Origin of the sequence: Terasakiispira papahanaumokuakeensis (assembly GCF_001709345.1) — a bacterium.
Classification (GTDB): Bacteria; Pseudomonadota; Gammaproteobacteria; order Pseudomonadales; family Halomonadaceae; genus Terasakiispira; species Terasakiispira papahanaumokuakeensis.
In genome coordinates, this window is record NZ_MDTQ01000001.1 from 1,339,108 (window position 1) to 1,396,778 (window position 57,671).

The following is a 57,671-nucleotide window of genomic DNA, read 5'->3' on the forward strand; positions in this document are numbered from 1 at the left end:
CCCGGCCAGTATGGAAAAACCACTGCCCGACCTGCCTGAAGGGGAGACGGCTTGCGCGCGGCAAGACCAGGCTGCCACTCAAGGTGGCGCAGGTAGCGTTGGAGGGTAGACCGCCATGTCGATTTGCACTTTGCTCAATAGCGCGGATGAACTTTTATCACTCTGTGATGAAGCGGAGCGTCAACAGGTTTACGCCTTGATTGATCCCCTTGCGGGCGAAGTGCCAGGTCAAGTGCCTGATAGAGGCTGTGGGTGGCTGAAGAATCCTTTTTTCTCACGCCCTCAGCAAGAACAGCTGCGTCTTCAGTCTTTGCCTGAAGGTCGTGATGAGGCGCGCCATGGACTCAATGCTCAAATGTCGCTGAGGGCGAAAAGCCTGCAAGTAGGCCATCCGCTTTGTGGCTGGATTGTGAGTCAACGAAACCCACAAGCGGTGGCTTATTACTTCTCTCGGCAATTGAAGCAAATCAATGAAGTCGGCGACTCTGTATTGCTCCGTTTTTATGATCCTCGCGTCATGATCCGGCTGCTCGACATATTGGATCATCGCCAACTCTCGTATTTGCTGGGCCCGATTGAGTATTGGTGCTTTCAGGATTATTCAGGAGTACTGCACCTGATCAATCCTCATCAGGAGCAGCGTGCTCCCGGGCCTATTAGATTAACCACTGAGCAGTGGAAGGCAATTCGTCGTATTGAGCTGGTTAATCATTGTCTACAAGGCTGGTGTGAGGCCGGACAGCCTTATGATCTTCGCTTACATACAAAAGTGGACCATTTGATCACAGCAGCTCAAGAGTTTGAAATTACTGACAGTAGCCAAGTGAGTGCTTTTGTGATGGACGGCCTATTGGTGGGTTCACAGTTTTATCGCCATCCCATCATGCACGCTTTATTGAAGCAAATCAGTAAATCTCAATCCTACATCCAACTCACCCGTCAACTCGATGAAAGCGCTTGGCAACTGATTGCTAAGGGACAGGAATAACCTATGGGCATTGTAGAGAATAGACAGCAGCTACAAAGTTATCGCGAAGAAACGACATGTGCGGGCCTTGAAGCTGGAGAATGCAAGTTTTGCCAACGGATGGGCTTACCTATTCTGCCTGTTCGTTATGCGGTGTGTGAACGTACAAGTGATAATCAAGCGCTGCCAGAGTTGTCTGATGGTGAGATAGAGGCATTCACCTCCTTAAAATTGGACCAGTCCATGCAGAATGGGCAAATTCAGAGTAAAGAGATTCCTGAAAGTGCACGAGAATACTTCTCTGATATCAAAGGCAACCAAACGACCAAGTACATTCTGCGCCAAGTGCGGCAAGGTTACTTTTACGTATTCGATCAGGATAACCCTGATGGGATGCGATGGTATGGTTATGCAATTACCTCGGATGGCAAGTTTTATCAATTCCCTGTGTTATACCCGCCAGCGCCTGGCGAAAAAGAATTCTCTTGTAATGACAAATCAACCGATGCTCTAAACGCGGCTTATATTACGATTCCGACGGCTGAAAAATCGGGCAAAGTTTATTTCGCCTATACAGAACATCCCTGGCCTATTGAGCATATCAGGCGTATTGGCGGTGATCAGGCTTGGCGTGATCAGAATATGCAATCTATTGATATTCCAAGCTGGGTCAGTGGTGATCCATGTGACCATGCTTTCCCTATTAACGAACTGCCTGACCGTGTTGGAGAATATAGTGATGGGCGTCTGGGGATTCGTAAACATTTTTGGTCATGCGGGAGCCAGCTCGAAGATTATGAGGGGCGTGCTGAAGACTTAATTCATAACATGAACCAAAAGTTGGTGATGGCACCCGAGCGATTTAAAGATAAAGCATTAATTTTAGCGGTGAAAGATGAAGCCGGTATCATCAATGAGTTGAATGCCTACCGACAGCAGCCGATGCAACGGCTTGAAGACTATCTCTCTCGGGGTGACAACCGCCGGAAAATGTTCTGTTTGAATGCGATTAATGCGCTTTCAGATAACTTTAAACATGCGACTTATGAGACTCAACAACAAGTCCTTTCGCCAGAGGTTAGCCGAAGAGAAGAGCAGATCGAAAGGCTTGAAGACGCGAAAATTCAAGCTGCTGAAAGTTTTGACCAGGACATTGCCAGGGCTCGAGCTGAAAACGATGATGATCAAGTTCAGTGGATTCTTGAACGCAAAAGAAAGCACTTGGCTTGGCTTGATCAACAAATAGACAACTTAAAAATAGGTGTCACCAATGTTAATCGTGAAATCCAGCGGTCGGCTGAAGTCAAGGCTCAAGACATTATCGAAGAGCTGAATGAGGATCATTATAACAAGGCGGCTTTGGAAGCTTTTAAAGCAGAATATGAAGCGGTGCTTGACCGTTCCCAAGCGGTACTGCAATGCCTAGATGATGACTATGCGCTGTGGGTACAAACCCATTTAAGTGATTTGATCTCACGCTATAGTACTGAAGATTATATGACTGGCCTTGGATTAAGTGGCCTGATCACAGCTTGTTTAAAAGGTGGTGGGCTTGACCAATCCAGCGTTTCTCTATGGTTGAATTATGCAAAGGATATTAAAAACCCAGACTCACCACTCACTCGGGCCTTATTTCTAAATCAGGAAGCACTCTACTCTGCAGCTGTTTCGGCTGTAAGTGCTTTGGATGGCCATTTTTTCAATGCTGCAGATGTCCAGCCCTGGGCCAATCAATATATTTCATGTCAGTCTCAGCTCGACCATGTTGAACTCGAAAAAGCCATTAATCGTTATCAGGGGATCTTTTCTGAATTACTGTTAATTGCTAAATCATCGATTGCGGGTTTAGCGATTCAAGAAATTAAAAACAGTCAAGTGGCTGGTACTCAAGAAGCTCTTTATACACTTTTTGCTTATTATCAAATCATTGAGATGGGGGATCCAAGTACTAATCAAGATCATCCCTCGCCTGCCCTTGTGCCGATTCGAGTCACCTTGCGGGTAGATGAATTGCAGCAATGGTTGAAATATATATCGGTGATGACAGAGGCAAGAGCCTCTTATCGTAAGACTCATGATGGAGAAGCATTAAAATTCCCCGATGGGCAAGGGGGTAACTTTGCGCCTCCTATTGCTGAGAATAGTGAGCTGATTGAAGTTGTAATTCCTGTAGATCCTGATGACGTCTCTAATGTTTCGAGTGCCCTACAACAAGCCACGCAATCCGAAGTGAAAAATCGAAATGAAGCGCTGGCTAAGAACCGTCAAGATGTTGTGCTGAAGTTGATGGATGGCGCCACCACCACTAAAGCGATTGCTCATGGCTTTGTGCTAGTGAGTACGTTGAAAGCGCTCATCAGCAATAAAGATAAGCTGGGTGAGAGCGATATTTGGTGGAAGATTACCGGGGATTCGATCAACTTAGTCAAAGCGATTGTCGATGCCCGAGAAAGCCTCACCACCGTTTATGCCCACTATACGGGGAACAACTCAGTACTCAATAGCATCGCACCTAATACGAAATGGGGCATGTTCTCTAGAGTTGTAGGACGTGTCGCCAACATCTTTGCTTTGCTGGATGGCTTCCAAAAACTCTCGCAAGTTGTCCGTAATGCCCGCCTTGGGTTGCCCTACACCGCCCAGTTGGTATCCGGGAGCTTAATGATTATTGGCCCTATCGTCGCGATATTAGTTGGGTCATTTGTGGGCGCTGTTGTGGGGGTACTGATTGCCTTAGTCGGTCTAATTCTCGGCGCAATATTTACGTCCCTTGTGCCGCCCGCCGTTATTATGTGGCTGAACCGTTCTTACTTCCGCAATGAAGGCGTGGGAGACCTACTGCCTTTTGATAATCTGGAAGAAGAAAAAAACTCACTTGAAATGGTATTTAAAGGCATCACCGTCGAGTTTGTGGTTGGATACACAACTGTTAATAGTGCTGGTTATAATGACACCGCTATACAGTATTATGCGGAGAGTCGCGCTGGTATAGGTGCTATGCCACTCCAAGAAGCAGCATGGGATATTGATATTAAAATTAAGTTTCCAGATTTTGAAAATGGTCATTTTTTTGTTGGTCTTAGAGCATCAGATAGAGATGATATTTTTAATATATTTATTAAGAAGGGTGAAGGTGAAGATAAGTATTCTATAGTTGATGATATTTCTAGGGGTGAGTTTAATGAAAATGGTGTTGTCTCGAACTTGAATGGTGATTATGAGATTGTAGATGAAAGCTCTGGACGTGCTCTAAAAGTTAATGTGTGTCCAAGCATGTATGAATTTTCAAAGCCATTCAGGCTTGATGTGAAGTTTATTTCTAATAGTCTTGGCGTGGGGGAGAATAATGTTGAAGACTTTTTTGAAGTTTGAGTTGTTGTGTGTGTTTTGGCTTTCGGCTAACACTGTTTTTGCTGGTATGGAGTTCTATGGAGATGATGATGGTGTTATTAGATTTAGTGACTACCTAACCTCAGATTCGTTTTATTTGAGTGATGTAACTCTGGAAAGTTCCAATAAGCAGCTTTATGCTGCTGGGTTTTGTTATCTTCATGGCTGCTCAGAAATAGGCAACGATGTTGATGTAAGTAAAGCGGTTGACTATATAGGTTATGCCAAAGAAAGGGGTGTAGATGATGTCTATTTTGATTATGCGTATATGTATTTGAAAGGTATTCATTATTCTAAAAATATTTCCGAAGGAATGCGTTTTCTTAAAAAAAGCGCAGAGAAAGGTGATGTTAGGTCTCTGGTTACATTAGGTAATTTTTATAGTGATGGGTTCAGAACAATAACTGTTGATCGTGAGGAAGGGTTTAAATGGTACTATATTGCTGCTGAAAAAGGCGTTAAAAAAGCAATGAGTAAGGTTTATTATTATTATTCAGATGAATCTCATCCTGAGACATTTGACCTGAGTAAGGCTTTTTATTGGGCCAAAAAGATTGAAGAAGTTCATCCTGATGATATTGGTCGATATACTTTCAAGTTAGGTGAAATATATGAAAAAGGTCTGGGCACCCAGAAAAACCTGATACTCGCAACTCGATACTATATTTTAGGTGGTTCAGCGGGTAGTGACGATGTCGCTCGGTTACGCGAAAAGATGACTGAAGAAGAGTTTCAAGAAGCCGTTCGCCTTGCGAATGAGTGGCAAGCGGAACACCGCATTCGAGTGCCTCGTTATTATCAATGATTACACCAAAAATATTGATTTGAACCTGGTCCGGCGGTTTAACATTTTCTATCACGGTCGATGTTAAAACCGGCCGGGTTGATGATCATGCCGGTACACTATGCGGCCACTGAGCCGAGCGATGCGCATGATGTGGCTGACCCGTTAAAGCAAGATGCTGATGCGCGCCATGGGCCACAACCAGACCTCACACTTAGCGGCTTTGAAGCAAGCAATGCCCGGCACGCTTGAAGGGATTGTGAGGGTCATGGATTCCCTCAAGAAAATATGGGATCAAAGCGTGAAAGCGATGGCCGTAGTGGAGAGCGAAGGGCGCGCTACCGCCAGTGCCGCCTTTACCCGGTTGGTTTATTATTCCGGGGCGCCAGTTATCGAGCTGCTGACGGCTTCAACTCAGAAGGCGATCAAACCCATTTATATGTTAGCGACAATGCTTTCCACTGATTATGTCGTGATTCCCAAAATCACATCTGGTACGGCCGCTCAGTATTTAGATGTGCTGGGCGAGCAAATCAGAGCCATGGCCCCCGCGCATCAAAAACCCTCTAAAACGCAAGTGCGTCGCTTTTTACGCAGGACATTAAAACAGCATGGCTATGGCACACAACGGTTTAGCATGCCTAATTTATTGCCCTACATAAATCACAAATTCGAGCAGCCGCTGAAGCCTCATCAGGCGGGTATGATGTGATCCGTAAAATGTTGGAGAGCGGTGATGATCTCGTATTAGATGCTCGAAAAATCGACGAAATCTGGAGCAGGAAATTTACTTAGATTGCCAACTCAGGGGTTATAGGGAGTGCCATCGGCGCGCTTTTCGGTGGTGCTTCAGCATTAATTGCCAACAAAGCACTAGAAAAAGCCGATGTCTTCGATCATGACGAAATGCAAAGCCGTTTTCGTGGCGCCGTGATCGCCTTTATTGGCGGCATGCTTGAAGCAACTGAAGCAGGGATTAAGTTACTGACTAATATGGGGCGACTTAGAATCTCTGGACGAGGACTTCGCCTTGTTGGTTTGATAGGAGGGTTGGGACGGCTTTTTGGCGGTATAGGAGCATTTATCTTTGCTGCATGGGATGCCGTGAATGCGGTGAACGCACTTGTGGCTGGAAATATAGGCATGTTTTTATTGTACAGTGTGTCATCCTTTGTTGGCGGTCTATTGATTTTTCTTGCATTTTTTAATCCTTTGCTTGGTCTTGCGCTTGTTGTTGTTAGTGTGATCTTGGGTCTCATTATTTATTTAGTCGCTGATACTGAAATGCAAAAATGGTTATCTCACTGTTTTTATGGAGCTTCAGAACGCTATCCGAATATTGAAACCTCGCAAGAACGACTTAAAGAGGTATTGGCATGAGAGGTTTGATTGATAGGTACTGGAAGAAGCTGATTATATTTATGAGGTGTATATCTTTATCTACATTTGATCGAGGGAGCGTAGATAGCCGTCTTGATCTTTCAACGCGTCAAAAAAATTATGGTCAAGCTTATCCAAGCAGTTTTACTTTAGTGCAAAATGAGAACATATTGTCACTATCAGACTCTTATTTGTTCCGGCGCGGCATGCACCTCGGGCTGGGTGGTTTCGTTGCTTTTTTCATTTTTTTTATACCCTTTTTTACCTGTATTGGTGCCCTATTATTGGGCGCCAAGGTTTCAGATGTTATTTTAGGTTTTCTGGGAGTTATGCCAATGGCTGTATTGGCAGCTTCTTTTACTTATGTTCCAATCAAATATGAGCTTGATTGTATGCCTGTTTCTCCTGTGGTTTTTAATCGAAAGACGGGGAGGGTTTATTTTTTTGGTGAAATATCAGGTGAGGCTCAATCATATCCTTGGCATCAGTGTCATTTTAGTGTTGTTCATATGGCGACTTTTATTGGATATCATGGGCGTCATTATGAGCTCAGGGGTTATATCTTGGATGAACAAGAAAATGTGATCGATAGTTTCTCATTCGGTGCTGAATATGTTATTTGGAGCATTAAAAGTGAGCCCTTAAAAGATTTTATGGTCGGTACTTTTGAGTATATTCGACGTTTTATGGATGGTGAAAATCTACCTAGACCTGATTTCTATTTGGCTATCAGGCCTGACTGGAAAAGCTTTGTATCAAGAGTAGTTGCTAATAATTACGATGGTAGCTGGTTAACTAGAAAAATGATGAAGTTCAGTATTGTGTTTGCTATCTGCTCTTTTCCTCAATATTTTGGCTATAAGCTATGTTGGAAGAATGGCCGATTCCCCGTATGGCCTAAACAGTTTATTGATGAATGTGGTCCTGAGATCGTGATCGAACGTTAAAGCTAGATATTATTGTGATCCTGGGAGTCAGTGTTGGTTCCTGGGGAGGGGGTATGTACTTTTGATCTAGTGCCAACTTTGGTACCGATGCGAGTGGCTGTACGTGTCGATGCCCGAGAAAGCCTCACCACCATTTATGCCCACTATACGGGGAACAACTCAGTACTCAATAGTATCGCACCTAATACGAAATGGGGGCATGTTCTCTAGAGTTGTAGGACGCGTCGCCAACATCTTTGCTTTGCTGGATGGCTTCCAAAAACTCTCGCAAGTTGTCCGTAATGCCCGCCTTGGGTTGCCCTACACCGCCCAGTTGGTACCCGGGAGCTTAATGATTATTGGCCCTATCGTCGCGATATTTGTGGGCGCTGTTGTGGGGGTACTGATTGCCTTAGTCGGTCTAATTCTCGGCGCCATATTTGTGACCCTTGTTCCGCCAGCGGTTACCATGTGGCTGAACCGTTCCTACTTCTGTAATGAAGGCGATGCTTTAAGTAATGGTGATAAATTTGATGTAAGAAACTCTAGTGATGGAAGGAATCAAGTTTTAATATTGATGAGTTTATTCTCTTTTCTTGGAGTGACTTTTCAAAACGTGATGCCTGAGGGGGTAGATAATGTTTAAGATGTTTTTAAAATTTAGTGTTTTGTTTTTTTGCTCTGCTTTTAGCGGTTATTCGTTCTCTGAGGTTTTATTTCATTCTGATTCAGAGGAGAAAGCAAAGCTAGATTTGATGGAATATGTTAAATCTGAGGCTTTTTCTATTGGCCTTGTTTCTGAACAAAGTTCAAATAAGGATATTTATGCTGCGGGGTTTTGCTATCTTTATAAGTGCCCTTGGATAGATGTGCATGAAAAGAATATAGATAAAGCATTTCGTTATATTATGACTTCGATTAATAATGGGGTTTATGATGGTTATTATGATTTAGGATTTATGTATATGAAAGGTATTTATTTCGAAAAAGACTTTAAGTCTGCTATTGATGAAATGGTCAAAGGAGGCAATTATGGTGATGTCCGAGCGCAAAATTTCCTTGGTAGAGTCTATGCGGGCGAAGGCCATTTTGTGACAGAAGATGATGAGGCGTCATTTAGCTGGTTTATGAAGGCTGCAGAAAAAGGTGACGAATATGCAATGAGTAAAATTTCTTATTATTACTATTCGGGTTTTGGTGTTTCTAAAGATGAGAATATGGCGTTTTTATGGGCTAAAAAAATAGAAGGTCTTGAAGAGCCAAATATAATATTGTTTGCACCAAAGCTTTCGCTGTTCTATGAAAAGGGAATTAGGAACACCTAAAGATAATATTAAAGCTGTTAAATATCAAATTCTTATGGGATCCGCTGGTCGTGATGATGTTGAGCGATTGCGTCAAAATATGACTGAAGAAGAGTTCCAAGAGGCCGTTCGCCTCGCGAATGAGTGGCAAGCGGAACACCGTATTCAAGTGCCTCGCCATTATCAGTGATTACCACCAAAATATTGATTTGAAGCTGATCCGGCGGTTTAACATTTTCTATCATTGTCGATGTTAAAACTGGTCAGGCTGGTGATCGTGCCGGTACGCTATGCTATTCCAGTTCATTGAACATCGACCTGGATACATGGATGGTCGATTCAACCCCCATCAGAGCAACTTGGTCGGCCAGCGGTACCGGATAAGGGGATCTTTATATCATGCGCTTGGCCGTAGCAGAGGGGGCCTGACCACGATGATACATATGGTGTGTGATCGCCACGGTTTTCCCCTTGCCTTTTCCTTGTTTGCAGGCCAGTGCGCTGACTCAATTTATCTGATGACACCGCTAGAAAAAGTTCGTTTACTGGGGCGTCTAGGTCAACCTCGCAAACACAGTCGTTACATAGTGGCAGACAAGGGGTAGGACAGTGATGCTTTAGCGCCCAATCATTCTGTGGCGTCGCATGCATCGATGACCAAAACCGGGGGCTTCTTCATCAGTTTGACCGGCCAAAATATCGCCAGCGTAATGTGATGAAATGTCTGTTTGGCAGGCTAAAGGAAAAGCGTCGCTTCAATTCCCGTTACAATAAGCTGACCACAAGCTTTAAAGCCATGGTGACACTGGTTTGTATCAAGCAATTTATGAGAGCCGATAAGACAAAATCGGCGAAGAAATACAGTTGATGTCTTGTCAATAAGTATTTAGAACCGATTTAATACTGGATTATTGAGCATAGTCCCTTTTAGGCAGTGCTTGGTGAAATTTATGAAGAGAGGTGCAAATGTTCAAGGCTATCCTTAGATTTAATGTTCTTTTTTTTCTGTCATTTTATTATAGTTCAGTCTTGGCGGATATGGTTTTCTATGGAGACAAGAATGGTGTTGTTGAATTTCATGAGTTCCTGATTTCAGATTCTTTTTCATTGTCTAGTGTTAATAAAGAAAGTTCTGATGAGGCGCTTTATGCCGCAGGGTTTTGCTATTTGCGCGGGTGTTCAGAAATAGGTAATGACGTTGATGTTGATCTGGCCGCTAAGTATTTAAAATATGCTGAGGTTAGAGGTGTTGATGATGTCTATTCTGATTATGCTTTTATGTATGTAAAAGGTGTTTTTTATCCTGAGGACTTTAATAAAGGTGTTGCGTATTTAAAGAAAGGTGCCGAGAAAGGTGATATTAGAACGATGAATACCCTTGGTAATATTTATACTCATGGGTTCAGGTCTATAAGTGCAGATAGACAGGAAGGAATTGAATGGTATCGTCTTGCAGCAGAAAAAGGTGCTAGCCGTTCAATGAGCAAAGTTTACTATTATTATGCTGATGAAAAACACCCTGAAACATTTGATCTGAGCAAGGCTTTTTATTGGGCCAAAAAGATTGAAGAAGTTCATCCTGATGATATTGGTCGATATACTTTCAAGTTAGGTGAAATATATGAAAAAGGTCTGGGCACCCAGAAAAACCTGATACTCGCAACTCGATACTATATTTTAGGTGGTTCAGCGGGTAGTGACGATGTCGCACGGTTACGCGAAAAGATGACTGAAGAAGCGTTCCAAGAAGCCGTTCGCCTTGCGAATGAATGGCAAGCGGAACACCGCATTCGAGTGCCTCGTTATTATCAGTAGTGGCTCATGATGCTGATTCACTGAGCGGCTATCGAGCGTTGGTGATTGCACGTCTTATCGAAAGCCCCGGAACGCAGCGGTCGCGTTCTGGGGCTTTTGTGTTTTTATTAACACAAACTAACGATTATTGAGGATTTAATGGCGCATCCCAGGCGTTGAGTTTGGCCTCGCTCCAGTCGCCATAGGTGCTGTTGGGGAAGACGATCCAGTCTTGGCCAAAGTGGTCTGCATTGGCTTTGACAGCTTCTTGTTGTTCGGCGAGGTTGGCTTCGGCAAATACTTTGGAGAAGTCATGCAGTGAGTCGCCCAGTTGCATGATGAGGGTGTGATGCTGGGTGACACTGTTGCGACGTTCGGCTTTAGGTGTGCCGTATAGTAAGACGTGATCCTCACTGACCTGGGGGAGTTCTAGTGCTTTGAGTGTAGCGATTGTGCTGGCTTTGTTTTCGCCAAAGCGGTCTGAGATGTAATAGATACTGACGCCTGCCTGATTCGCGTAATCAAAGAAGGCTTTGGCGCCTGGGATCAGTCGAGGATGCCCGTTTTTTTCCCAATGACTCCAGGTATCCCAGGTGGTGTAGTCATGGCACGCTTGCATATCGCGTACGAGCAAAGCGCTGTTGTCGATGACGGTTTCATCAAGGTCGGTGATGATGGCCAATGATGCTGGATCGCCATTAAATTGATCGAGCTGGTCTTTCAAACGGTAATGCGCCAGTGTGAAGCCTTGACGTTGTAAGGCGGCGACTTCAGCGGATTGTTGTTGGTAGCGCAGCCCCATCTCATAAGCTTTTTGCTCACATATTTGAGTAGGGGACTCTGCAAAGGCAGTGGGAGCCAATAGGAGGGTGGCTAGAGCGAGTCGACGGATAGTCGTCTGACAAGCGGAGGGCATGTCGTTCTCCTTTTAATAATTTTTCATTATTGTTTAGAAAGAAAATTATCATATTTTATTTTGATTGAATGTTCAAACTTGTACTTGAGTCTGATGTTTGAGGTAGTGGGTGGTGGCGGGGTATAGGTTTGGCCTTGAGTCAGGCTTGGTTCTCTTTGTTGCGAGGGATGTTTTTGGTGAGGCGCAAAGAAAAAGCCACCTCAGAGGAGGTGGCTTTACGAGCGATTGATGGGTCTCAGGTTAGAATTGATCTTCTTCCGTTGAGCCTTTCAATGCGGTGACGGATGAGGTGCCGCCCTGGATAACCGTGGTGACATCATCAAAGTAACCGGCTCCGACTTCTTGCTGGTGGGCAACGAAGGTGTAGCCTCGTTCAGCAGCTTCAAATTCTGGCTGCTGGACTTTCTCAACATAGTGTTTCATCCCTTCGCCACGAGCGTAGTGGTAGGCCAGATCGAACATGTTGTACCACATGTTATGGATACCCGCGAGGGTGATGAACTGATAGCGATAGCCCATGTTGGCCAGCTCATCCTGGAATTTAGCGATGGTGGCATCGTCCAGGTTTTTCTTCCAGTTGAAAGAAGGTGAGCAGTTGTAGGCCAGTAGTTTGTCTGGGTACTGGGCGTGAATCGCATCAGCAAAACGTTTGGCTTCTTCTAAATCGGGCGTTGCAGTTTCACACCACAGCAGATCGGCATAGGGGGCGTAAGCCAATCCGCGTGCAATGGCTTGCTCAATCCCAGGCTTGGTCCGATAGAACCCTTCTGAAGTACGCTCTCCAGCTTTGATGAAGGGGGCATCGTATTCATCGGCATCGGATGTGATCAAGTCTGCGGCATTGGCGTCAGTACGTGCGAGCACGATGGTGGGTACGCCCATCACATCGGCAGCCAGTCGTGCGGCGACTAATTTTTGTACGGCCTCTTGGGTCGGGACTAACACTTTGCCCCCCATATGACCGCATTTTTTGACTGCCGCTAATTGGTCTTCAAAGTGTACGCCGGAAGCGCCGTTTTGAATCATGTTTTTCATGAGTTCGTAGGCGTTGAGTACACCACCAAAGCCAGCTTCAGCGTCAGCGACAATGGGTAAGAAGTAGTCTTGAGCATCTGATTCGGGCAGTTTGCCGTCACAGATGTTTTTCCATTGGATCTCATCTGCACGCTTAAAGGTGTTGTTGATACGACGTACGACAGTGGGGACTGAGTCGTAAGCGTACAGTGATTGGTCCGGGTACATGGTTTCTGAGCTGTTATTATCTGCCGCGACTTGCCAGCCGGATAAGTAAATGGCTTCGATACCCGCTTTGGCTTGCTGCAGTGCTTGGCCACCTGTTAGAGCGCCCATGCAATTCACATAACCTTTTTTGGATTGGTTTTGGGCGACAAGATTCCAGAGTTTTTCCGCACCGCGTTGGGCGTAGGTGTATTCAGGCTGTACGGTGCCTCGCAGGCGGACGACATCTTCGGCTGAATAGGGACGTTTGACACCTTTCCAGCGTGGATTTTCTTTCCAGTCTTTTTCCAGGGCTGCGATTTGCTCAGCGCGACTCAGTGCCATGTCGATTACCTCAAGAGTTTGAATGTCACTAGGGGTCTATCGTTTCAAAGAATCAGTCGTTCTAAAGAATCAATCGTTCTAATGAATCAATAGTCTCAAAGTGACCTTTAATCCAGTCAGAAATTCTTATCAAAAGCACGAGGCTTATTAATTGAGTTTCTGTCGTTAAGATTGGCCAAAGGGTGCCGCCTTTGGGTCAATCTTTTTTCGCGGCATGGGTTATGCTGCGTTGCGTTATTGATACTGAGACCCCTTGGCCGCCCTGTCAAATCAGCATTTCGTCGTATTGTTGTGATGGCTTTATGAATTTAATGGGACGCGCGTTTGAATTTTTATTGCGTATGCGAAATAAAAATTTATAGCGTATTTTAGGTGGGTAAATTTACAACAAGTGGCGTTGTAAATTGACTACATTGTTGGCGCTATCGATAAGAAGATGTCGTGTAGAAGAGTATAGTGCGTGTAATTGATTAATCGAGTGCTTGTGTTCTTTGGCCGCTCAGTGACGGCTGCGAGTGGCAGTAGGCGCGTTTGGTGTGGAGATGGGTCAACGTGAGTGATCAAGCGATAACATCATGCTTCGATGCTGAATACCGGCTTCTTCAAACTCATCGCCAAAGGCTTTAAACCCTAATTGTGCGTAGAAGCCCAACGCATGAGTTTGTGCATTCAGCTGGAGGTGAGGGTAGTGCTTAGTTCGGGCATAGTTGATGATCGCATCCATCACTTGTGCGCCATAGCCGCATCCTCTGGCGGGTTTCAGTACGGCCATTCGTCCAACTTTGCCTGTTGGGGTGAGTCGTGCTGTCGCGATGGCATGGCCATTCTTTTGTAATAGAAAGTGGTGGCATTCGTGGTCATGGCCATCCCATTCTTCTTCAATGGGCACTTGTTGCTCGATGACGAAAACGTGATGGCGAATTCGTTGGCAATCGATTTGGAGTTCAGACCAGGGGCCGTTTTTGATGATGATTGCCATAGTCGTCGCTAGAGTCCAAAGCGGGGGATAGGGAGTGGCGTGGGGATATCACCTATATAATGCGGAAAAGAGCGCCTATCTTTTATTGAACAAAATAGCGATTGAACAAGATAGGCGCTCTTTCTTCGGATCAATCCTGATCGTTTGGATCGATGAGACTGAGGCTGCCTTGATTCAGTAGCGTTGTGATCAAGGTTTGGGCTTCTGGCGCCGCCAACAGCGAGGTCAGGGTGTCTGTCTCAAAGATAAATTGTGCGCAGAGTTGTTCGATTAAGGGCAAAAGGTCGGCAGTGAAAGGGTAGGCATTCCCGTCGACGAATAAGTTGCCGCTGCTTTCAGCGCATCGCTCAAACGCAAAGCGACTGCCCTCGGTGACGATCAATTGTTCACCCGATGCGAGGGCTTCTTGCCAATCAGTGACTTGCCATGGCGTTTCCGGTTCGATCAATTGATCAGGGTATTTGGTTTGTGTCATGGCACGGCCAAACCATTCCGATAGTGCTTGATCGTCGTCTAGCGCGGCCAGTACCAGTGATTTCAGGCGTGCTTTGGCTTCAGTGGTGATTTCCCCAGGATTGGCCTGGAGTTTGAGGTCCGGATCGGCATAGCGTTGATCTTCTGTGAGCTTTTCGGCAATGAAGTCTGAGGCGCCACATAGAATTTCTTCTGCGGATAGGGCACGAAAACCGACTGACCAAGTGGTGCAATCTTCAGAAGTCGAGCGGCCATAATGGGCGAGCTGGGGAGGCAGATAGAGGAGGTCTCCTGGTGCTAGCTCCCAGTCCATGAGTTGGCCATTTTCGCCTTCTTGAGGTTCGAAGGATTCTAGAATTCTGAGCCGTGTATCTTGCCGAATCGGGGTCGTCTGATCACAGAGTTCTCCGAGTTGCCAGCGGCGTGTACCGCTGGCTTGTAGTAAAAAGACATCGTAATAGTCGATGTGAGGCCCAACGCTACCGCCTTCGGGTGCGTAGCTGATCATGACATCATCGAGACGCCAGCTGGGCACGAAGCGAAAAGCATTTAAAATATCCCGTACCTCAGGGACATAGTGATCAACGGCTTGAACCAATAAGGTCCAGTTTTTCTCAGGTAACTGACCGAATGTCGCTTCGGTAAATGGCCCTTCGCGCAATGCCCAAGGTTTGCCCTGGTCTGTTTCTATATCACCTTGCTCCAACACTAGACGGGATTCGACTTGTGTTTCACAAGCCAGGCCCGCCAAGGTATCGGGGTCGATGGGTGTGCTGAAGTCAGGAAAAGCTTGTCGAATCAGCAGTGGCTTCTTCTGCCAGTATTCTGCCAAAAAGCGTTCTGGCGTGATGTCACCCAATGCATGCGCTAAAGGACCAAAGGTCACGTTAAATCTCCCGAGCCTGTTCGATGGCATTACCGATATAAGTCGCTGGTGTCAGGGCCAATAGTTCATCTTTGGCCGCCTGAGGCATATCCAAACCGTTGACAAAAGTTTGCAACGCTTCGTGCGTGATGCCTTTGCCTCGGGTCAATTCCTTGAGCTTTTCGTAAGGTTTTTCAATCCCATAACGGCGCATGACGGTTTGAATGGGTTCCGCCAGGACTTCCCAGCTATGGTCCAGATCCTCAGCGATGATGTGGGGGTTGGTTTCGAGCTTGCTCACCCCTTTTAATGTGGCCTGGTAAGCAATCACGCTTTGCCCAAAACCGATACCTAAGTTACGCAGTACGGTGGAGTCAGTAAGATCTCGTTGCCAGCGTGAAATGGGTAATTTGCTCGCCAGGTGGCCCAGGATGGCATTGGCAATACCGAGGTTGCCTTCTGAGTTTTCAAAATCGATGGGGTTCACTTTATGCGGCATGGTGGACGAGCCCACTTCGCCGGCCACTGTTCTTTGCTTAAAGTAGCCCAGCGAAATATAACCCCAAATATCGCGGTCAAAGTCGATCAAAATCGTATTGAAACGGCTGACGGCATCAAACAGCTCAGCAATATAGTCGTGAGGTTCGATTTGGGTGGTGTAGGGGTTCCAAGCGAGGCCGAGGCTCTGTACAAATTCAGCGGCATTGGCTTGCCAATCGATTTCAGGGTAGGCCGATAGGTGTGCATTGTAGTTCCCTACTGCACCATTGATTTTACCCATCAATTCAACCGATTCGACTTGCTTGATCTGGCGTTGGAGACGGTAGGCCACGTTAGCCATCTCTTTTCCCAGTGTCGTCGGGCTTGCGGTTTGCCCGTGAGTGCGCGACAGCATCGGGATTTCAGCATTGGCGAGTGCCAGTTGGCGAATCGCTTCGTGGATTTCACGCATCTGCGGCAGTATGACTTGATCCAGACCACCTTTGAGCATCAGGGCGTGGGACAGGTTGTTAATGTCTTCGCTGGTGCAGGCAAAGTGGACGAATTCGCTGATCGCAACCAGTTCGGCGTTATCGGCAATTTGTTCTTTAATGAAGTACTCAACAGCTTTGACATCATGGTTTGTGGTGCGCTCGATGTCTTTAATGCGTTGAGCATTGGCTTCGGTGAAGTCGTGGATCAAGGTGTCCAGTACAGCAGACGCTTCTGCCGACAATTGAGGGACTTCTGGAATGCCGGGGTGTTGTGCCAGCCGCTGTAACCAGCGGACTTCAACTTCGACACGTCGACGAATGAGGCCGAATTCTGAGAAGTGTTCGCGTAAGGCGGCGGTTTTGCTGCCATAGCGGCCATCAACGGGAGACAATGCGGTCAGGGCAGAGAGCTGCATGGGAAGATCCTGGCAATAGGTTAGCGGATTAAATCAATCAGACTCACCTTCAAGCGCCGCAACGGTGATCTTGAGATGAGGGGGGTACCCCGTCAGCGCTTCAGGTCAGTTCAATCGACTATTGGTTTAATCAACCGATTGGGTTAATCAACCGATTGGGTCAATCAACTCTTGGGTCAATCGAGTACTCAATAATGGCGCGCATTGTAATCGATTGAGATCGGTTTGTCGGCTTTGATTGGGTCGGATTGTGATGAGGCGCGTAGGCTCATGTGGATCGACTGGAGGGCAAGCCTCCACAAGGGAGGCTGCGTGATTAATCCGAGTTATAGGCCGAGCTGTGTTAAGTCCCGCATGATTTGCTTGCGAGAGAACAGGAGTTTCCAGCGCCGTCCGCCAGCCTGGTGCCAAAGCATCGAGGAGCGTATACCCGCCAGTAATAACGCGCGTATTTTATCGGCATTGGCGGATTGCTGCAGAATACTGGGCTCACCTTTCACTTGAATCCGAAATGAGAGCGTACTTAAGGTGTCTTGATAGAGTCCGGAAAGTGCGGCAATGACATTCTCATGAGTTGGACCAAAATGCTCGGCCTGGTGTTGAATTTGTTCCAGGCGTTGACCGATAGCCGTCAGCATCGTGGGGTCTTTGCTGAGTCGGTGCTGTAGCATGATGATGGACATGCTGTAGTTTAAAATGAGGGGGTCAATACCACGCTCTCGCCGGACAAATTGGTGCAGTAGGCGGCCGCCCATTTTTAGATTATCTAGATGGCCGCCATAAATATCTGAATCATTCTCAGGGTTTGTGACGAGTATGCTTTGAATGCTGGTGGCATAGGGTGCCTGATCCAGTAATCCGGTTGTCGCCAGTTGCTGAACTTGTGCGGCGGCTTGGAATACCCCTGCAAGCCCAATGGCTTGGCGTTTTGTTTTGCTATCCGTCATGCATCAATCCATTCACAAGTGATCAGGCGGGTGTGTGGTCGCGCCAGGTATGAGCAATCACCGCTCCCCCTAGGCAGCGCTCGCCTTGGTAGAAGACAACTGATTGGCCCGGTGTGACCGCGCGTTGAGGCTCATCGAAAACCACTTCGCAAGTGCCATCGTCATGCATCGTGACCTGACATGGCTGATCGGTTTGACGGTAACGCACTTTGGCCGTGCAGTGAAAATGTTCGGCTGGCGCCTGGCCGGCGACCCAGTCAGGGATTTCACTGGCAAGCCCGCGTGTAAATAAGAGTGGGTGATCCGTACCTTGAACTGCAATCAGCCGATTGTTTTCTAAGTCTTTTTCAGCAACAAACCAGGGATCTTCTGAGTAATGCTTGAGGCCACCAATCCCGAGCCCTTGTCGCTGGCCGATGGTGTAATACATTAAACCCATATGGTCGCCGATGATATCGCCTTCAGGCGTCACGATTTTTCCAGGCTGTGCAGGTAAATATTGCTTGAGAAAATCACGGAAGCGACGTTCCCCAATGAAGCAAATGCCGGTGGAGTCTTTCTTTTTTGCGGTGATCAAACCATGGCGTTCGGCCAAGGCTCGAACCGCCGGTTTCTCTAACTCGCCCACCGGGAATAGACTCATGCCAATTTCCGCCTGCCCTACGGCACAGAGGAAATAGCTTTGATCTTTGTTCGGATCTAGCCCTTTTAGCAGCAGCGCCTGGCCATCTTCATCTGTGCCGCGACGAACGTAATGGCCGGTCGCAATCAGGTCGGCGCCCAGCATGCGGGCATATTCAAGAAAGGCTTTGAACTTGATTTCGCGATTACAGAGAATATCTGGGTTGGGGGTTCGTCCAGCTTTATATTCACTGAGAAAATGTTCGAAGACGTTGTCCCAGTACTCGGCCGAAAAATTGGCCGCATGGAGATGAATGCCTAGCTTGTCGCAAACCGCTTGGGCATCGGCATAGTCTTCTTTAGCGGTACAATACTCGGTGCCGTCATCCTCCTCCCAGTTTTTCATGAACAGGCCTTCGACTTGATAGCCTTGCTGTTGCAGCAGTAGCGCTGAGACGGAGGAGTCTACACCGCCGGACATACCGACGATGACTTTGAGTTCGGAGGGGGATTTTTCTATTGCTGTTGCAGTGGTCACGTTAACCCCTAAGGTCTTGATATTCTGATTGCATGTGGTGCTCTGCTTTAGGTCGTGTTGGGCTCAAGTGTGGTTCGTTAGAGCCCAAGCCTGGCTCATGAGCACTCAAGAGTGTTCATTGGTGTGAGTGTGTTCATTGGTGTGCAAGCATTATTCATTACAAATGGAGGCACTTTAAACATTATTCAAACTTCATGAGCCTGATATCACCATTTCTCTCATCACAATCAGTCTCATCACAAGCCGTTTCATTACAAGTAGTCTCATCACAACCTGTTGATTTTCGAAACCTTGATTATAACTCAGTTTGATGTTGCTGGGTTTGAGGCCCTCATCGATCGCCTTGATCAAAGTTCCATATGATATCCAATGGAAACTGTTTGCCGTCACGGAAGTCTCGGTAGCAGGGAATGACCATCGGACTGCGTAATTGTTGCTGTTGTTCGGCGTTCAGTAAGTCGTTCCAGGTGAGCCAGCGAGGGCCAATAATGCCTTCATCCAGTGTGGCGTCTGGCTGTGCTTTAATGGGCGTGCCAATAAAGCAGTGGCGATGATAAGTAATGCCGCTGGGGGAGGTGTTGATATAAAGCCCTTGGTAATGGGTAATGTTGACCTCCCAGCCTGTCTCTTCCAGGGTTTCCCGATAAGCCGCTGCAATCAGTGATTCGCCAAACTCAATATGGCCCGCAGGTTGATTTAACACCTGCCGACCTTCACTCATCTCTTCAGTTAATAGGAAGTAACCATCATCATGAATCACCGTCGCGACAGTGGCATGGGGCATCCAGCGTGTCATCAGCGCCCTCCTTTGGGTTTTCGCGGTGTGCGGTGTGCGCTTTTAGGCTGAGCGGTTTTGGGGTGAGCTTTGTGCGTTGTTTTTGAGCCCGCATGTTCACCGCGACCTTTTTTGCGGGGTTTTAGTGTCACTTTTTGGGTTTGTTCAGGCATGTGCACCGTGGTTTGCCGCCAGCGCCCAGGCTTGAGACCTTCCAGCGTCCAACTGCCAATGGCATAACGAATCAAACGTAATGTAGGAAAACCCACGTGTGCGGTCATACGGCGGACCTGCCGGTTGCGCCCTTCCATGATGGTGAGCTCTAGCCAGCTGGTGCCTTTGCCTTTGCGAGGTTTAACTGGGGTGCTGCGCTCGGCTACTTTGGGAGGATCCATCCGTCGGGCTTTTGCCGGGCGAGTACGGCCGTCTTTGAGTTCAACCCCAGTGCTCAACTGCGTGAGGGCCTCATCTGTAATGTCACCTTCCACCTGAACCCAATAGGTTTTGGGTAGCTTATACTCAGGGTGAGTGATGCGCGCTTGGAGTTCTCCATCATCGGTCAGCAGGAGTAGCCCTTCGGAGTCGTAATCCAAACGACCGGCCGGATAAATATTGGGAACCTTCAAATATTCAGCCAGTGTTGTCCGAGGACTTTCCTCATCGGTGCGTTCATCTGTAAACTGTGACAGCACATGAAAAGGTTTGTAAAACAGATAGATATCACTCATTTTTAAGATGTCATCTTGTTAGGGCAATTTGGATACGTTGCATCCGCGACAGGGCCAGAAAGGGATAGTGTATCCCGTGTTGTTGTAGGCTTACTACAAATTGCCTACTGAACCAAGTAGTTGCGGTGCTATACTAGCGCCGCGAGCGATTTTACATGCTATTAGGGAGTTAAGAATGGGCTATCAAAATATTAAGGTGCCGGCGACCGGTGAAAAAATCACGGTAAACGCTGACAATTCCATCAATGTGCCGAATAACCCCATCATTCCCTTCATCGAAGGTGATGGCATTGGTGTCGATGTGTCTCCGGCGATGATCAAGGTTGTTGATGCGGCGGTTCAGAAGGCTTACAACGGTGAGCGAAAAATCTCCTGGATGGAAGTCTATGCGGGCGAGAAAGCCACGCACGTATACGACCAGGACACCTGGATGCCTAAAGAGACGCTGGAAGCGATCAAGGACTATGTTGTTTCTATTAAAGGTCCTTTGACAACCCCTGTGGGTGGTGGCATTCGTTCCCTGAACGTGGCGTTGCGTCAAGAGCTGGATCTGTATGTCTGTCAGCGTCCTGTGCGCTGGTTCCAAGGCGTTCCAAGCCCGGTTAAAGCGCCTGGCGATGTGGATATGGTGATCTTCCGCGAAAACTCTGAAGATATCTATGCCGGGGTTGAGTGGAAAGCCGGTACGCCTGAAGCTGATAAAGTGATTAAGTTCCTGCGTGAAGAAATGGGTGTTAAAAACATCCGCTTCCCAGAACAGTGTGGTATCGGTGTGAAACCGGTGTCTGAAGAAGGCACTAAGCGTCTGGTTCGTAAAGCGATTCAGTATGCTGTGGATAATGACCGTGATTCAGTCACGATTGTCCACAAAGGCAACATCATGAAGTTCACCGAAGGTGCTTTCAAAGATTGGGGCTATCAGGTTGCGGCTGAAGAGTTTGGCGCAGAGCTGTTAGATGGCGGCCCTTGGATGAGCTTTAAAAACCCGAACACGGGCAAAGAAGTTGTCGTCAAAGACGTGATCGCTGATGCCATGCTGCAGCAGATCCTTCTGCGTCCGGCTGAGTATGATGTCATCGCAACTTTGAACTTGAACGGTGACTATATCTCTGATGCGCTGGCCGCAGAAGTTGGGGGTATTGGTATCGCTCCGGGTGCGAACTTGTCTGATAGCGTTGCTATGTTCGAAGCGACTCACGGCACTGCACCTAAATATGCCGGTCAAGACAAAGTGAACCCAGGTTCTGTCATTTTGTCTGCTGAGATGATGTTACGCCATATGGGCTGGCTCGAAGCTGCTGATTTGGTTATCAAAGGTGTTGAAGGTGCGATCGCTAACAAAACAGTGACTTATGACTTTGAGCGTCTGATGGAAGGTGCCAAGCTGCGTAAGTGTTCTGAGTTTGCTGGTGATGTGATCGACAATATGTAAGTCGCTCATAAGATGTGTCATCTTCATTGGTGCTCATTAAAACATCGATGCTTATCGAGGCATCTATGTTCACTGAGATGAGATGAATAAGCACATCAGCATCCGAGTCGCATCATCGGGCTTAGGATGAAAGAACCCTGCAGGTGACTGCAGGGTTCTTTTTTTGATCTATTTTTGACCTGTTGCTCAATGGCTGCTATAGCCCATTAGCGGAATAAATAATTGCGAGTTCATTTTGAGACGGTCTTCTTTTCTCGTTTTGCGGATCTGACCTATCTCCTGATCTATATCGCAATTTATCCAGACAAATGGTAAGTGAATAGCGGTTGGATTAAAGACACGATGAAAGCCTTTATGCGGAAATGCGAGTAGAAAATAGCTAGAAACGCTTGAGTTGAACAACTTATATCTGAAAGACTTGTGCTTCGCTCATGCTGCCCCTATTTTGTAATTGGGGTTATGCTTGTTATCGGGCCGCTTATTTTGATTTTTAATCTGATTTTGATTTTGAATCTAAAGCTGCGGAGCTTTTAAGCCATCTTGACGTCTAAAGTCTGATACACAGCAGCATGTTCCGATCTAAACTCGAACCAAGAGGCTTGGCAGGCGTGATGCCAAACACGGACACATTTTCCGACCAGGCGGTAGATAACCTGGCCATCAATAGTATTCATAGTGAGTTGTTTCAGGCAGCTCATTGGGATAATCAGGGTCTGGCCATTAGGATGATGGCGGACGATCATGGTGCTGACGAGGAAGGGGAAGATGGAGCTCTGGCCACTGAAGAGGCCAAACCGGAACTGAAACGGCCTTCTATGTATAAAGTGATCATGCTTAATGATGACTATACGCCGATGGAGTTTGTTGTTCAGGTATTAATGGAATTCTTCAGCATGGACCAGGATAAGGCAACCCGAATTATGTTGGCTGTTCATACTGAAGGCCGTGCCGTATGTGGTCTTTATACTCGGGATGTCGCTGAAACCAAGGCAGCTCAGGTCAACCAGTTCGCGCGGGATAATGAACACCCGCTACTGTGTGATATCGAAGTTGCCGACTGATTACTGAACCGCTTTTAGGGCGGTAAGAGAGGGTAGGCCCATGCTCAGTAAAGATCTCGAACACACGCTCAATGAAGCGTTCACCATGGCGCGTCGTCAACGCCATGAGTTCATGACTGTAGAGCATTTATTGTTAGCGCTGCTGGATAATGACGCCGCTGCAGAAGTTTTGCGTGCCTGTGGTGTTGAAATGGAGCGTTTAAGAGATGATCTGGCCGAATTTATTGGCTCCACCACTCCCTTAATCCCTGAAGGTCACTTGGAGCGAGAAACACAACCGACTTTAGGTTTTCAGCGTGTACTTCAGCGGGCTGTTTTTCATGTTCAGTCTTCGGGTAAACAGGAAGTCAATGGGGCCAATGTGTTGGTGGCCATTTTCAGTGAGCAGGAAAGCCAAGCGGTCTTTTTCCTCAAACAGCAAGGTGTTGCCCGTGTTGATATTGTGAATTTTGTGTCTCATGGGATTTCTAAGGTCAATAGCCCCGATGCGGGGAATAGTGGGCATGACACAGAAGAAGAAACGGAAACCGTTTCCGCCGGTCATCCGCTGCACAGCTTTGCGACTAACCTCAATGAACAAGCGCGTATTGGGCGGATTGATCCTTTGGTTGGGCGTGAGCATGAAATTGAGCGGGTGGTCCAGGTGCTAGCCCGCCGCCGGAAGAATAACCCTTTGTTGGTCGGTGAAGCTGGGGTAGGTAAAACAGCTATTGCCGAAGGGCTGGCTAAACGCATCGTGGACGGTATGGTACCTGATGTGATTTCTGATGCCGTCGTTTACTCCTTGGATTTGGGCGCGCTCCTAGCGGGGACCAAGTATCGCGGTGATTTCGAAAAACGGTTGAAAGCACTTTTAGGCGAACTGCGTAAGCAAGAACACTCGATTTTATTTATTGATGAGATTCATACCATTATTGGTGCGGGTGCTGCTTCAGGTGGGGTCATGGATGCTTCTAACCTGTTGAAGCCGATGCTGTCCAGTGGTGAGTTGCGCTGTATTGGGTCTACAACCTTCCAGGAATATCGAGGTATTTTTGAGAAAGACCGTGCATTGGCACGACGTTTCCAGAAAATTGATGTGACTGAGCCGACAGTTGAAGATACCTTTGCGATTTTGCGTGGTCTGAAAAGTCGTTTCGAGGATCATCATAAAATTCATTATGACGATGCTGCACTGGAAACCGCTGCACGATTGTCCGCGCGTTATATTAATGATCGTCATCTACCCGATAAGGCGATTGATGTCGTCGATGAGGCCGGAGCTTATCAGCAATTGCTGCCTTTGGATCAACGTGTTGAAGTGATTGGGGTTGATGAGATTGAGTCTGTGGTGGCCAAAATTGCCAGGATTCCACCCAAATCAGTCTCCAGCGATGACAAAGAAGTGCTGCGCAATGTCGAGCGTGATTTGAAAATGCTGGTCTTTGGCCAGGATGAAAGCATTGAGGCACTCTCCAATGCCATTAAATTGTCTCGAGCAGGCCTGAAATCACCGGAGAAACCCATTGGGGCTTTCTTGTTTGCAGGGCCAACAGGCGTAGGTAAAACAGAGGTCACGCGGCAGTTAGCCCGTACGCTCGGGATTGAGCTGGTGCGCTTCGATATGTCTGAGTATATGGAGCGTCATACCGTCTCACGGCTGATCGGGGCGCCCCCTGGATATGTGGGTTATGACCAGGGTGGGTTATTGACTGAAGCGGTGACTAAGAATCCTCATTGTGTGTTGTTGTTGGATGAGATTGAGAAAGCGCATCCGGAAGTCTTTAACCTGCTACTGCAGGTGATGGACCATGGGACTTTGACGGACAATAATGGGCGTAAGGCTGATTTCCGTAATGTAATCTTGGTCATGACCACCAACGCGGGGGCTGAGTCTATGGCACGCCGCTCAATTGGCTTCCAGAAGCAAGATCATTCCACCGATGGTATGGAGGTGATCCGTAAGTCCTTCTCGCCAGAGTTTAGAAACCGGTTGGATACGATTATTCAGTTCCAGGCGTTGGATCAAGATGTGATTAAAAACATCGTGGACAAATTTCTGGTTGAATTGCAGGCTCAACTGGATGACAAACGTGTTGTCGTTGAAGTCGATGATGATGCCCGCACTTGGTTGGCGGAGCATGGTTATGATAAAGAAATGGGGGCGCGCCCAATGGCTCGTCTGATTCAGGAGCAGATCAAGAAACCATTAGCCGAGGCGATTCTTTTCGGAGCGCTGGCGAATCATGGCGGCACAGCTTATGTGTCTGTTCAGGATGATAATCTGACGCTGACTTTTGAGGGGGCTGTCGAGCCTGAGCCCGCTTAAGGGGCTAGGTTTGTCATGACATCCCGGTCGAGTGCTTTTCGACCCTTCAATAAAAGCCCCGAAGATGCTTGTCTTCGGGGTTTTTTAGGTTTTACCTGAGTTTGCTTTAGCGTGTTCTTTTTTTAAAGTATCTACTTATGGCATTGGATGGCCTTGAATGTCATCTCAAAAAGATCGACTGTCGTCCCATGCCCTAAGTAGGCGCCTGTTGCATCAGTCGGACATAATTCGCACGGCGTTGGTTTCTATGTGTTGCAGTAGGGTTTGGAGTTCACCTTGCTGGTCTTCGCTCATTCCGTTGAGGATATCTTGGCGTACTTCCTCGGCGATATATTCTATTTTTTCCAGCAGGGGTTTTGCTGTGGGCGTCAAGTAGATCCGCTTGCTGCGTTTGTCTTCCTCATCCTGCTGTCGCTCAATCAGATCTTGTCTTTGCAAACTATCGAGCAAGCGCACCAGTGTTGGACCTTCAATACCGACTCTTTCAGCGAGTACTTTCTGACTGACGCCATCCCCTAAGCGGTTGAGGATGAAAAGTGTCAGCCAACGTGATTGCGTCATGCCTAGCGGCTTGAGTGCCTTGTCTAACGCTGCACGCCACAAACGATGTGTGCGTGCCAATCTCATACCCAGTTCAATGCTCATTTTGAACAGTCCCATTAATCAATGTGCAGTTAGCATGCTAAAAGGTGCTTAAGCATTTGTGAACCACTGTTTTTACCTGGCATTAAAAACCATGACATATATTGGGCTACTCTGGTGAAGGTGAGAATTCTGGTGTGAGTAATAGGGCTAACGCCGCGATTTTGTGAATATAGGTTTCGACCTTAGGCTGAAGTGGCGTGTGGGCTATTGACAGCAGTGATGTTTTATCTGAAGGTTGAGTGTATCAAACGCCCGTATGAATCTTTGTCCTGACTGATGATTGATTTGAAGATTATCAACCTACAAACGTTAGTTTCAGATTGGCATAAGATTTAATGGGAAGATCATTGAGTCGTTTTATTTGAGCTGGAGATCAGTCCATGATTTACCAAGGCGATGCCATTTCGGTAAAGACCGTCGGTGACCAGGTCGCTGAGCTCACCTTCGATTTGAAGGGTGAGTCGATTAATAAATTAAGTAGTGCGGTGATTCGCGAGCTGGGTGAGGCGGTAGACGCCATTCAGCGTACAGATGAGCTGAAAGGGTTGCTGATTTCCAGTGCCAAAGAGGCCTTTATTGTTGGGGCTGATATCAAAGAGTTTCATGAGATCTTTGATAAGGGTGAAGACTATTTGGTTGAGATGAACCAGAAGGTCCATACCCTTTTTAATACGATTGAAGATTTGCCCTTTCCCACAGTTACGGCGGTTAATGGGTTAGCACTTGGTGGTGGATGTGAAATGACGCTCACCACTGATTTCAGGGTTATGGCGCCAAAAGCCAAGATTGGCTTACCTGAAACCAAGTTAGGGATCTTGCCTGGCTGGGGTGGTTGTGTGCGTTTGCCTCGCATCATTGGGGCAGATAATGCGATCGAATGGATTTGTGGTGGTACTGAAAACAAAGCGGATCAAGCGTTGAAAGTGGGCGCTGTGGATGCGGTTGTAGAGTTGGACAAGTTACGAGACGCTGCTTTGGATATTCTGGCTCAGGCGAATGCTGGACAGCTTGATTGGCAGGCTCGTCGAGCCGAGAAAGCATCGCCTTTAAAACTTGACCCGATTGAAGCCATGATGGTGTTTGAAACCTCTAAAGGCTATGTCGCGGGTAAAGCTGGGCCACATTATCCCTCGCCGATTGAAGCGATTAAGGTGATTCAAAAAGGGGCCACGGCTGATCGAGAGAAGGCCCAGCACATTGAAGCTAAAGCCTTTGCCAAAATGGCGATGACCGATGTCGCTTTTAATTTGGTGGGCTTGTTTATGAATGACCAGGTGGTGAAGAAAAAAGCCAGCCAGTATGAGCAATTAGCCCAACCCGTAGAGAAGGCAGCGGTGCTTGGTGCCGGTATTATGGGCGGCGGTGTAGCGTATCAATCGGCCTCCAAAGGGACGCCGATTATGATGAAAGATATTCGTGAAGATGCCTTGCAGTTGGGTCTGAATGAAGCCAAAAAGTTGCTGGCAAAACGTGTTGAACGCAACAAAATGACGGTCGAGCAGATGGCGGATGCGCTCAATGCGATCCGACCTACATTGTCATATGGTGATTTTGGCGATGTCGACCTGGTCGTTGAAGCCGTAGTTGAGAATCCGAAAATTAAAGGCAGTGTGTTGAGCGAGGTCGAGGCCAATGTGGCTGACGATGCGATTGTCACCTCGAATACCTCGACGATTTCCATTAATGCCTTGGCTGAGAACCTCAAACGTCCCGAGAACTTCTGCGGTATGCACTTTTTTAATCCCGTGCATCGTATGCCGCTAGTCGAAGTGATTCGAGGCGAAAAAACATCAGATAAGGCGGTGGCCGCGACAGTCGCTTATGCTCGAAAAATGGGTAAAACCCCGATTGTGGTGAATGATTGCCCTGGGTTCTTGGTGAACCGGGTGCTGTTTCCTTACTTCGGTGGTTTTATGGGGTTGATGGAGCATGGGGCTGATTTCCAGCGCGTCGACAAAGTGATGGAGAAGTTTGGTTGGCCGATGGGGCCTGCTTACTTGCTTGATGTTGTCGGCTTGGATACCGCTGTCCATGCCAATGCGGTGATGGCTGAAGGCTTCCCTGATCGTATGGCTCGTGACAGCAAGACAGTGCTTAATGTGATGTTTGAGCACGAGCGTTTGGGTCAGAAAAACAAGCTGGGTTTTTATCGCTATGAGGAAGATCGCAAGGGTAAACCGAAAAAACAAGTGGATGAAGAGGCTTATGCCTTGGTGAAACCGCTTATTCAGGATTCGCGAGAGTTTTCTGACGATGAAATTGTGGCCCGGATGATGGTGCCCTTGTGCTTGGAAACCGTACGTTGCCTTGAAGATGGCATCGTGGGCACCCCAGCTGAAGCGGATATGGCGCTGATTTATGGTATTGGTTTCCCGCCGTTCCGTGGTGGAGCGCTGCGTTATATCGATGCGATGGGCGTTGATCAGTTCGTTCAATTGGCAGACTCACTGGCTGAACTGGGCCCGCTTTATGCGCCGACACAGAAGTTGCGTGATATGGCCGCCAAAGGCGAGCGTTTTTACGCTTAATTCATCATCGCTGCAAGGCCTTGTGAGGCCTTGAGTATTCGAATCCGAGGAGTTAGAGCACATGAGTCTTCAACCACGCGATATTGTCATCGTCGATGGCGTTCGAACTGCGATGGGAAAAGCCAAAAACGGCGCTTTTCGTCATGTTCGTGCTGAAAATCTGTCCGCATCAGTGATGCAGGCGCTATTTGACCGCCACCCTGAGTTAAATCCGAATGAGGTCGAGGATGTCATTTGGGGCTGTGTGAATCAGACCCTTGAGCAATCCATGAACATTGCTCGTAATGCGGCCATCATGACCGGGATGCCGAAAACGGTACCGGCTCAGACGGTTAACCGCCTTTGTGGTTCATCCATGACGGCGCTGCATATTGCTGGGGCTAATATTCAGGCGGGCTTAGGTGATTTTTACATCATTGGTGGTGTCGAGCATATGGATCATGTGCCGATGGCCCATGGTGTTGATGTGAATCCGGGGGCAAGTAAGTATGCGGCTAAGGCCGCGATGATGATGGGGCTGACTGCTGAAATGCTGGGCAAAATGCATGGCATCTCTCGCGAACAGCAAGATCAATTTGGGGCTCGTTCTCACCGCCTCGCTCATGAAGCAACGCTTGAGGGGCGGTTTGCCAATGAGATCGTGGGTGTTGAAGGGCATGATGCTGACGGTATGCGAAAACTGATTGTTCAGGATGAAGTGATTCGCCCTGAAACCACAGTTGAGACTTTAGGCACATTAAAGCCGGTATTTGACCCACGGAATGGAACCGTGACAGCCGGTACCTCATCGGCATTATCCGTTGGCGCGTCGGCGATGGCGGTGATGAGCTGGGAAAAGGCACAAGCTTTGGGCTTGAAGCCGATAGCCAAAATTCGATCGATGGGTGTTGCGGGTTGTGATCCTTCTATTATGGGTTATGGCCCCGTTCCGGCGACTAAAAAGGCGCTCAAAGCTGCAGGATTAACGGTTGCCGATATTGAAACGGTTGAACTTAACGAGGCTTTTGCCGCTCAGGGCCTGCCTGTGCTGAAAGATCTGAAGCTGCTTGATCAAATGGAAGAGAAGGTTAACCTCAATGGTGGTGCCATTGCGCTGGGCCACCCATTGGGATGTTCTGGCTCACGTATTTGCACGACACTCCTGAATGTCATGCAGCAGCAGGACACAACCTTGGGTTTAGCGACCATGTGTATTGGTATGGGCCAAGGGGTCGCCACTGTGTTTGAGCGGCTTTAATGGTGAATGTTGACTAATGGTGAATGTTGACCTCTTCAAAGCAATGCTGCTGTAAGCAAGGTTGCTCCATGAAAACCGGCCTTAGGGCCGGTTTTTTTATGCTCATTTCGTGGAATACTTGCGATGTCAGTCATCCGCAGATATGCTTTGCGGTAATTTTAAAATTAATTTTTATTCCAACTTGATTGGTCTTGACTGTCATTATCAGGAGTGACTGGCTATGAAGCTCCAGCAGCTGCGTTATATCTGGGAAGTGGCCCACCATGATTTAAATGTTTCGGCAACCGCTCAGAGTTTATTTACATCGCAGCCAGGTATCAGTAAGCAAATTCGTCTTTTAGAAGATGAGTTAGGGGTTGAGATTTTTGCTCGTAGTGGTAAGCACTTAACTCGTATTACACCGGCGGGACAAGCGGTCATTGATTTGGCCGGTCAGGTGTTGCAAAAGGTCGAGAATATCAAGCGTGTTTCTCAAGAGTTTAATGATGAGCGACGGGGTAGTTTAACACTAGCGACGACCCATACTCAGGCGCGTTATATTTTGCCGTCGGTCATTCAGCAGTTTATGCAGCGCTATCCCGATGTCACATTAAACCTTAAGCAGGGAACGCCGCCTCAGATTGCACAAATGGTGGTTGATGGGGATGCGGATATTGCAATCGCAACCGAATCGATCGCCAGTTATAACGATTTGGTCACGATGCCATGCTATAGCTGGAACCGTTGTGTTCTGGTGCCTAAAGATCATCCTTTGGCGAGTGTGTCCACGTTGACATTGGAAGCCTTGGCCGATTATCCCATTGTGACTTATGTGGCGGGTTTTACTGGGCGTTCCAAGCTGGATGAAGCGTTCGATATCGAGGGGTTAACGCCCAGAATTGCATTTACGGCGGCGGATTCCGATGTCATTAAAACCTATGTGAGACTCGGTGTTGGTGTTGGTATTGTCGCGCATATGGCCGCCGATGAGCGCGATGATGACTTGGTGGCGATTGAGGCCAGTCATTTGTTTGCGCCTAGCGTGACCCGATTAGGGTTGAGACGTGGTACCTTTATGCGGGGTTACATGTACCACTTTATTGAGAAGCTGGCGCCTCACTTGGATCGAGACAAAATCGATGAGGCTTTGACGGCCAGTAACCGCGGCGCGCTTGAGCAGCTATTTGCTGATTTGGTGCTTCCGGCTCGCTAGCGTTTTATCGTGCAGTCACTGGCTGTCAAAAGCCAAGTATTGGCTGGACGATGAGATGATCAGTGGTCATTACAGTCGTTTAAAATCAGTTCAAGGATTATGTTATGGAATTGGCTTGTCTTGATCTGGAAGGTGTTTTGATTCCAGAAATATGGATTGCATTTGCTGAGAAAACAGGGATTGACGCGCTTAAGGCCACAACGCGTGATGTGCCCGACTATGATGTGCTCATGCGTCAGCGCCTCAGATTGCTGGATGAACACGGTTTGAAATTACCGGATATTCAAGCGGTCATTGCTGAGCTAGAACCTCTTGAAGGGGCTGTTGATTTTGTTCAGTGGTTGCGCGAGCGTTTTCAGCTGGTGATTTTATCTGATACGTTTTATGAATTCGCGATGCCGTTGATGAAACCGCTCGGTTACCCCACTTTGTTGTGTCATAAACTGGTCGTTGATGATGACGGACGTGTGGTGGATTATAAACTGCGTCAACGTGATCCCAAACGGCAGAGTGTTAGGGCTTTCCAGCTGCTGAATTATCGTGTGATCGCCGCAGGCGATTCTTACAATGACACGACCATGCTGGGACAAGCAGAATCTGGCATCTTATTCCATGCACCGCAAAACGTGATTGACGAGTTTCCCCAATTCCCTGCTGTTCATACTTATGATGACCTGGAAGCGGCTTTCATCAAAGCCAGTGATCGCCCTTTATCTCTGTGATGGACGGCGGATACGGCGGTCATCATTACGACGGTCATCATTGATGTGTTGTGCTTATCGCTGACCGATCATCGTTGACTTGATCGCCTGTGCCATTTCTGTGGGGCAGGTGATTAAGATCGCTGACCGATCATCGTTGACTTGATCGCCTGTGCCATTTCTGTGGGGCAGGTGATTAAGTCTGTGATATCCTTGCGGCTTTGTTGTGCCGATGCAGGATTTCGCATGTCTGATTTAACGCCTCCCACCTCATCGCATGAGCGCTTTTTGGTGGTAGGACCCTCCTGGGTCGGGGATATGGTGATGGCGCAATCACTTTTTAAAGTGTTACGCCAGCGTCACCCTGAATGCCTGATTGATGTGATTGCGCCGGGGTGGTCCGAGCCGATTCTGGCGCGGATGCCTGAAGTGAATGAAACGATTCCTTTGCTTTTGGGCCATGGCCAATGGTCGTTGGCCACGCGCTGGCGCTTAGGCCGACAGCTAAGATCCCGTCATTATACGCAAGGGCTGGTACTGCCACGCTCATGGAAGTCGGCATTACCCTTACTGGCGGCCGGTATTTCTAAGCGTATAGGGTTCCATGGTGAACAACGCTATGGGCTGCTCAATGAGCGTCGCCATTTAGATAAGACCCGCCTTGATCAAACCGTTAAGCGTTTCGTATCCTTGGGGCTTGCTGAGGGGAGTGATCTGATCTGCCCTGAGCCTCAGCTTGATGTCGATGGTGACAATCAACAGCGTTTGATCCAGCAGCTGGGCTTAGCAGTCGATCGGCCTGCGATTGCCATGATGCCCGGTGCGGAATATGGCCCTGCCAAGCAGTGGCCCTTAACGCACTTTCAGCAGTTGGCTGAGTCTTTACTCGAGCAAGGCTATCAAGTCTGGATTATTGGTGGGCCTAAAGATAAAGCGGCCGGTGAAACGATTGTGAGCTCAGGGCATCCGCATCTACATAACTTATGTGGTCTGACCCAGCTGGCAGATGCCGTTGACTTATTGGCATGGGCAGAACAAGCCGTCACCAATGATTCGGGATTAATGCATGTGGCGGCCGCTGTGGGCACTCATATTCAAGCCCTTTATGGCTCGTCATCACCTAAGTTTACGCCCCCTTTGACATCCCACGCGACCATCCATTGGTTAGCACTCGATTGCGCACCTTGCTTCAAGCGGGAATGTCCTTTAGGGCATCGGCAATGTCTCGTCGACTTACCTGTGTCTCAGGTCATGAGTGCCATTTCTTCGTCTATTCGGAGTGTGTCCTTGTGAGTCAATCTTCTTCCTTCTCGCGTTCTGATATGGGGTTATGGCAGTGGCCGCGTACGACTCAACCAACCGTTTATTGGTGGATCTTGGGTGTCTGCCTTACTTTATTGTATGGCGTGACCAAGATTCATTTTGACGAGGTGGCACGCATCGCTGAGCCGCTATTGGCTTTAACCGGATTATGGTGTGTCGCGCGTTATGGCCAAGGTGTGGGCCGCAGTACGGCCTTTGGGTTCTTATGGGCCATCATCCTGATCCAGTTGTTGAGCTGGGGAGGCAGCCAGTTTTTCCACCCTGACTGGGCTGAGCCTTATCCCAAAATTGACCGTATGGCACGAGGTTTTGTCTGTTTGCTTGTCGCTTGGTGGCTAGGCGGTTTTGAGCGCAATGTATTGGTCTTCTGGGGGTTAGTGGCACTGACCGTCGTGCTGTCGCCTTGGATCGGCGGGGGCGGTTGGCCGGAGTTTATTGCGGGCCTCAATGGTGAACGTATTGATATGGGGATCCGTAATGCTCAGCACACAGGCTTTTTTTACGGCATCGTCGCGATTGGGCTCGCTGTTTTCGCACCGAGATTACTGCAGAAGGGGCGCTATCGTTTGCTTCGAGGCGCGCTCTGGACACTTGTTTTTATCATGGTGCTGTTTGTCGTTGTATTAAGTCAAACCCGAGCGGCTTGGCTGGGGCTTGGGCTTTGTGTCGTCTTCAGCGCTATGGTTTTGGTATGGCAGCAACGTCAACATTGGGCTCAAAAGCGCTTTTTGATACCGGCTTTGGGTGTATTGCTACTGTTGGCCATTTTGGTCTGGGGGAGTTATGACATCCTAGCGAAGCGACTGATGACTGAGTCAGGGGTTATTAGCCAGTTATTGTCTGGTCATATTCAGAGTTTGCCTTACTCAAGTATCGGTATTCGTATTCACTCCTGGAATGCGGCTTGGGAGTTTATCCAGCAGCGTCCTCTGCTCGGTTGGGGAGGGAATGGTCGATCTTTGGTGATGGCGCATACTGCTTGGTTGCCCGAAGCCGTTCGTCATGAGTTTGGTCACTTACATAATATTTATATTGAGATGTGGGTGAACTATGGCTTGATCGGCTTGGTGTGGTATCTCGCCTGGTTGTCTTGGCTCTGCTGGCAGTCTTATCAAGCATGGCGAAGAGGTCATCTGGCCACTGACATGATGCTGTTTATGGCGTTGTTTGTGATCTTCTGGAGCTGCATGAATGCATTCGAAGCTTATCTGAATTTTTGGACAGGAGTGTTTGCATTCAATGTCGTTATCGGTGGAATGCTGACGCTGTTATGGAGGCCCTACTGGCAAAAAATACGGCCTATTCAAACTACTGGCGCTAGTGAATCTTTGGGTCGATATGAGTCTTTGGGTCGATAAGGAGTTAACTCTGTCATGATTTCAGCGAATATTATTACGCTCAATGAAGCGCGTAATATTGCCGATTGCATTCGTTCAATGCAGCAAGTGTGTGATGACGTCGTGGTCGTCGACTCTGGCAGTACTGATGATACGGTACAGATTGCAGCGTCTTTAGGCGCCAAGGTGATCCATCAGCCTTATCTGGGTGATGGAATTCAGAAGAATGTGGCTTTAAACCATGTGCAACATGATTGGGTGTTGAGTCTGGATGCTGATGAGCGTCTTACTGATGAGATGGTGTCTGCGATTCAGTCCTTAGACCTGGGTGATGATGGGCCTGATGCGTATGCCTTTCGTCGGCGCAATATGATTGGTTCACGCTGGATCCGTCAGTGTGGCTGGTACCCTGACTTTTGTACTCGTTTGTATGATAAGCGCCGAGCCCGTTTTGCGGATGTGAAGCAGCACGCAAAAGTGCAGGCCCAGCAAGTGAAACCGATACAGGCCGATATTCTTCACTTTTCATTTGAGAATATTGGTCAACTGTTTGCTAAGCCGGGCCGAAACTTCAGTGGTCGAGCGGCAAAAATTATGTATCAAAAAGGGAAGCGCGCGAACGCTTTCTCTCCTTTTCTTCATGGTATGAATGCTTTTCTGCGGAAATATCTCTTCCAGCGGGGGTGCCTGGGTGGGGTTGATGGCCTCACCATTGCGATCAGCTCAGGGCTTAATAGCTATCTCAAATATGCCAAATTATTGGAATACCAGCGCGATCCCAAAGTGCTTGAGGCAGAAGACTTTGATCGTGTTTGGTGAGATGGCACGGGCTTGATCCATCACACTGATTCAGCATTTGATGGTGATGCTCTTTTTTCAAAGATCATCACCTGATGCTAGCTCAGTTGGGTAAGCCTGACTCGAGTGGCCTCACGATGGTCGCCATTTTTCTAAGCGTTTTTCGAATTTTCGCCACTGTCGATTGACTTTCAAATGGCCTAGCCATTTTGAGTGGGCTGCGAGCTTAATAAAGTCTCGATCACCAAGGCCATCAATTAAGAAGCAGTGCCATGATGTGCCCTTAGGCTGACATATGATATTGGTTTCTCGAAGGTCACTGGTGAAAATACGGTATTGATACAGGTATTGATAAAGTTGATTTAAGGCGGGACGTATCTCATTAAGTGAGAACGTATGATCCTCTAAACCTTGATTAAGCGAAGGTAGTGTCTGATCTGAATCGCTCTTGATTAAATCAAAACACAATCCTGAACCTAGGCTCGTTTCTATCCAGCCATAGCATTGTGGGATATGAGTGAAGGGGATATGGCGTGCTTTTAGTACCCTATAATAAACCGCATCTTTTTCATTCTGATGTTTGCTGTGAGCCTTATTGTGCGTCACTTTGATACATTTTTGGGGATCATCTGGGTGCTGGTAACAAAGCCGTTCCGTACCCTTACCAATGAGTAACGAGGGAGAAAGTTGGATCATAGTTAAGCCTGGTGGGCGTAATGTGTAGAAATAAAGCAATAAGTTGTTTTTTGATGTTTCATGATGAGGGGATGATTGTACCTCAATATCACTAAAACGTCGTTTCAAAAGGGGAGGATAATGCTTGTGACTCCTTTCTCCTATGATGCGATGGATCATTTTCGGAGTAATCAGTTTTGCATCTTGTTCATGTGAATTTGGCTAAAGGTTTTCGAGGTGGTGAGCGTCAAACCGAGCTTCTGATTGAGGCATTAAGCCATCTTTTGCCCTCTCTCCAACAGACATTAGTCTGCCAGCCAGATTCTCCTATGATCGAACATTTGGGTGCTGTCGATGGGGTAAGGTTTGCCTCAGCTCGGCACCAGTTGGCAGGCCATATGGGCATACGAGATGCCGATGTTATCCATGCGCATGAAGCGAAGGCGGTTCACTGGGCTTGGTTACATCACCAACTATTTTCGACCCCTTATGTGATCACCAGGCGTGTTGATGTACCAGTAAAGTCGAAATGGTTGAATCGAAAAAGTTACCAGCAAGCCGATGCCCGTGTGGCGATTTCTTCGTTGATACAATCATTGCTGGTCGCAAAGGGGTGGGGTGAGGTTGTTAGGATTCCCAGTACGATGGCACATCTCACTCATTCCCCTGATGTGACCACATCATTCCGAGCGGCATTTCCTGGAAAGCGCCTGATTGGACATGCTGGCGCCTTGGTCGATAAACATAAAGGCCAGCGGGTATTAATTGAGGCTGCGCGCTTGATGTTGTCGAGCCACCCTGATGTTCAATTTTTGTTTTTTGGTCAAGGTGACGATGAAGCCGCTTTGAAAGCAGAATCGTCGGATCTGCCTAATGTGTCATGGATGGGGTTCAAGGCGAATATTGGGGATTATTTGGCAGGGCTCGATCTGTTCGCTTTTCCTTCTCGTAATGAAGGGTTGGGGTCCACTCTGCTGGATGTTATGGACTGCGGTGTGCCCATTGTCGCCAGTGAGGTCGGGGGCATTCCTGATGTGGTGCTACATGAGCAAACAGGTTTATTGGTACCCCCTGATGATGCCAAGGCGTTGGCCCAATCACTAGGTCGCCTGTTGGATGATGAGCCTTTGCGACAGCGTTTAGTTGTCAATGCAAAAGCTCACCTGACTGACTTTACACCAGAGGCGATGGCACGCCAGTATGCTGCGCTTTATTCAAGTATTGCCGATCAGTGATTGATCAATGATTGAAATAAAGCTTTCAACTTGTCGTATTGGTGTTGATGTGAGTATTGAGTCGCCAAGGTCGCAAGCGCATGGCCTTGAGCGACACGCGTGGGTGTGTTGAGGATATCGTTAATGCGAGAGGCCCATTGCTGTTCGTTATCATCCGATAAAACCAAGCTTGAATCATGATTCTTCAATATCTCTGAAGCACCGACCCAGCTTGATAATAAGACGGGCGTCCCACAGGCCATGGCCTCTAGCGCCACACACCCAAACTCTTCGATATGAGCAGGCAAGACAAATAAATCCAGGGCCGCATAGAGGGCTTCAACATTATTTTGAGGGGTTAGCCAAATAAAGTGTTGCTGTAAACCGGCCTCTTCACACTGTTTTTGATAGGGGGCTGCGTCATCTTTGCCGACCACCAGAAAACGTATCTTATCGGCATCCGCCGCTTGTTTGACTACTTCGCTGGCGATGCGAATAAAGCCATCGACATTTCTTTTTTTGAAATTACCTGAAGTGATCAGGCCAACTAGCTGTTGGTGGGGTAAGAGACCGAGTTGTTCACGTTGTGGCTCGCGGAGTTGTTGTGCCGTGTCGAGATTGAACTGCGCGGCATCATAGCCGGGATAGTTGACCTTAATACGCGTTGCCGGAATCTGATAACGCTGCTGTAGTTCATCCCCCATCATCTTGGAGTTGACCGCAATAGTGGCCTGGTTTGGGCTATTCAAAATGAAATCATGCATAGCCGCGACTTCATGATGGGGAGGTAAGTGGGTTCCATGGATACGTGATTGCGCTAAGTGAACGCAATTGTGCAGGAATACAACATCAGGGCTGACGACATCACCGTGACTGACGAGTAATTGAGGGTGATGTCGTTGACACCAAGCTTGAACGCGTCGGTTAAACCAGAAGCGGCGAAAAGCACCTTTAAAAGGCCAGCGCCATAATTTCTTGAGCTGAGCGCCCGCTTGAGCGACCCGCTCGGCATCGCCTTTTTCAGCTAAAATGACCACCTGGTAACCGAGCTGTCGTAAGGCCTCAATTTGCCCCAGCGCAACTCGACTGGCTCCCGTATTTTTTTCAACCTGCCGAATGGCAATCGCCGCAAGAGGGGCTGATGTGTGGCTTGTCATTTTACAACCGTACCCTGTGTCGAGATAAGGGAATTTGTCACCGTGGCGTCACCAGGGTGTTGTCAGATTTTCATAATGCCTCATTAAGGTCGTGTTAAAGCCCTGTTGAGACATAAACTATGAACTGGCTCGATTACGCCCATAAGAATTTATTCAAAGTGAAGCACTATATGCGTGGCATCCATCATTGGGTGCGGCCTGACGGGTGCAATCAGCGTGATATTCAACGCTTAGAGAGGCGTGCTGGCGCTTTAAGCGATGATGAAATAGACCAGATTAGAGTGCGTGCCTCTTATTATAACCAACTTGATCGACCGGTCACAGCGACGAACTCAGGAAGGCCGGATTCGGTTCCCGATCGATTGGCACGTTTTCCATATGGCCAAAGTTGGTCGTACTTTCTTGATTTTAAAAGGTCTTTGCGATTATACGGCGAAGAGCTGGTGGTGCCTTATCAGTTTGGTGATGTGACGACGGTTCCGGATCAGCCGACGATTGTCAAAAGTCGGCCGATTCATATTGATCATCGCCATAGCATTTTGATGAAGCTCAACCAAGTGCGTCATTATTACTGGCCTAAAGATCGACTGTCTTTTTTAGATAAGAAACCCATGCTGGTGTGGCGTGGAAAGTGTAATCATGAACACCGTCTCGCTTTTTTAAGGCGTTATTATGGGCATTCACTCTGTGATGTGGGGGACGTTCATCAGCGTTCCAAAGGGCAGCCTTGGTACAAAGCGAGAATGAGTATTCCAGAGCAGTTGCGCTATCGCTTCATTTTGAGTTTAGAAGGGAAGGATGTCGCCACTAATCTAAAATGGATTATGGCTTCCAATTCACTCTGTGTGATGCCTGCGCCCCGCTATGAAACGTGGTTTATGGAGGGGACATTACAACCTCATGTCCACTATGTCCCGATTGCGGATGACTTTTCTGATCTTGAAGATCAGTTAGATTATTACACCCGTCACCCTGAAGCCGCGCAGACGATTATTCAAAATGCCCATGCCCATGTGGCGCGTTTCCAAGATCCTGATATTGAGGATTTGATCGCACTTCAGGTGCTCATGCGTTATGCCCATCTTTCAGGGCAGATACCATTGGCTGATTCGGTGACACAAGGGAGTGATGGGTTGGTACCATTGATGATGAACATGCAGCCCCACCGCTGAAGGCTAAAACTAAGTCAGGGCCGGGCTGTACGTGTTCACACTAAATGAACACTCTCCCCCCATGATCATGAGCATCTGATCATGGGATGAGTGGTCTAGGGTTATTCCGTTTTGAAAAACTGGCGCATTTGTTGCATTAATCTCATCGTCCAGGCCGGTAGTGACTGATCGTCCTTCGCTTTATAAGCCGCATCATAAACCGTATGTTGTCCATGATCATCAATGACCAGCTTCGTGCTGTCTTTGGCCATACCATAAGCCAGATAACTGCCAAACATTAAGTTGTCCCGATGATAGTCGGGCGACAGCATGTTGTGGCCAAGACTATAGTCACTGGCTGGATTTTGGCAGTTCAAGGCTTCAGTCATCAGTGTGGGCACAACGTCCAAATGTGAAGACAGTTGGTCCAGTTGATTCGGTGTATGGCCAGGTGCAGCGATGATCATGGGCGTATGGAGCTGATAACGACTGAAATTACTATTATGCCCCCAGTAGTTCTGCTTGAGGTCATTAAACTCTTGTCCATGGTCACCGGTAATAATGACCCAAGTATTCTCCCGAAGGCCTCTCTTTTCTAAATCACTCAAGACCTGTCCCACCAGTTGATCATCAAAATGGATCGCATTGCGATAGCGATTGATGAAACCTGTCGGGTCGGTGTTGTTATTGAGCTTCAGATAGTTGACCTCACTCCAAGCGGGCTGGAAAGGTGCTGGGGCATCGTCTGGGTAATCAAAACCATGGGGCGCGTCATAGAACAGAAAGCCAAAGAAAGGCTTTTGCTTAGCGCTCGACTGCTGTGATGACAGCCATTTCAGCCAATCCTGTGTGAGTTGCGCATCGCGCTCGCTAGGGCTGTCTCCTTGAGAGGTCATGCGAAGATCCGGCACGCTAGCAAATACCGTTCGGTCAAACTCCGGCTTATTGAGTTTGGCACTGGCAAAAATACCTAAGTCATAATTTTGCTGTTGTAAGGTGGTGACGAACTGGCTGGGAATGGTGTTGTTCATCATGACGTGCCAGTACAGTGGCGGCAGGCCGTACATTAATGAAAAAATACCTCCCCGAGTATTGTTGCTGGCACTCATGTTTTGAGTGAATGTCCAGCCATACTGGTCTGAAAAGCGTTGGATATTCGGTGAGATTGACGCGCTTAGGCTGTCACCTCGCCAAGAGTCCAGAATAATGATCAGAATGTTGGGCGGGTTGGCATTGGGACGGCATTCGAGAGCCGTTTTAGGATAAGCTAAATCATGCGCGCCTTGATCACTTTGTAACTTGGCCTGACGGTCTCGGGCTTCCGTGTCCAACCAACCGTGCTTCTCCATGAAGCTCTGAGCTGTGGTGGCAAACATGAGCGGATAGAAGCGTGGTTGGCGGGTCACATCTTGGATAAAGCGTGCGTCGGCCACCAGATGGATCAAATGGCTGCTTAACAAAAGTAGAAAGGCGACTAAGTGCCATCGGGCCGTGCTGCGCGTTGCTTTTGGGTCTGACGTGTTGCTCAAGGTGGCGTAACGCTGAACCGTATGGCGATAAAGCCCCCAAGCCAGACCGATTTCAATACCGATAATCCCCACGAGGACGGCGACGGCAGTCAACCAGGTGCCGATTGAAAAGCTGATGATTTGGCCATTGGGATCGCTTAGCAACAAATCGATAACAAACGCATTGATGTGAAAGCGGTATTGATCAAACACCAGGCTATCAATCATCAGCATCATCATGCCGCTACTGGCGGTGAGGGCTGTCAGTAGGAGCAGTGGCCATCGCCAGGGAATGATCAAAGCCATCAGGCAGGTGGGCAACATCAGTAAGCAGGTCAGTAGCCAGTAGTGCCCCGGGAGAGCGGTTAGCAGGTAACTCCAACCCCAGAATGAATAAGGCCACGGCATCCAACCAAAGAACTTTAAGCCAGCCAATAGTGCTAATACGCTATTGGCTAATATAAATAAGCTCAGCCAATGCAAGCGTTGGCCAAGAGGTAAAGTACGCTGGGTCAAGGGGGGGATCCTTACGAGAATGCAGTTACAGAAATGACATTAAATTGAAACAGGAGTTCGAATTTTGTTGGTTTATTTTGATTGAATCAATTATATCAGTATCGGATTGTCAGAGGGCCACCAGCGTGGAAATTGCTGCTGAATCCGTGGCTGTGTGAAACGATCATCCAGCAATACGATGATGCCTCGGTCATCCGTGGTTCTGATGACGCGCCCTGCCGCCTGAATCACCTTTTGTAATCCCGGATAATCATAAGTATAGGCTTGGCCTTTGCCGGGACCAAACTGTGTTTCTAATCGTTGGCGCAGTCGTTCATTGAAATCATTCCAAGGCGGTAACCCCAGTGTGGCAATAAAAACGCCAATTAACCGTCGACCCGGGAGATCAATGCCTTCAGCAAAGGCGCCTCCCAGTACAGCGAGCCCGATACCCTGACCGTTTTCATCAAACTGCTGAATAAATGCCGATCGTTCGGCGTCATTCATATGCCGGCTTTGGGGCCTCACCGGTAATGAAGGGTAATGGGTGGTGAGATAATCCGCCACCTGATCGAGATAACTAAAACTGGAGAAAAAAGCCAAGTATTGCCCGGGCTGCTGTGCAAAGGTCGTGGCAATGATCTGACACAACGGCGCTAATGATTGGGTTCTATCGCGATAGCGTGTGCTAATCCGACGTGTCAATCTCAGTTGTAATTGGTCTGCTTCAAAGGGGCTGGCGACGCTTTGCCAGACGCTTTGCTCGGGCAAGCCGAGTAGATCGATATACCACTGCGGTGGTGAAAGTGTCGCCGAGAACAGGATTAGGCTATGGGCTGCAGACCAGCGTGGTGCAGTAAAAGGCGCTGGAATCAGGTTTTGCAGGTTAAGTTGGCCATGCCCTTGGGCTGGTTTGCTGATCCCGATGATCGAGTGAGTCCCAAAAGATTCTGCCAATCGGGCAAATGAGAGCGATTCAAATAATAAACTCTGCCAATCAATGGCATCGGGGGTATCGCTCAGATGATCCGTCAGGGCTCTGATCACGCCTTGTAACGCGGGTAGCAAAGTGTCGGGCAGTGTGTCCTGCCAGATAGGTGTGGGCGCCTTAGAATTTTTAGTCACTGGGGGCGATTGCGGCGCCGGGGAGGATGCGGTTGCGGATGCTTGTTGATCTTTGAGCACCGCGAGTAATTCAGGCCACTGACGTGCCAGCCGATTGAGTGGCTTTTTCAAGTGATGAGGCGCTGAGCGTTTTTTTCTCAAAAGCGTCTGCTGATAAAGGGATTGGCTGTACATCCCGCGGACCCGTTCAATTAAGTTATGCGCTTCATCAATCAAGAGGGTGACACGCCAATCTTGTAAGCGGGTGAGGGCATAGAGCAGGGCGTATTGGTCAAAGTAGTGATTGACGTCGCCAATAATGACATCACACCAGCGGGCCATTTCTTGCCCCAGATAATAAGGGCAAATCTGATGCTTCAAGGCGATTTTTCGAAGCGCGGCCTGGGAGAGTTCCGCGCTATATTGAACGGCTTCTGCACGGGCTTCAGGCAGCCGATCATAGAAGCCTGCCGCCAGCGGGCAAGAATCGCCATGGCAGGCCTTGTCTGGATGTTCACAGCTTTGTTCCTGGGCACTGAGCTCCAGTATGCGCAAAGGCCATGCTTGATCCGGTTGAGCTTCACGGATCTGGTGGAGGGCATTCAGCGCAAGTGAACGACCGGTATTACGTGTCGTGAGAAAGAATAAACGATCAAGCTGCTGATAAGTCATCGCCATCAGACTGGGATACAGTGTGCCGAGCGTTTTGCCCAGCCCAGTCGGCGCTTCCATCAATAACGGGCGCTGCGTGGCAATGGCCTTGTAGACTGTTTCAGCCAACACTCGTTGCTGAGGACGAAAATCCGGATAAGGAAAGGCGAGTTGCTTTAAAGCCTGGTTTCTCGCTGCTTGATGGGCGGCTTCCTGATCGGCCCACGCTTTATAAGCGATACAGTATTGATGAAGTTTGGCAATCAAATCTTCTGATGAGTAAGTGATGGGGACTTCTGTCGATTTTTGATTGCCAATATTGTGATAAACCAAGACTGTGGTGATCTGCTCACAGTCCATCTCAAGCGCTAATAATGCCCCATAGACATTCACTTGAGCTCGGTGTAACGCCTGCTGCGCTGGATTCATCCGGGCGAGATCACCCCGGTATGTTTTGAATTCCTCTATTTTGGGCTGAGCTTGGTAAGGCCCTTGGCGCCAGAGACCGTCGGCACGGCCTCGAACGGTAAGGTCTTCACAGGTGGCTTCGAGTGCCACTTCAGCTTCAAACCCCGCACCTCTGGATTGAGCCAGTTGCTGATGCCCTTGAATGCCCTCCAGCGAGGTGGGTGATGGCGTGTAGCGGTGATCTAAATCCCCTTGGCGGGCGACAAAAGCACATAGTGTGCGTACGGAAACGGAGCAAGTCATCACGAGGCGATTTCGGATTGAGCCGCAATAGGGTGATTGGAGGCCAGCCATTGAACGTGCACAACACTGACCGGTAAGCCTGCGGTGAGCGCTCGTTCAATCCAGCGGGTCTGATGGTCTTGGAGCCGATCGGTCGGTCCTTTCACCTCGATGAGCTGATAATGGCAAGGGGCGCCGGTAACGGGGTGGCTTAATTCGCCTTGAGCGCTGAATTGCACCAAGTCGGGCATACCGCGCCGGTGGAGGCGTAGATCAGATAACAGGTCACGGAAGATCACCTGCAAGGTTTGAGCATCAATACACTCAAGCGCCCAATCAAGTAAAGCCGATGAACGCCAAAGCGGCCAGTACACAAAAGGGTTGGTGATGCCTTGTTTGGCCTGCCAATGGTCTCGAATCATCTGTTGCCAAGCGTCTGGGCGTGGTTGCGAGGGGCTGTGAGTCGCTAAGGGGGACGGCGTATCCAGCAGCTCAAGCCGTTGATGAATGGCCGATTGACGCCGTTGTACAAAGTCCGCTCGGTAGAGGTCGGCTGGTCGTTCTTGAAAGGGGTGGAAGAAGGCCCCCGGTAACGGCGCAAAAATGATATCCCAGAACAGTAGCCCAAATAACCCATTAAATAGATGGTTTTCGGTGTAATAAACGGGATGACTTTCACTGCCCAGTACGGCAGCAACCGCCTGTTCGACCGAGGTAGTGGGCGGCAATTGAAGTGTCTTTGTGGGTATTTGAGGCCGCGATGTGGCGTTTTTTGCGCTAATTATGGGCTGTTTCAACTTTTGGCTTAAGCGTTTCTCGATCCGCTCTAACCCCAGCTTTTCTGCGGGATTACGGGGGCTCTGAAGGGCTTCAACGAGTAGCGACCAGGCCTCCTGATAAGCCCCCTGACGCTCCATCAGCCGCAACTGCCTCAAACGCGCTTCACGATATTGGCTATGAGACCAGGCTAACAAAGCGGTTGCTTCATCGCGCTGTCGATCCGCAGCTAAGCCCATATGCCAGAGCAAACGGCTACGACGTTCCTCCAGCCAAGGGTTGTTGATCGGCGAAGGATATTGCTCCAGACACGCCTGAAGAAGTCGGCTCGGTGAGGTTGCGGGCTGCTCAAGCGCTTCTCGCCATTGGTGTAACTGCCAGTAGTGATCGAGTGTTGCGCGATCTTCAAAAGCTCGATCTTCAGCGGTGAAGTTCACTTTCTCATGCGTTTGGTAACCTAACTCGACCAGGATAAATTCTGACCAGTCTTGGTGGAGGTTACCAAAGAACATCAACTTGAGGCGTTCAAATAGATCCTGCTGCAAAAGTGATAGCAGCGGTGCAGGTGCTTCTGGCCACCACTGTGTCCAGATGGACTGCTGGTCGGCATAGTCGGGTGTCAGCGTTTGATACCACTGCTGCTTGCTATCGCGTCGCGTCAGACCTAGAGCGGCGCCTTGTGTTTCAAAGCAGGCTTGCCATTCCGCTTTAGTGAGTAGGCGATATAGCTCAGGCCAAGTCACTTCGGCATTGATCGTGACCCATTGCGCCTTCAATAGTGGTTCGACTGCGGCGGTGATATCCCCAATTTCGGGATAATTTAACTTCTCTTGTCGAAAATGCAGGCCTTTGCGCATCACTAAACGTACCCAGAGCGCCTGGGTCGCTTCGGGTAGATGCTGGAAGGTGTTTAACTGCGCTAACTCTTCGTCATGCAGGCAATCTGCGTAGCGGGTGAGGACCCAATCCATAATGAAATGGACATTGCTCAAATAATAGAGGGGGTCACTCAAAGAGGTCGAGATCGGTGAGTCCGTCATGGCTTTATCATACGACAAGTCTTTCAAGTGGATAAAGCGTTAAGCATTGTGATTGTGCGAACGGGCCTATGAGAGGACAGAAAAGATCGAGATCAGTGGAAACCTCGTGGCATGATGACACATGAATAATGCCAGATATTATTTCAAATCGATCAGGGAGACTTATGATGGTGAATCCTCGCCGGTTCAGACGCGTATTAACGATGCTGGTGCTGTTGGTTGTGGGCAGTGGCTTAACAGGGTGCGTACAAAAACCAGAGAATGTTGAGCCCGTCCAGTCGTTTGATGTCGAGCGTTATTTAGGGCAGTGGTATGAAATTGCCCGGCTAGACCACTCTTTTGAACGAGGTCTCAGCCATGTGACGGCCACTTATTCATGGCGTGATGATGGCGGCGTTAAAGTGATCAACCGGGGTTACGATGCCGAGGAAGGTGCATGGCAAGAAGCTGAAGGCAAAGCGTATTTTGTAGAAGACCCAGAGCAAGGCTATCTCAAGGTCTCGTTTTTTGGCCCTTTTTACGGCGGCTACATTGTCTTTAAGCTCGATGATGATTATCAGTATGCCTACGTCTCAGGCCCTGATACCGATTATTTATGGCTGTTAGCCAGAACCCCCCAAGTCAGTGACGCACGGATCGAGGACTTTAAGCAGCGGGCAGAGGCGTTGGGTTTTGATCTTAAAGACCTGATCATGGTCGACCAGAGTGATCCGCGCCCCTAAATATCGCCCGCGCTGACGATATGCGATGATTCACTCATCATCATGATCGAACCTTTCCAGCACTTTAAGGTGGCTGTGTTGATGAGCATGACCTTCAGCATGTGTATGGTGCTGAAGTTCATGCTTCACCGGCACTAAAGACAAGTGCCCATGACGGACCCCGCGCTCGGTGAACAAGCTATTGGCATAGTCTCTAATCGGGCCTGTACGGCCTTTCATAATCGCCACCTCAACCGCCGTGTCGTGATCAAGCGGGGCCGAAAGCGCAGCAATGGTTTTATCATGATGATCATGTCGGCTTCGGGGCACCTTGCGGCTGAGATCACGTTTACTTAAATCCATCGTATAGCTGATGATCCCCACACAGTCCGCCGTATCTGGCGTGGAATGCTCTAACCCCCGGCGTAGCATCTCCCGTAATGCCTCAGATCGGTTACGGCTATTCGAGCGTTCCATAAACTCATCTAACGCGGCCAGTAGATCATCTTCTAATGTAATGGTGATGCGTTGCATGATCGCCTCATCAAATCGGTCAGGTATTGAGCTTTGCTCGCTATCTTATTGCATTTTTTATCGCACCGTCTTCGTCGTATGGGTGGCTTAGTGGGATGATATCGTGAATAGCTTAAGGTAACTGTGTTTTTATCCGTAGATTGATGCAAAATAATGGCATACGAGCGCATGAATAAATCATGATGGCGATTGTTAATGGACACTAACGAACGCTTGAGCTGACTCCGGTACGAGTTTTTCTATGGTGCTGCTAACTCATTGAAAAAGGAAAAAAGATGGATAATAACCAGGAACGCCAAGTGCTAAAAGCTGAAAAGTTACTGTGTAAAGCGATGCTCGAATCAGACACCATGACTTTGGACAAGCTTTTATCATCCGACTTAGTTTTTACGAATCATCTAGGCCAAATTCTGGGTAAAAAAGATGATTTAGATGCCCATGAATCTGGCTTATTGAACATCTCCAGTGTGACTGTTGATGACCAGCAGATCAAATTACTGCAGGAGGGCGCGGTGGTATGGGCTAAGGTGACCATCCAAGGTGATTATGACGGGCATCCTGCTAATGGCACCTTTCGGTTTACTCGTGTTTGGCAAAATACAGCAGATGATCACTGGGAAGTCATCGCCGCACATTCAAGCGTGGTGGCCGTTTAAAGTGTAGTGGTAACCATTTAAAGTGGAGTGGTGGCTTAGCGCCAATGCGAAGTAAAAAACGCTAATAAAGCCGCCAGCTGAATTCCGTGTCGTGAGGTTCTTTTTACTCACGATCCTATCTGCAAAATACTCATTGCCTCCTTGGTGAGTGAGTCATTTATAAGCCCTTTCTAAGCGAAGGTTTCTTTTTGTTAGGGCGATATCCAGCGTATTGCCCTTACTGACTTGACTCCCTGGAAGGTAAAGCCTATGATCGAATCCCCTAATCAATATGGGGAAGACAAGCCTTGGGTGACTGAAGTATGATTTTTTTGTTGGTTTTTCATACTTTGGTTTTTTCATACTGGGTTTTTCATATTCAGTCGCTAGTCGATGCTGCGCTTGGAATGCGTAATGTAGGTGAGCGTGATTCCGCGAGTGGCATTGACTGGGTGATTCAAGGGGTCAGGGGACTATCACTCATGAGGTTACGTCGGCCATTAATGGCGCTTTTTTCAATGGCATTGTTGTGTAGTGTCGGTTTTAGTGCGGCTTCGGTTCAAGCGCGTTCTTTGGTGCTGGCGATTCAGGGGGAGCCTGAAACCGGGTTTGATCCGATCATGGGGTGGGGGCGTTATGGTCATCCATTGTTTCAATCGACGCTTCTACGGTTTGACCCGCAGATGAATCTGCAGGGTGATCTAGCCACGAGTTGGGTGTTATCTGATGATCGCTTGGTGTGGCGGATCACGCTACGCGATGATGCGGTTTTCTCGGATGGTACGCCGTTAACGGCTGAGGATGTGGTGTTCACATTCAATACCGCTCGGGATGCGGATGGCTTGGCGGATGTGAAGGCGCTTAAACAGGCTCGGGTGGTGAACGATCATACGGTCGAGCTGGTGTTGAATAAGCCTCGTATTACTTTCCTCAATGAGCTGGTTTCGCTCGGTATCGTCCCTAAGGCGACCTATGGTCAGGGGTATGCCCGTCATCCGGTGGGTTCTGGACCCTTCCAAATGGTGGAGTGGCGTGAAGGGGCTCAGTTAGTGGTGAAGCCCAATCCTTATTGGTATGGCCAATCGATTCCTTTTGAACGGGTTACTTTCGTGTTTGGTGGTGAACAAACCGGCCTGACCTTGGCGCGAACAGGGCAGGCGCAAATGGTCGCTGTGCCCCCGGCTCAAGCGGATCAGCCTCCTGAAGGGATGCACCTGCTAAGTGTGAAAAGCGTCGATAATCGCGGTATCGCCTTTCCTGTCGTGCCTGCTGAAGGTCAGACGACGGTCTCAGGCGCGCCGATTGGCAATCGTGTGACGGCGGACCGTGCCATTCGAGTGGCGGTCAATCAAGGGCTTGATCGTGATGCGCTCGTACAGTTGGCGCTGAATGGTCATGGTCGCCCGGCATTAGGGCCTGTGGATGGACTGCCTTGGAATAACCCGCAAGCCCATCAGGTCAGCTATGACCCTGACGCTGCCCGTAAAACGCTCAACGCAGCGGGCTGGGTCGATCAGGATGGTGATGGCATTCGTGAGCGAGATGGGGTTAAAGCGCGTTTTAAACTCTACTATGCGGCGGCGGATAGCACGCGTCAGGCCTTGGCATTGGGTGCTGCTCAGCAGCTGGCTTTGATCGGTATTCAGGTTGAGCCGGTCGGGGCCAGTTGGAATGAAATCAAGCATTACATGCACCAAAGCCCTGTCGTCATGGGCTGGGGGGCACTTTCTGCAGGTGAGATGCGAAATCTTTATTCGGGCGCGACGGCGGGCCAAGGTTATTTTAATACGGGCTTTTATCAGAACGCTGAAGTGGATCAACACATGGCACAGGCTGAAGCTGCGGCCAGCTATGAGGATTCATTAGCGCAATGGCAAGCCGCTCAATGGGATGGGCACACTGGGTTTGGCGTTAAAGGTGATGCGCCTTGGGCATGGATGGTCAACCTGCAACATACCTATTGGGTGTCTGATTGCCTGGAAACCGGTCCGCTACAGATCCATCCGCATGGTCATGGCTTCCCGATTACGCATGATTTACCTTCCTGGCGTTGGACATGCGAACCATGAATTCATGGTGGGGACGCTTGATGATGAAGCGGCTCTGTCGATTGGTCTGGTTATTGCCTTTAACCGCAGTGCTGCTGTTTACGCTGGTGTCTCTGGCGCCGATTGATCCTGTTCAGGCTTATGTCGGCGCTCGTATGTCGATGATTGGGCCTGAGCAGCAGGCGGCGATTGAGGCGGCTTGGGGGCTTGATCAGCCCGGTTGGATACGTTTCTTTCATTGGCTTGCGCACCTTGTGCAAGGGGATCTGGGTGATTCGATCTCCTACAATGCGCCGGTACTGACGGTATTGGTTGAGCGCTTTCCGGCGTCTTTAGCCTTGATGGGGTGCTCTTTTTTGGCCGCTTTTGTCGTGGGCAGCGGATTAGGTGTTTTAGCGGCCGCTTGCCAGGGCCGCTGGCCTGATCGGCTCATTCGAGGGTGGGCCATGGTGATTTCGGTCAGCCCTGGGTTCTGGATTGCACTGCTGTTCATTTCTATTTTTGCCGTTCAGCTTGCCTGGTTGCCGAGCTGTTGTGCATTGCCGCCGGGGGTCACTCAAGATGAAGCTCACTGGTGGCAATATGGGCGTCACCTGGTGTTGCCTGTATTGACGTTATCGATTTATGGCACGGGCCCTTTAATTCTGCATGTCCGTCAGCGTTTGATTGGGTTTCTCGATGGCCCTTCGGCGCGTCATCTTCGTCTCCATGGAATGTCTTCCACTCGGTTGGCGCTAGGGCCAGGAAGTCGCCACGCATTGGGCTCAGCGGTGACGGTTCATCTGGCCAGTATTGGAGAGTTGTTTGGCGGTTCGGTGCTGGCGGAGACCATCTTTGCATGGCCGGGCCTCGGTCAAGCTACGGTCAAAGCGGCCACGGGGGCGGATGCCCCTTTATTGCTGGGTATCGCCTTAGTCACGGTCGTGGTTGTGCTATTAGGTAACTTGCTGGCCGATATTTTGGCGGCTTGGGTTGATCCTCGATTGCGCATTATGCCTCAGGAGGAAACGTTGCCCAGGTTAAAGCGCTTACCCTGGCTGAAGGCGTCGGCTCGGTTAAAGACAGCGTCCCGGTTAAAGGTGGAGCCTAAATCTTGATGAAACGGGTTATGGTCTCAATAGTCTCGATCGTGACGAGGTCAGACGACACCGGTAAAAGTTATCGTTTAGCTCTCTTTATGGCGATTGTCGTCACGCTGATGATCTGGGGTGGCGGTGCATTACCCGACACTATGATGGCGGTGAATCCAGCTCAAAGGAGTTTAGCGCCTTCGTGGCAGCACTGGCTGGGAACCGATTTACTCGGCCGTGATATGGCCTCACGCACCTTAGCGGGGTTGGCACAAAGCCTCAAAGTGGGGCTGCTGGCAGCTGCTTTGTCGACCTTGCTGGCGATGGTTATGGGGATGATGGCTGCGCTTAACCGATCGTTGGATCGGTTGGTGTCCAGCTTGACCGATATGATGTTAGGTATGCCCCATTTTGTGTTGTTGATTATGGTGGCCTATGCCTTTGGCGGCGGCACTGTGGGCGTGACGTGGGCGGTGGCATTGACCCATTGGCCTCGGCTTGCGCGCTTACTTCGTCATGAAGCGAAAACCTTGGTGAAGTCTGATTATGTGCAAGTTTCACGTTCGCTCGGGCGTTCAAATCTTTGGCTGGCCCGACATCACTTGATGCCGCATTTAATGCCTCAGTGGATTGCTGGTTTTGTGGTGATTTTCCCCCATGCCATTTTACATGAGGCGGGTTTGAGTTTTATCGGGTTGGGTATTGAGCCCCATTTGCCTTCCATTGGGGTGATGCTGGCCAATAGTCTAAATGCCATGCTGGCGGGGTTTTGGTGGGTTGTTTTGGCGCCTGGGCTCGGGTTAATGCTGGTGGCGTTCGGATTTGAGCGCTTGGGCGAGCGTTTAAGGCGCCAAGCGTTACCCCCTGATCGAGGTAGTTCTGGGGTTTCTCCGGGGCAGGTGGCGTGATGAAAACTCAGCAGATGATGTCGCTTCAGGTTGAGGCACTTACGCTGACCATGAAAGGGCATTCCCAGCCTCTGGTTGGGCCGCTCTCATGGCGGTTGGAGGCCGGGCAGTGTATGGGCTTAGTGGGTGGCTCTGGCGCCGGGAAAAGTCTTGTGGCGGATGCGCTATTCCAGGCACTGCCGGCAGAGATTGAGTGCCAAGGGCGGATGACCCTCAATGATGCGCCATTGTCACCCTTATCAATGGCCTTGATGCCCCAATCTATTGAGGCATTAGACCCTTTGGCACCGGTGACTCAGCAAATACGCCGTTTTGCTCGACGCAATGCCGAAGCGGTGGATCCGACTCGACTATTGGCTCAGGTGCAGCTTGAGGCTGAGGCTGGGGCTCTTTTTCCACATCAATTGTCTGGTGGCATGGCGCGACGGGTATTACTGGCGCTGACCTTGGCCACCGGCGCGGATTGGCTAGTCATTGATGAGCCGACCCTTGGGCTTGATCCGACGGTGGCCGATCAGTTGATACAGCTGCTTTCGACGTTAAAAGCGCAAGGTAAGGGAGTGCTTTTGATCAGTCATGATCTTGTTCGTCTGATCCAGGTGGCTGATGAGGTCATGATTTTGGCATCAGGCCAACAGGTGGAAACCGCACCGGTTGCAGCTTTTGATGGTAGCGGGGGGGGATTGAAACATCCCTTCTCGCGGGCGTTATGGCAGGCTCAGCAGTGGACTCAGAACCCCTTGACCATACACCAGGGAGATGAGCGATGAGCCTGATTGCGCAAGGTATAGGCTATGGGGTTGGCAAGGAGCACCGGTGTATCGATGCCGTTGATTTGAAGTTAGCGCCCGGTGATGTTGTGGGTTTAGGGGGGCTTTCTGGGGTGGGCAAGTCAACACTTGGCAAACTATTGGCTGGGCATCTCAAACCCCATGCTGGGGAAGTGATGATCGGTCAGCACCCTTTACATGGGTGGCCTAAAGGGCAGCCTAGCCCTGTTCAGTATGTGCCGCAACATGCAGAGTTGGCGATTGATCCCCGCTGGCGGGTTGAGCGGGTGCTGCAGAATGGCGAGCCGCCTGAAGCAGAGCTTTTATCTGTGCTGGGTATTCAGAATGACTGGTTGTCACGGTATCCGCATGAGTTATCCGGAGGTGAATTGGCCCGAGTGTCATTGGCCCGGTTGTTATTACCGACAACACGTTTTTTGATTTGTGATGAAATCACTGAGCAGCTGGATGCACTCTCGGAGCAGTCGCTATGGCAGGGCCTAATGGCCTGGATTAAAGCGCGCGATATCGGGCTGTTATTGATTAGCCACCAAGTTGAGCTGCGCCATCACCTGTGCCAACGTGATTACGATTTGGTCCAAGGGGCGCTGATTGAACGCCCGATAGCGGGTTGAATATCCGATAGCTTGAGGGGGGGCATGCGCCATGATGTTGCTCGTCATTTTTGAGTGCTGAGGGCCTGCCCGACTTTGGATTGATTTACTCGGCCCAGTTGCGCACTGATCCAGACGCCGGTACTGGCCAATACTGGTAGATTCAAGCCACTCTCAATGCCTAAGCCTTCCAGCATATAGACCACATCTTCCGTTGCGACATTGCCCGATGCGCCTTTGGCGTAAGGGCAGCCGCCTAGCCCCGCGACAGAAGCGTCAATGATCGCCACCCCTTCTTCAAGCACCGCATAAAGATTGGCCAGCGCTTGCCCATAAGTATCATGAAAATGCGCGGCAAGTTTTTCCATCGGTACCTTCTGACTCACGGCTTCAATCAGTTTTTTGGCTTGGCGCGGCGTGCCGGTGCCGATGGTATCGCCCAGTGAAATCTCGTAGCAGCCCATGCGGTAGAGGGCATCGCTCACGTCGGCCACTTGCTGTGGTGTGATGTGGCCTTCGTAAGGGCAGCCCATCACCGTGGAGACATAACCCCTGACACGGACATTGGCTTGCTGGGCGCGCTCAATCACGGTTTCAAAGCGCGCCAATGATTGGTGAACACTGCAATTAATATTACGCTGACTGAAGGTTTCTGAGGCGGCGGCAAATACGGCGACTTCATCAACGCCTGCGGCCAGTGCGCCTTCCAACCCCTTAAGATTGGGGGTGAGGGCACGGTAGGTCACATCGGGGGCGCGTTTGAGTTGCGCCATGACCGCGGCCGCATCGGCCATTTGTGGCACCCAGCGGGGAGAGACAAAACTGGTCGCTTCAATGTGTTGATGGCCGGCCTTTGCAAGCCGTTCAATCAGCGCCACTTTTAAACCGGTGGCCAGTGTCTGAGGCTCATTTTGTAGGCCATCTCGAGGGCCCATTTCCACCAGTTTGACGCGACTAGGCAAGTGATTGGACGACATCAGGACGCTTCCTCTATAGCATCGGGGGCTGAGCTGGCCTCTGTACTGGCTTCAAAATGGAGGAGTTCATCTCCCTGGTTCACTAAATCGCCTGGGGCATAGTGAAAGGCTGACACCACACCCTCTGCGGGGGCATATAACGTATGCTCCATCTTCATCGCTTCCATAATGATCAGCGGGTCTCCTGCTTTGACGGGCTCTCCTAGGGCGGCTTGAAGGCTCACAATGGCGCCATTCATCGGGGCCTTGAGTTGGGCCTGGATGTCCTCGCTGACAAAACTGAGATGGTCTAATGAAACCCACTGGGCGACCCAAGGACCTTCCGACGTGAAGAGCGTTAACCTCGTGCCTGATTGGCTGACCGACCAGTGCCGTCTGTGCCCGTTTAGCGTGATGCAGAGCCCTTTTGTCGTCCATTCGAATTGAACGGTGTCGTGATCATCGGGATGATCTGCTAGGCACACCTGCCAGCCTGAGTCGATTTCAATGAATTCAAGACGGCTGGCACTGCGGGCATGCTCGGGCTTGAGCTCAAAGCAATGGCGCGCAGGCGCATTTAAACGCCAACCGTGAAGCTGATCCCAAGGGGTGTCTTCTGCAACGGTGGACGTTTGTCTAGGCGAGCCAGAGTTCAGGTGTTGGTGTGGCTCATGCGGCTGTAATCTGTGCTGATTCAGTCGCTGGTGTAATAAATAGCAACCCATCACCGTCAGGGCCTCAGCTTCATTGGGGCTTGGCGGCAGGGTGAGGGTCTCCAGATGCCGCTGAATAAATCCGGTATCTTGTACCTGCTGTTTGAATTCAGGGTGATCAGCGAGCCGTTTCAAAAAGCTGATATTCGTACTCACGCCCGCAATCTGATACTGAGAAAGGGCGTGACTCAGGGCTTTGAGGGCGCTGGCGCGGTCTTCTCCCCAAACGACCAGTTTGGCGATCATGGGGTCATAATAGATGCTGATTTCATCGCCCTGACGAACGCCAGTCTCGATACGCAGTTGTGGTGATTCAGGCGGCGTCACCAGATGGTGCAAGGTGCCGGTCGCGGGCAGGAAATCATGTTGTGGATCTTCTGCGTAGATACGCGCTTCAAAAGCGTGCCCTGTCACCAAGAGCGCGGTTTGCGCACGAGGCAGAGGCTGGCCGGCCGCGATGCGCAACTGCCAATCCACCAAGTCTTCACCCGTAATCATTTCGGTGACGGGATGCTCAACTTGGAGCCGTGTGTTCATTTCCATAAAGGAAAAATGGCCTTGGTCATCCAGCAAAAACTCGACCGTGCCCGCGCCGACATAATCGATGGCTTGAGCGGCTCTGACGGCAGCCTCGCCCATCGACTGGCGTAAGGATTCACTGAGCCCAGGGGCAGGCGCTTCTTCAATGACTTTTTGATGGCGTCGTTGTAATGAACAGTCCCGTTCGAATAAATAGACGCCTTGTCCATGCTGATCACAGAAGACTTGGACTTCGACATGACGAGGGCGCGTGATGAGTTTTTCGATCAACATCTTGTCGTCGCCAAACGCTTTCAGGGATTCCCGTCGGCAGCTCTCTAGGGCGGCATTGAAAGCCTCCGCCTGCTCAACGACACGCATGCCTTTACCACCGCCGCCTGCACTGGCTTTGATCATCACCGGGTAGCCGATCTCGGCGGCCTCTTGGGCTAAGCGCGCATCACTTTGATCTTCGCCATGATAGCCCGCGATGACAGGGACCTGAGCCTGCTTCATTAATGCCTTGGCGGCGGCTTTAGTGCCCATGGCTTCGATCGCTTCAGCCGGTGGTCCAATAAACACGAGACCCGCTTGCTTACAGGCCCGTACAAAGTCTGCATTTTCGGATAAAAATCCGTAGCCGGGGTGGATGGCTTGAGCTTGGGTTTGGTGGGCGGCCTCCATGATGCGCTCAATATTGAGGTAGCTGTCCTGGGCGGGCGCTGGGCCGATCAAAATGGCCTCATCGGCTTGTTCTACATGGGCTGAATGACGATCCGCTTCGGAATAAACCGCGATACAGTGAATGCCCAGGCGTTGCGCCGTTCGCATGATACGACAAGCAATTTCACCCCGGTTAGCAATGAGTAAGCGCTGAAACATGGGCCTCTCCTGTTTTTTGATTTGAAACGCCTTGAACTGAAGTTTCTCGAACTGAAACCGTCTTGAACTGAAACCGTTTTGAACGAACATCGCTGTGGCGAACAACACCAGGGGCTAAGGATGCTCAGGTTTGAATGTGGGCCATTGAGGTGGCCGTTTTTCTAAGAAGGCGTTCAATCCTTCTTGCCCTTGTGCTGAGACACGGGCTTGCGCAATGACCTGACAGGTATGGTCAAGCAACTGGGGCCCTAACGGGGTGTGTTCAATGTGATGGAGTAGCGCCTTGGTCTGTTGCAAGCTTTGTGGGCTGGCCGCGAGTAGTTGCTGCACATAGTGATCAACCGCTTCATCCAGGCCTGTTTGAGCCGAGGCGCCGCTGTTGGGTAGCGGTACGCGGTGTGTGATCAGCCCCAGTCTTTGGGCGGTTTCGGCGTCGATAACCTCGGCGGTGAGCGCATAGTGACGCATGGCCCTGAGGCCAATAGCCCGGCTGACAAAAGGGCTGATAACCGCGGGGATGAGGCCGATTTTGACTTCAGAGAGACAGAAGCGCGCGCTGCTGGTCGCAATCGCAAGATCACAGCAGGCCACCAGGCCAACCGCTCCGCCATAAGCCGCCCCTTGCACTCGGGCGATGGTGGGGCAGGGCAGTTGATCCAGTTGATGCATCAGCTGAGCCAGTTGATGGGCATCCTGGAGGTTGTCAGATTCTGATGCTTTGGCCATTCGACGCATCCAGTTCAGATCGGCCCCGGCTGAAAAGTGTTGGCCCTTTGCCCCTAATACGAGCAGTCGTGCCTGCTGTTGTTTCACGCTAACCAAGTGATCCAACAGTTGATCGATGAGGTGGTCATCAAAGGCGTTATGCACTTCAGGTCGATTCAATGTTAAATAAGCGACGCCTTGATCCGTCAATGTCAGGTTTGTGGTCATGCCTGTGTCTCCATTTAAGCGTCTACGTATAGGCGTTACATCAAGACGTTACATCCGGAAAACCCCGAATGGGCTGTCGGGAATATCGGCATTCATTGCGGCCGAGATGCCGAGCCCCAAAGCATCACGGGTGTTGGCGGGGTCGAGCAGGCCATCATCCCAAAGCCGAGCAGTGGCGTAGTAAGGATTCCCTTGGGCTTCATATTGCTGGCGGATTGGTGCCATAAAAGCGGCTTTGTCATCATCCGACCAGGCATTCTCCTGTCGTTCGAACTGTGCCTGTTTCACTTCCGCCAGGACTTGCGCCGCTTGTTCGCCGCCCATGACGGAGATACGTGCATTGGGCCACATCCACAACAGGTTGGGATCATAGGCGCGGCCACACATGCCGTAGTTGCCCGCGCCGAAACTCCCGCCCATCAGTACCGTAAACTTAGGCACCTGAGCACAGGCAACGGCATTCACCATTTTGGCCCCGTGCTTGGCAATGCCTTCGTGTTCATAGCGGCTACCGACCATAAAACCGGTAATGTTCTGAAGGAAAATCAGGGGGATTTTGCGTTGGGTGCAGAGCTGAATAAAGTGCGCCCCTTTCAAGGCGGATTCTGAGAATAAAACACCATTATTGGCGATGATGCCGACAGGATAGCCGTGTAGATGAGCAAATCCGGTCACCAGTGTTTCGCCATATTGGCGCTTGAATTCATCAAACTCGGAACCATCGACCAGCCGGGCGATGACTTCGCGGGCATCAAAAGGTTTGCGCAAGTCTGTGCCGACAATGCCGTAGAGTTCTTCCGGGTCATAGCATGGGGGACGTGCAGGTACCCTTTGTATTGAGCCCTTTTTTTGCCAATTGAGGCGGGCAATGGCTTGGCGGGCTAACTGTAATGCATGGTCGTCATTCAGTGCATAATGGTCGGCAACGCCCGAGATCCGAGTGTGGACATCGGCGCCGCCCAACGCCTCGGCCGAGACGATTTCCCCCGTGGCCGCTTTGACCAGCGGTGGGCCTGCCAGAAA

49 protein-coding genes (1 of these 49 running past the window's edge) are annotated in these 57,671 nt (G+C 49.5%); 29 read left to right on the forward strand and 20 right to left on the reverse strand.

The annotated features are described in order from the left end of the window. Positions 1 to 115 precede the first annotated feature (115 nt). The 10 genes from BFW38_RS05815 (at position 116) to BFW38_RS05855 (ending at position 10,566) form a co-directional block, all read left to right on the forward strand. Positions 116 to 988, forward strand: coding sequence for a DUF4123 domain-containing protein (locus tag BFW38_RS05815; protein ID WP_084004480.1), 873 nt, complete (start codon positions 116 to 118; stop codon positions 986 to 988). A 3-nt stretch (positions 989 to 991) separates the two neighbouring features. After that, complete coding sequence (locus BFW38_RS05820; RefSeq protein ID WP_068997529.1) at positions 992 to 4,339, forward strand: T6SS effector BTH_I2691 family protein; 3,348 nt, start codon at positions 992 to 994, stop codon at positions 4,337 to 4,339. Continuing rightward, the gene (locus tag BFW38_RS05825) at positions 4,314 to 5,162 is read left to right on the forward strand and encodes a tetratricopeptide repeat protein (RefSeq protein WP_068997530.1); all 849 of its coding nucleotides are present in this window, start codon (positions 4,314 to 4,316) and stop codon (positions 5,160 to 5,162) included. Before BFW38_RS05820 ends, BFW38_RS05825 begins: the two co-directional genes overlap by 26 nt. Positions 5,163 to 5,322: 160 nt before the next feature. Beyond that, on the forward strand, positions 5,323 to 5,853 hold the full coding sequence (locus BFW38_RS05830) for a hypothetical protein (protein WP_139116565.1): 531 nt from the start codon (positions 5,323 to 5,325) through the stop codon (positions 5,851 to 5,853). A gap of 194 nt (positions 5,854 to 6,047) precedes the next feature. Further along, entirely contained in the window at positions 6,048 to 6,521 is a 474-nt protein-coding gene (locus tag BFW38_RS05835) for a hypothetical protein (RefSeq protein WP_068997533.1), read from the forward strand. After that, entirely contained in the window at positions 6,518 to 7,468 is a 951-nt protein-coding gene (locus tag BFW38_RS05840) for a DUF6708 domain-containing protein (RefSeq protein ID WP_139116566.1), read from the forward strand. Before BFW38_RS05835 ends, BFW38_RS05840 begins: the two co-directional genes overlap by 4 nt. A gap of 199 nt (positions 7,469 to 7,667) precedes the next feature. Next, complete coding sequence (locus BFW38_RS05845; protein WP_068997537.1) at positions 7,668 to 8,093, forward strand: hypothetical protein; 426 nt, start codon at positions 7,668 to 7,670, stop codon at positions 8,091 to 8,093. Further along, positions 8,086 to 8,772, forward strand: coding sequence for a tetratricopeptide repeat protein (locus BFW38_RS05850; protein ID WP_068997538.1), 687 nt, complete (start codon positions 8,086 to 8,088; stop codon positions 8,770 to 8,772). The genes BFW38_RS05845 and BFW38_RS05850 overlap by 8 nt, the downstream gene beginning before the upstream one ends. A 34-nt stretch (positions 8,773 to 8,806) precedes the next feature. After that, positions 8,807 to 8,941, forward strand: a complete 135-nt coding sequence (locus BFW38_RS18305; RefSeq protein WP_281180368.1) for a hypothetical protein — start codon at positions 8,807 to 8,809, stop codon at positions 8,939 to 8,941. A 776-nt stretch (positions 8,942 to 9,717) separates the two neighbouring features. Further along, complete coding sequence (locus BFW38_RS05855; RefSeq protein ID WP_068997540.1) at positions 9,718 to 10,566, forward strand: tetratricopeptide repeat protein; 849 nt, start codon at positions 9,718 to 9,720, stop codon at positions 10,564 to 10,566. 124 nt (positions 10,567 to 10,690) lie between these two features. On the opposite strand, the gene BFW38_RS05860 is transcribed toward BFW38_RS05855, so the two are convergent. From BFW38_RS05860 to BFW38_RS05900, 9 genes are all read right to left on the reverse strand, one after another. Then, positions 10,691 to 11,461 carry a 5'-nucleotidase, lipoprotein e(P4) family gene (locus BFW38_RS05860; RefSeq protein WP_068997541.1) on the reverse strand — a complete coding sequence of 257 codons (771 nt, stop codon included), beginning with the start codon at positions 11,459 to 11,461 and terminating at the stop codon, positions 10,691 to 10,693. 240 nt (positions 11,462 to 11,701) lie between these two features. After that, positions 11,702 to 13,024, reverse strand: a complete 1,323-nt coding sequence (gene aceA / locus BFW38_RS05865) for an isocitrate lyase (RefSeq protein ID WP_068997543.1) — start codon at positions 13,022 to 13,024, stop codon at positions 11,702 to 11,704. A 547-nt stretch (positions 13,025 to 13,571) separates the two neighbouring features. Continuing rightward, positions 13,572 to 14,003: a GNAT family N-acetyltransferase gene (locus BFW38_RS05870; protein ID WP_068997544.1), complete on the reverse strand. Its 432-nt coding sequence runs from the start codon at positions 14,001 to 14,003 to the stop codon at positions 13,572 to 13,574. Between the two features lie 130 nt (positions 14,004 to 14,133). Beyond that, positions 14,134 to 15,363: a cupin domain-containing protein gene (locus BFW38_RS05875; RefSeq protein ID WP_245686084.1), complete on the reverse strand. Its 1,230-nt coding sequence runs from the start codon at positions 15,361 to 15,363 to the stop codon at positions 14,134 to 14,136. A gap of 1 nt (position 15,364) precedes the next feature. Further along, positions 15,365 to 16,732 (reverse strand): adenylosuccinate lyase, encoded by a 1,368-nt coding sequence (gene purB, locus BFW38_RS05880; RefSeq protein WP_068997547.1) that lies wholly within the window; start codon positions 16,730 to 16,732, stop codon positions 15,365 to 15,367. A 326-nt stretch (positions 16,733 to 17,058) separates the two neighbouring features. Continuing rightward, the gene (hflD, locus tag BFW38_RS05885) at positions 17,059 to 17,679 is read right to left on the reverse strand and encodes a high frequency lysogenization protein HflD (RefSeq protein ID WP_068997548.1); all 621 of its coding nucleotides are present in this window, start codon (positions 17,677 to 17,679) and stop codon (positions 17,059 to 17,061) included. Between the two features lie 22 nt (positions 17,680 to 17,701). Further along, a complete protein-coding gene (mnmA, locus tag BFW38_RS05890; protein WP_281180369.1) occupies positions 17,702 to 18,838 on the reverse strand; it encodes a tRNA 2-thiouridine(34) synthase MnmA in 1,137 nt (378 codons plus the stop codon). Between the two features lie 331 nt (positions 18,839 to 19,169). Then, entirely contained in the window at positions 19,170 to 19,634 is a 465-nt protein-coding gene (locus tag BFW38_RS05895; RefSeq protein ID WP_068997552.1) for an NUDIX hydrolase, read from the reverse strand. After that, positions 19,634 to 20,341, reverse strand: a complete 708-nt coding sequence (locus BFW38_RS05900; RefSeq protein ID WP_068997554.1) for a pseudouridine synthase — start codon at positions 20,339 to 20,341, stop codon at positions 19,634 to 19,636. The genes BFW38_RS05895 and BFW38_RS05900 overlap by 1 nt, the downstream gene beginning before the upstream one ends. A gap of 175 nt (positions 20,342 to 20,516) precedes the next feature. Between BFW38_RS05900 and icd the strand changes: the two genes are divergently transcribed. The 3 genes from icd (at position 20,517) to clpA (ending at position 25,142) form a co-directional block, all read left to right on the forward strand. Next, positions 20,517 to 21,773: an NADP-dependent isocitrate dehydrogenase gene (gene icd, locus BFW38_RS05905; protein WP_068997556.1), complete on the forward strand. Its 1,257-nt coding sequence runs from the start codon at positions 20,517 to 20,519 to the stop codon at positions 21,771 to 21,773. 725 nt (positions 21,774 to 22,498) lie between these two features. Next, positions 22,499 to 22,834 (forward strand): ATP-dependent Clp protease adapter ClpS, encoded by a 336-nt coding sequence (gene clpS / locus BFW38_RS05910; protein WP_069000248.1) that lies wholly within the window; start codon positions 22,499 to 22,501, stop codon positions 22,832 to 22,834. Between the two features lie 40 nt (positions 22,835 to 22,874). Further along, positions 22,875 to 25,142: an ATP-dependent Clp protease ATP-binding subunit ClpA gene (gene clpA / locus BFW38_RS05915; RefSeq protein WP_068997558.1), complete on the forward strand. Its 2,268-nt coding sequence runs from the start codon at positions 22,875 to 22,877 to the stop codon at positions 25,140 to 25,142. Positions 25,143 to 25,355: 213 nt separating this feature from the next. Here clpA and slyA read toward each other — a convergent pair whose 3' ends face one another. Continuing rightward, complete coding sequence (gene slyA, locus BFW38_RS05920; protein WP_068997560.1) at positions 25,356 to 25,787, reverse strand: transcriptional regulator SlyA; 432 nt, start codon at positions 25,785 to 25,787, stop codon at positions 25,356 to 25,358. A gap of 380 nt (positions 25,788 to 26,167) precedes the next feature. On the opposite strand from slyA, the gene fadB reads away from it, so the two are divergent. The 7 genes from fadB (at position 26,168) to BFW38_RS05955 (ending at position 34,924) form a co-directional block, all read left to right on the forward strand. Beyond that, on the forward strand, positions 26,168 to 28,315 hold the full coding sequence (gene fadB / locus BFW38_RS05925) for a fatty acid oxidation complex subunit alpha FadB (protein WP_068997562.1): 2,148 nt from the start codon (positions 26,168 to 26,170) through the stop codon (positions 28,313 to 28,315). 61 nt (positions 28,316 to 28,376) lie between these two features. Beyond that, a complete protein-coding gene (gene fadA / locus BFW38_RS05930; RefSeq protein ID WP_068997564.1) occupies positions 28,377 to 29,552 on the forward strand; it encodes an acetyl-CoA C-acyltransferase FadA in 1,176 nt (391 codons plus the stop codon). Between the two features lie 220 nt (positions 29,553 to 29,772). Further along, complete coding sequence (cysB, locus tag BFW38_RS05935) at positions 29,773 to 30,744, forward strand: HTH-type transcriptional regulator CysB (RefSeq protein ID WP_068997566.1); 972 nt, start codon at positions 29,773 to 29,775, stop codon at positions 30,742 to 30,744. Between the two features lie 104 nt (positions 30,745 to 30,848). Then, positions 30,849 to 31,466: a bifunctional phosphoserine phosphatase/homoserine phosphotransferase ThrH gene (gene thrH, locus BFW38_RS05940; RefSeq protein WP_068997568.1), complete on the forward strand. Its 618-nt coding sequence runs from the start codon at positions 30,849 to 30,851 to the stop codon at positions 31,464 to 31,466. A 225-nt stretch (positions 31,467 to 31,691) separates the two neighbouring features. Next, positions 31,692 to 32,738, forward strand: a complete 1,047-nt coding sequence (waaF, locus tag BFW38_RS05945; protein ID WP_068997572.1) for a lipopolysaccharide heptosyltransferase II — start codon at positions 31,692 to 31,694, stop codon at positions 32,736 to 32,738. Continuing rightward, complete coding sequence (locus BFW38_RS05950) at positions 32,735 to 34,126, forward strand: O-antigen ligase family protein (protein WP_068997573.1); 1,392 nt, start codon at positions 32,735 to 32,737, stop codon at positions 34,124 to 34,126. Before waaF ends, BFW38_RS05950 begins: the two co-directional genes overlap by 4 nt. 15 nt (positions 34,127 to 34,141) lie before the next feature. Then, entirely contained in the window at positions 34,142 to 34,924 is a 783-nt protein-coding gene (locus tag BFW38_RS05955) for a glycosyltransferase family 2 protein (RefSeq protein WP_068997574.1), read from the forward strand. A gap of 111 nt (positions 34,925 to 35,035) precedes the next feature. Here the strand turns inward: BFW38_RS05955 and BFW38_RS05960 are convergent, their stop codons facing one another. Then, on the reverse strand, positions 35,036 to 35,707 hold the full coding sequence (locus BFW38_RS05960) for a YrbL family protein (protein ID WP_068997575.1): 672 nt from the start codon (positions 35,705 to 35,707) through the stop codon (positions 35,036 to 35,038). 68 nt (positions 35,708 to 35,775) lie between these two features. Here BFW38_RS05960 and BFW38_RS05965 point away from each other — a divergent pair, with 68 nt between their 5' ends. Further along, positions 35,776 to 36,813, forward strand: a complete 1,038-nt coding sequence (locus BFW38_RS05965) for a glycosyltransferase family 4 protein (RefSeq protein ID WP_068997576.1) — start codon at positions 35,776 to 35,778, stop codon at positions 36,811 to 36,813. Here BFW38_RS05965 and BFW38_RS05970 read toward each other — a convergent pair. Further along, the gene (locus BFW38_RS05970) at positions 36,807 to 37,949 is read right to left on the reverse strand and encodes a glycosyltransferase family 4 protein (protein ID WP_068997577.1); all 1,143 of its coding nucleotides are present in this window, start codon (positions 37,947 to 37,949) and stop codon (positions 36,807 to 36,809) included. The two genes, BFW38_RS05965 and BFW38_RS05970, sit on opposite strands and share 7 nt — an antisense overlap. A gap of 119 nt (positions 37,950 to 38,068) precedes the next feature. Between BFW38_RS05970 and BFW38_RS05975 the strand changes: the two genes are divergently transcribed. Continuing rightward, positions 38,069 to 39,121: a glycosyl transferase family 90 gene (locus BFW38_RS05975; protein WP_068997578.1), complete on the forward strand. Its 1,053-nt coding sequence runs from the start codon at positions 38,069 to 38,071 to the stop codon at positions 39,119 to 39,121. A gap of 101 nt (positions 39,122 to 39,222) precedes the next feature. Here BFW38_RS05975 and BFW38_RS05980 read toward each other — a convergent pair whose 3' ends face one another. The 3 genes from BFW38_RS05980 to BFW38_RS05990 all read right to left on the reverse strand — a co-directional run bounded on the left by BFW38_RS05980 (position 39,223) and on the right by BFW38_RS05990 (position 45,365). Then, positions 39,223 to 41,124 carry a DUF3413 domain-containing protein gene (locus BFW38_RS05980; protein ID WP_068997579.1) on the reverse strand — a complete coding sequence of 634 codons (1,902 nt, stop codon included), beginning with the start codon at positions 41,122 to 41,124 and terminating at the stop codon, positions 39,223 to 39,225. A 90-nt stretch (positions 41,125 to 41,214) separates the two neighbouring features. Beyond that, positions 41,215 to 43,569: an ATP-dependent DNA helicase gene (locus tag BFW38_RS05985; protein WP_068997580.1), complete on the reverse strand. Its 2,355-nt coding sequence runs from the start codon at positions 43,567 to 43,569 to the stop codon at positions 41,215 to 41,217. After that, positions 43,569 to 45,365, reverse strand: a complete 1,797-nt coding sequence (locus tag BFW38_RS05990; protein ID WP_068997581.1) for a VRR-NUC domain-containing protein — start codon at positions 45,363 to 45,365, stop codon at positions 43,569 to 43,571. Before BFW38_RS05990 ends, BFW38_RS05985 begins: the two co-directional genes overlap by 1 nt. A 164-nt stretch (positions 45,366 to 45,529) precedes the next feature. On the opposite strand from BFW38_RS05990, the gene BFW38_RS05995 reads away from it, so the two are divergent. Continuing rightward, the gene (locus tag BFW38_RS05995; RefSeq protein ID WP_425427886.1) at positions 45,530 to 46,087 is read left to right on the forward strand and encodes a lipocalin family protein; all 558 of its coding nucleotides are present in this window, start codon (positions 45,530 to 45,532) and stop codon (positions 46,085 to 46,087) included. A 30-nt stretch (positions 46,088 to 46,117) separates the two neighbouring features. On the opposite strand, the gene nikR is transcribed toward BFW38_RS05995, so the two are convergent. Next, a complete protein-coding gene (gene nikR / locus BFW38_RS06000) occupies positions 46,118 to 46,600 on the reverse strand; it encodes a nickel-responsive transcriptional regulator NikR (RefSeq protein WP_068997582.1) in 483 nt (160 codons plus the stop codon). A 275-nt stretch (positions 46,601 to 46,875) separates the two neighbouring features. Here nikR and BFW38_RS06005 point away from each other — a divergent pair, with 275 nt between their 5' ends. The 6 genes from BFW38_RS06005 (at position 46,876) to BFW38_RS06030 (ending at position 52,666) form a co-directional block, all read left to right on the forward strand. After that, on the forward strand, positions 46,876 to 47,256 hold the full coding sequence (locus BFW38_RS06005) for a nuclear transport factor 2 family protein (RefSeq protein WP_068997583.1): 381 nt from the start codon (positions 46,876 to 46,878) through the stop codon (positions 47,254 to 47,256). Positions 47,257 to 47,717: 461 nt separating this feature from the next. After that, entirely contained in the window at positions 47,718 to 49,304 is a 1,587-nt protein-coding gene (locus BFW38_RS06010; protein WP_084004786.1) for an ABC transporter substrate-binding protein, read from the forward strand. Then, positions 49,301 to 50,380, forward strand: coding sequence for an ABC transporter permease (locus BFW38_RS06015; protein ID WP_068997584.1), 1,080 nt, complete (start codon positions 49,301 to 49,303; stop codon positions 50,378 to 50,380). Before BFW38_RS06010 ends, BFW38_RS06015 begins: the two co-directional genes overlap by 4 nt. Next, complete coding sequence (locus tag BFW38_RS06020) at positions 50,380 to 51,261, forward strand: ABC transporter permease (protein ID WP_084004487.1); 882 nt, start codon at positions 50,380 to 50,382, stop codon at positions 51,259 to 51,261. The genes BFW38_RS06015 and BFW38_RS06020 overlap by 1 nt, the downstream gene beginning before the upstream one ends. Then, positions 51,261 to 52,031, forward strand: coding sequence for an ATP-binding cassette domain-containing protein (locus BFW38_RS06025; protein ID WP_218186369.1), 771 nt, complete (start codon positions 51,261 to 51,263; stop codon positions 52,029 to 52,031). The genes BFW38_RS06020 and BFW38_RS06025 overlap by 1 nt, the downstream gene beginning before the upstream one ends. Then, positions 52,028 to 52,666, forward strand: coding sequence for an ATP-binding cassette domain-containing protein (locus tag BFW38_RS06030; protein WP_068997585.1), 639 nt, complete (start codon positions 52,028 to 52,030; stop codon positions 52,664 to 52,666). The genes BFW38_RS06025 and BFW38_RS06030 overlap by 4 nt, the downstream gene beginning before the upstream one ends. Positions 52,667 to 52,710: 44 nt before the next feature. Here the strand turns inward: BFW38_RS06030 and BFW38_RS06035 are convergent, their stop codons facing one another. From BFW38_RS06035 to BFW38_RS06050, 4 genes are all read right to left on the reverse strand, one after another. Then, the gene (locus tag BFW38_RS06035) at positions 52,711 to 53,622 is read right to left on the reverse strand and encodes a hydroxymethylglutaryl-CoA lyase (protein WP_068997586.1); all 912 of its coding nucleotides are present in this window, start codon (positions 53,620 to 53,622) and stop codon (positions 52,711 to 52,713) included. Then, on the reverse strand, positions 53,622 to 55,715 hold the full coding sequence (locus tag BFW38_RS06040; protein ID WP_068997587.1) for an acetyl/propionyl/methylcrotonyl-CoA carboxylase subunit alpha: 2,094 nt from the start codon (positions 55,713 to 55,715) through the stop codon (positions 53,622 to 53,624). Before BFW38_RS06040 ends, BFW38_RS06035 begins: the two co-directional genes overlap by 1 nt. A 114-nt stretch (positions 55,716 to 55,829) precedes the next feature. Next, positions 55,830 to 56,648: an enoyl-CoA hydratase-related protein gene (locus tag BFW38_RS06045; RefSeq protein ID WP_068997588.1), complete on the reverse strand. Its 819-nt coding sequence runs from the start codon at positions 56,646 to 56,648 to the stop codon at positions 55,830 to 55,832. A 48-nt stretch (positions 56,649 to 56,696) separates the two neighbouring features. Next, positions 56,697 to 57,671, reverse strand: partial view of a carboxyl transferase domain-containing protein gene (locus BFW38_RS06050; protein WP_068997589.1) — the 3' portion only. It continues 633 nt past the right edge of the window; the window shows 975 of its 1,608 coding nt (coding positions 634-1,608); its start codon lies beyond the right edge, outside the window — the gene reads right to left on this strand; it ends in the stop codon at positions 56,697 to 56,699.

Excerpts from the sequence above, each read along its gene's own strand:
- BFW38_RS05815 (WP_084004480.1), top strand. The coding sequence starts at position 116 with ATGTCGATTTGCACTTTGCTCAATAGCGCGGATGAACTTTTATCACTC.
- BFW38_RS05820 (WP_068997529.1), top strand. The coding sequence starts at position 992 with ATGGGCATTGTAGAGAATAGACAGCAGCTACAAAGTTATCGCGAAGAA.
- BFW38_RS05825 (WP_068997530.1), top strand. The coding sequence starts at position 4,314 with ATGTTGAAGACTTTTTTGAAGTTTGAGTTGTTGTGTGTGTTTTGGCTT.
- BFW38_RS05830 (WP_139116565.1), top strand. The coding sequence starts at position 5,323 with ATGCGCGCCATGGGCCACAACCAGACCTCACACTTAGCGGCTTTGAAG.
- BFW38_RS05835 (WP_068997533.1), top strand. The coding sequence starts at position 6,048 with ATGCAAAGCCGTTTTCGTGGCGCCGTGATCGCCTTTATTGGCGGCATG.
- BFW38_RS05840 (WP_139116566.1), top strand. The coding sequence starts at position 6,518 with ATGAGAGGTTTGATTGATAGGTACTGGAAGAAGCTGATTATATTTATG.
- BFW38_RS05845 (WP_068997537.1), top strand. The coding sequence starts at position 7,668 with ATGTTCTCTAGAGTTGTAGGACGCGTCGCCAACATCTTTGCTTTGCTG.
- BFW38_RS05850 (WP_068997538.1), top strand. The coding sequence starts at position 8,086 with ATGTTTAAGATGTTTTTAAAATTTAGTGTTTTGTTTTTTTGCTCTGCT.
- BFW38_RS18305 (WP_281180368.1), top strand. The coding sequence starts at position 8,807 with ATGGGATCCGCTGGTCGTGATGATGTTGAGCGATTGCGTCAAAATATG.
- BFW38_RS05855 (WP_068997540.1), top strand. The coding sequence starts at position 9,718 with ATGTTCAAGGCTATCCTTAGATTTAATGTTCTTTTTTTTCTGTCATTT.
- BFW38_RS05860 (WP_068997541.1), bottom strand. The coding sequence starts at position 11,461 with ATGCCCTCCGCTTGTCAGACGACTATCCGTCGACTCGCTCTAGCCACC.
- aceA (WP_068997543.1), bottom strand. The coding sequence starts at position 13,024 with ATGGCACTGAGTCGCGCTGAGCAAATCGCAGCCCTGGAAAAAGACTGG.
- BFW38_RS05870 (WP_068997544.1), bottom strand. The coding sequence starts at position 14,003 with ATGGCAATCATCATCAAAAACGGCCCCTGGTCTGAACTCCAAATCGAT.
- purB (WP_068997547.1), bottom strand. The coding sequence starts at position 16,732 with ATGCAGCTCTCTGCCCTGACCGCATTGTCTCCCGTTGATGGCCGCTAT.
- hflD (WP_068997548.1), bottom strand. The coding sequence starts at position 17,679 with ATGACGGATAGCAAAACAAAACGCCAAGCCATTGGGCTTGCAGGGGTA.
- BFW38_RS05895 (WP_068997552.1), bottom strand. The coding sequence starts at position 19,634 with ATGACACGCTGGATGCCCCATGCCACTGTCGCGACGGTGATTCATGAT.
- BFW38_RS05900 (WP_068997554.1), bottom strand. The coding sequence starts at position 20,341 with ATGAGTGATATCTATCTGTTTTACAAACCTTTTCATGTGCTGTCACAG.
- icd (WP_068997556.1), top strand. The coding sequence starts at position 20,517 with ATGGGCTATCAAAATATTAAGGTGCCGGCGACCGGTGAAAAAATCACG.
- clpS (WP_069000248.1), top strand. The coding sequence starts at position 22,499 with ATGATGGCGGACGATCATGGTGCTGACGAGGAAGGGGAAGATGGAGCT.
- clpA (WP_068997558.1), top strand. The coding sequence starts at position 22,875 with ATGCTCAGTAAAGATCTCGAACACACGCTCAATGAAGCGTTCACCATG.
- slyA (WP_068997560.1), bottom strand. The coding sequence starts at position 25,787 with ATGAGCATTGAACTGGGTATGAGATTGGCACGCACACATCGTTTGTGG.
- fadB (WP_068997562.1), top strand. The coding sequence starts at position 26,168 with ATGATTTACCAAGGCGATGCCATTTCGGTAAAGACCGTCGGTGACCAG.
- fadA (WP_068997564.1), top strand. The coding sequence starts at position 28,377 with ATGAGTCTTCAACCACGCGATATTGTCATCGTCGATGGCGTTCGAACT.
- cysB (WP_068997566.1), top strand. The coding sequence starts at position 29,773 with ATGAAGCTCCAGCAGCTGCGTTATATCTGGGAAGTGGCCCACCATGAT.
- thrH (WP_068997568.1), top strand. The coding sequence starts at position 30,849 with ATGGAATTGGCTTGTCTTGATCTGGAAGGTGTTTTGATTCCAGAAATA.
- waaF (WP_068997572.1), top strand. The coding sequence starts at position 31,692 with ATGTCTGATTTAACGCCTCCCACCTCATCGCATGAGCGCTTTTTGGTG.
- BFW38_RS05955 (WP_068997574.1), top strand. The coding sequence starts at position 34,142 with ATGATTTCAGCGAATATTATTACGCTCAATGAAGCGCGTAATATTGCC.
- BFW38_RS05970 (WP_068997577.1), bottom strand. The coding sequence starts at position 37,949 with ATGACAAGCCACACATCAGCCCCTCTTGCGGCGATTGCCATTCGGCAG.
- BFW38_RS05975 (WP_068997578.1), top strand. The coding sequence starts at position 38,069 with ATGAACTGGCTCGATTACGCCCATAAGAATTTATTCAAAGTGAAGCAC.
- BFW38_RS05985 (WP_068997580.1), bottom strand. The coding sequence starts at position 43,569 with ATGACTTGCTCCGTTTCCGTACGCACACTATGTGCTTTTGTCGCCCGC.
- BFW38_RS05990 (WP_068997581.1), bottom strand. The coding sequence starts at position 45,365 with ATGACGGACTCACCGATCTCGACCTCTTTGAGTGACCCCCTCTATTAT.
- BFW38_RS05995 (WP_425427886.1), top strand. The coding sequence starts at position 45,530 with ATGATGGTGAATCCTCGCCGGTTCAGACGCGTATTAACGATGCTGGTG.
- nikR (WP_068997582.1), bottom strand. The coding sequence starts at position 46,600 with ATGCAACGCATCACCATTACATTAGAAGATGATCTACTGGCCGCGTTA.
- BFW38_RS06005 (WP_068997583.1), top strand. The coding sequence starts at position 46,876 with ATGGATAATAACCAGGAACGCCAAGTGCTAAAAGCTGAAAAGTTACTG.
- BFW38_RS06010 (WP_084004786.1), top strand. The coding sequence starts at position 47,718 with ATGAGGTTACGTCGGCCATTAATGGCGCTTTTTTCAATGGCATTGTTG.
- BFW38_RS06015 (WP_068997584.1), top strand. The coding sequence starts at position 49,301 with ATGAATTCATGGTGGGGACGCTTGATGATGAAGCGGCTCTGTCGATTG.
- BFW38_RS06020 (WP_084004487.1), top strand. The coding sequence starts at position 50,380 with ATGAAACGGGTTATGGTCTCAATAGTCTCGATCGTGACGAGGTCAGAC.
- BFW38_RS06025 (WP_218186369.1), top strand. The coding sequence starts at position 51,261 with ATGAAAACTCAGCAGATGATGTCGCTTCAGGTTGAGGCACTTACGCTG.
- BFW38_RS06030 (WP_068997585.1), top strand. The coding sequence starts at position 52,028 with ATGAGCCTGATTGCGCAAGGTATAGGCTATGGGGTTGGCAAGGAGCAC.
- BFW38_RS06035 (WP_068997586.1), bottom strand. The coding sequence starts at position 53,622 with ATGTCGTCCAATCACTTGCCTAGTCGCGTCAAACTGGTGGAAATGGGC.
- BFW38_RS06040 (WP_068997587.1), bottom strand. The coding sequence starts at position 55,715 with ATGTTTCAGCGCTTACTCATTGCTAACCGGGGTGAAATTGCTTGTCGT.
- BFW38_RS06045 (WP_068997588.1), bottom strand. The coding sequence starts at position 56,648 with ATGACCACAAACCTGACATTGACGGATCAAGGCGTCGCTTATTTAACA.